Annotated in this window: 38 protein-coding genes and 1 tRNA gene; 6 read left to right on the top strand and 33 right to left on the bottom strand. The window is 71.3% G+C overall.

Annotation, left to right across the window (positions count from 1 at the left end):
* Positions 1–136: 136 nt before the first annotated feature.
* The 8 genes from HYV93_11780 to rhaD form a co-directional block, all read right to left on the bottom strand.
* Positions 137–1468: a hypothetical protein gene (locus HYV93_11780; GenBank protein MBI2526654.1), complete on the bottom strand. Its 1332-nt coding sequence runs from the start codon at positions 1466–1468 to the stop codon at positions 137–139.
* Complete coding sequence (locus tag HYV93_11775) at positions 1465–2097, bottom strand: hypothetical protein (protein ID MBI2526653.1); 633 nt, start codon at positions 2095–2097, stop codon at positions 1465–1467. Before HYV93_11775 ends, HYV93_11780 begins: the two co-directional genes overlap by 4 nt.
* Before the next feature lie 147 nt (positions 2098–2244).
* Positions 2245–2691 carry a hypothetical protein gene (locus HYV93_11770; GenBank protein MBI2526652.1) on the bottom strand — a complete coding sequence of 149 codons (447 nt, stop codon included), beginning with the start codon at positions 2689–2691 and terminating at the stop codon, positions 2245–2247.
* The gene (locus HYV93_11765; protein MBI2526651.1) at positions 2692–3717 is read right to left on the bottom strand and encodes a glycosyltransferase family 4 protein; all 1026 of its coding nucleotides are present in this window, start codon (positions 3715–3717) and stop codon (positions 2692–2694) included. It lies immediately after the preceding gene.
* The gene (locus HYV93_11760) at positions 3714–5366 is read right to left on the bottom strand and encodes an acetolactate synthase (GenBank protein ID MBI2526650.1); all 1653 of its coding nucleotides are present in this window, start codon (positions 5364–5366) and stop codon (positions 3714–3716) included. Before HYV93_11760 ends, HYV93_11765 begins: the two co-directional genes overlap by 4 nt.
* A 15-nt stretch (positions 5367–5381) precedes the next feature.
* On the bottom strand, positions 5382–6089 hold the full coding sequence (locus tag HYV93_11755; GenBank protein MBI2526649.1) for a hypothetical protein: 708 nt from the start codon (positions 6087–6089) through the stop codon (positions 5382–5384).
* A gap of 87 nt (positions 6090–6176) precedes the next feature.
* Positions 6177–7097, bottom strand: coding sequence for an LLM class flavin-dependent oxidoreductase (locus HYV93_11750; GenBank protein ID MBI2526648.1), 921 nt, complete (start codon positions 7095–7097; stop codon positions 6177–6179).
* A 3-nt stretch (positions 7098–7100) separates the two neighbouring features.
* Positions 7101–9164, bottom strand: coding sequence for a bifunctional rhamnulose-1-phosphate aldolase/short-chain dehydrogenase (rhaD, locus tag HYV93_11745; GenBank protein ID MBI2526647.1), 2064 nt, complete (start codon positions 9162–9164; stop codon positions 7101–7103).
* Between the two features lie 163 nt (positions 9165–9327).
* Between rhaD and HYV93_11740 the strand changes: the two genes are divergently transcribed.
* From HYV93_11740 to HYV93_11725, 4 genes are all read left to right on the top strand, one after another.
* Positions 9328–10947, top strand: a complete 1620-nt coding sequence (locus HYV93_11740) for a long-chain fatty acid--CoA ligase (GenBank protein ID MBI2526646.1) — start codon at positions 9328–9330, stop codon at positions 10945–10947.
* 154 nt (positions 10948–11101) lie between these two features.
* On the top strand, positions 11102–11350 hold the full coding sequence (locus tag HYV93_11735) for a GIY-YIG nuclease family protein (GenBank protein MBI2526645.1): 249 nt from the start codon (positions 11102–11104) through the stop codon (positions 11348–11350).
* Positions 11351–11502: 152 nt separating this feature from the next.
* Positions 11503–11937, top strand: a complete 435-nt coding sequence (locus HYV93_11730; GenBank protein MBI2526644.1) for a CBS domain-containing protein — start codon at positions 11503–11505, stop codon at positions 11935–11937.
* 10 nt (positions 11938–11947) lie between these two features.
* Positions 11948–13348: an FAD-dependent oxidoreductase gene (locus HYV93_11725; GenBank protein ID MBI2526643.1), complete on the top strand. Its 1401-nt coding sequence runs from the start codon at positions 11948–11950 to the stop codon at positions 13346–13348.
* Here the strand turns inward: HYV93_11725 and HYV93_11720 are convergent.
* From HYV93_11720 to accC, 8 genes are all read right to left on the bottom strand, one after another.
* Complete coding sequence (locus HYV93_11720; GenBank protein MBI2526642.1) at positions 13345–14460, bottom strand: M48 family metallopeptidase; 1116 nt, start codon at positions 14458–14460, stop codon at positions 13345–13347. The genes HYV93_11725 and HYV93_11720 overlap by 4 nt on opposite strands.
* On the bottom strand, positions 14447–15559 hold the full coding sequence (locus HYV93_11715; GenBank protein MBI2526641.1) for a DUF898 family protein: 1113 nt from the start codon (positions 15557–15559) through the stop codon (positions 14447–14449). The genes HYV93_11720 and HYV93_11715 overlap by 14 nt, the downstream gene beginning before the upstream one ends.
* Positions 15560–15628: 69 nt before the next feature.
* Positions 15629–16303 (bottom strand): amino acid ABC transporter permease, encoded by a 675-nt coding sequence (locus HYV93_11710; protein MBI2526640.1) that lies wholly within the window; start codon positions 16301–16303, stop codon positions 15629–15631.
* A 205-nt stretch (positions 16304–16508) separates the two neighbouring features.
* Positions 16509–17234 carry an amino acid ABC transporter permease gene (locus tag HYV93_11705; protein MBI2526639.1) on the bottom strand — a complete coding sequence of 242 codons (726 nt, stop codon included), beginning with the start codon at positions 17232–17234 and terminating at the stop codon, positions 16509–16511.
* Between the two features lie 122 nt (positions 17235–17356).
* A complete protein-coding gene (locus HYV93_11700; GenBank protein MBI2526638.1) occupies positions 17357–18214 on the bottom strand; it encodes a transporter substrate-binding domain-containing protein in 858 nt (285 codons plus the stop codon).
* A gap of 10 nt (positions 18215–18224) precedes the next feature.
* A complete protein-coding gene (locus HYV93_11695) occupies positions 18225–18950 on the bottom strand; it encodes an amino acid ABC transporter ATP-binding protein (GenBank protein MBI2526637.1) in 726 nt (241 codons plus the stop codon).
* A 16-nt stretch (positions 18951–18966) separates the two neighbouring features.
* Positions 18967–19464 carry a hypothetical protein gene (locus tag HYV93_11690; GenBank protein ID MBI2526636.1) on the bottom strand — a complete coding sequence of 166 codons (498 nt, stop codon included), beginning with the start codon at positions 19462–19464 and terminating at the stop codon, positions 18967–18969.
* Between the two features lie 16 nt (positions 19465–19480).
* Positions 19481–20986: an acetyl-CoA carboxylase biotin carboxylase subunit gene (gene accC, locus HYV93_11685; protein ID MBI2526635.1), complete on the bottom strand. Its 1506-nt coding sequence runs from the start codon at positions 20984–20986 to the stop codon at positions 19481–19483.
* Positions 20987–21120: 134 nt separating this feature from the next.
* On the opposite strand from accC, the gene HYV93_11680 reads away from it, so the two are divergent.
* Complete coding sequence (locus tag HYV93_11680) at positions 21121–21513, top strand: carboxymuconolactone decarboxylase family protein (GenBank protein ID MBI2526634.1); 393 nt, start codon at positions 21121–21123, stop codon at positions 21511–21513.
* Between the two features lie 79 nt (positions 21514–21592).
* Here HYV93_11680 and HYV93_11675 read toward each other — a convergent pair whose 3' ends face one another.
* The 15 genes from HYV93_11675 to HYV93_11605 all read right to left on the bottom strand — a co-directional run bounded on the left by HYV93_11675 (position 21593) and on the right by HYV93_11605 (position 39653).
* Positions 21593–21937, bottom strand: a complete 345-nt coding sequence (locus tag HYV93_11675; protein MBI2526633.1) for a DUF305 domain-containing protein — start codon at positions 21935–21937, stop codon at positions 21593–21595.
* Positions 21937–23301: a YncE family protein gene (locus HYV93_11670; protein ID MBI2526632.1), complete on the bottom strand. Its 1365-nt coding sequence runs from the start codon at positions 23299–23301 to the stop codon at positions 21937–21939. The genes HYV93_11675 and HYV93_11670 overlap by 1 nt, the downstream gene beginning before the upstream one ends.
* Positions 23302–23404: 103 nt before the next feature.
* Positions 23405–24796 (bottom strand): glutamate mutase L, encoded by a 1392-nt coding sequence (locus tag HYV93_11665; protein ID MBI2526631.1) that lies wholly within the window; start codon positions 24794–24796, stop codon positions 23405–23407.
* Between the two features lie 2 nt (positions 24797–24798).
* Positions 24799–25113, bottom strand: a complete 315-nt coding sequence (locus HYV93_11660; protein ID MBI2526630.1) for a DUF4387 domain-containing protein — start codon at positions 25111–25113, stop codon at positions 24799–24801.
* A gap of 7 nt (positions 25114–25120) precedes the next feature.
* Positions 25121–26620 (bottom strand): methylaspartate mutase subunit E, encoded by a 1500-nt coding sequence (locus HYV93_11655; GenBank protein ID MBI2526629.1) that lies wholly within the window; start codon positions 26618–26620, stop codon positions 25121–25123.
* 58 nt (positions 26621–26678) lie between these two features.
* Positions 26679–27137 (bottom strand): methylaspartate mutase subunit S, encoded by a 459-nt coding sequence (locus HYV93_11650; protein ID MBI2526628.1) that lies wholly within the window; start codon positions 27135–27137, stop codon positions 26679–26681.
* Between the two features lie 57 nt (positions 27138–27194).
* On the bottom strand, positions 27195–29066 hold the full coding sequence (locus HYV93_11645; GenBank protein MBI2526627.1) for a TRAP transporter fused permease subunit: 1872 nt from the start codon (positions 29064–29066) through the stop codon (positions 27195–27197).
* A gap of 13 nt (positions 29067–29079) precedes the next feature.
* Entirely contained in the window at positions 29080–30090 is a 1011-nt protein-coding gene (locus tag HYV93_11640; GenBank protein MBI2526626.1) for a TAXI family TRAP transporter solute-binding subunit, read from the bottom strand.
* Positions 30083–31561, bottom strand: coding sequence for an acyclic terpene utilization AtuA family protein (locus HYV93_11635; protein MBI2526625.1), 1479 nt, complete (start codon positions 31559–31561; stop codon positions 30083–30085). Before HYV93_11635 ends, HYV93_11640 begins: the two co-directional genes overlap by 8 nt.
* Positions 31558–33639, bottom strand: coding sequence for a hydantoinase/oxoprolinase family protein (locus tag HYV93_11630; GenBank protein ID MBI2526624.1), 2082 nt, complete (start codon positions 33637–33639; stop codon positions 31558–31560). Before HYV93_11630 ends, HYV93_11635 begins: the two co-directional genes overlap by 4 nt.
* The gene (locus tag HYV93_11625) at positions 33636–35294 is read right to left on the bottom strand and encodes a hydantoinase B/oxoprolinase family protein (protein MBI2526623.1); all 1659 of its coding nucleotides are present in this window, start codon (positions 35292–35294) and stop codon (positions 33636–33638) included. Before HYV93_11625 ends, HYV93_11630 begins: the two co-directional genes overlap by 4 nt.
* Positions 35291–36115: an ABC transporter ATP-binding protein gene (locus HYV93_11620; protein MBI2526622.1), complete on the bottom strand. Its 825-nt coding sequence runs from the start codon at positions 36113–36115 to the stop codon at positions 35291–35293. Before HYV93_11620 ends, HYV93_11625 begins: the two co-directional genes overlap by 4 nt.
* Positions 36112–36864 carry an ABC transporter permease gene (locus HYV93_11615; protein ID MBI2526621.1) on the bottom strand — a complete coding sequence of 251 codons (753 nt, stop codon included), beginning with the start codon at positions 36862–36864 and terminating at the stop codon, positions 36112–36114. Before HYV93_11615 ends, HYV93_11620 begins: the two co-directional genes overlap by 4 nt.
* Positions 36865–36935: 71 nt before the next feature.
* Positions 36936–37994, bottom strand: coding sequence for an ABC transporter substrate-binding protein (locus tag HYV93_11610; GenBank protein ID MBI2526620.1), 1059 nt, complete (start codon positions 37992–37994; stop codon positions 36936–36938).
* 30 nt (positions 37995–38024) lie between these two features.
* On the bottom strand, positions 38025–39653 hold the full coding sequence (locus tag HYV93_11605; GenBank protein MBI2526619.1) for a hypothetical protein: 1629 nt from the start codon (positions 39651–39653) through the stop codon (positions 38025–38027).
* 71 nt (positions 39654–39724) lie between these two features.
* Here HYV93_11605 and HYV93_11600 point away from each other — a divergent pair, with 71 nt between their 5' ends.
* On the top strand, positions 39725–40627 hold the full coding sequence (locus HYV93_11600) for a LysR family transcriptional regulator (protein MBI2526618.1): 903 nt from the start codon (positions 39725–39727) through the stop codon (positions 40625–40627).
* Positions 40628–40750: 123 nt separating this feature from the next.
* On the opposite strand, the gene HYV93_11595 is transcribed toward HYV93_11600, so the two are convergent.
* Both HYV93_11595 and HYV93_11590 read right to left on the bottom strand, forming a co-directional pair.
* A tRNA-Arg gene (locus HYV93_11595) sits at positions 40751–40827 on the bottom strand.
* A 150-nt stretch (positions 40828–40977) separates the two neighbouring features.
* Positions 40978–41118 (bottom strand): ABC transporter permease (locus HYV93_11590; GenBank protein ID MBI2526617.1); only part of this gene is annotated, 141 nt, incomplete at its 5' end.

Raw genomic sequence — 41118 nt, 5'->3', positions numbered from 1 at the left:
GCCCGAGCCAGCGCGGCGGCTGGCGGTGGGCTTTGACTTGCTCCCGACTCCGTAGTAACTACGCTCCTCGGGCGAGAATCGCGCGTGATTTCAGCCCGTTTCCCGAAGCGCCCACCAGCTCCGGGGTAAACTCACGCTAGTCGTAGATGCCGGCGAGGAACCAGGTGGAGCCGTCATGGCTGAGCCGGCAGAGCGTGCCGCCCTCGAGCTCCACGTCCCACTCGTCCTGGAAGAAGGGGCGCTCGCCCCACCACTCCCCCGAGGCGCGCCATGGCCCCGCGCTGGCGACGATGCTCCCCGTGAGGAGATCGGAGCGGAGATGCACGGGGCGGCCGGCGGTGAGCCTCACCGCGGCGGGGCGGGGCGGGCGGAGGCGGCAGAGTGCCAGCACGGCCCCTCGCGCCTCGCCGCCTTCTCCCTCCTCTCTCTCCCCCCTCGCGCCTCCTCCTCCCCTTCGTCCTCCCTCGGAAGCCTCGGCGAGGCGGAACGGCTCGAGCCGCATGGCGTCGGGACGGTGGCTGTCGAGGAGCACGGGGACGCCGATGCGCTCCGGCCCCATCAGCGCGGCGAGCCGGGCGAGGGTCTCGGCGAGGGCGCGGGGGCTCGACCGGGAGGAGCCAATCAGCGTCTCCTGGACCGAGGGGACGCGGACCGGCTGGGCCCGGAGCGTGATGCCGGTGACGGCCGCCCGGGGGGGGCGGGACTCGAGCGCCACGCGGAGCAGGTGAACAACGATACCGGGGTCCGCCGTGGGGACGGCGGCGACGAACCGCCCGTCGTGGGATGTCCCATCGTCGAGTCGGCAGGACCACTCGAAGGCATCGCCCGACAGCCCCTCGCGAGAGAGACGGGCGCATACCCGCCCGGCGAGATCGGCAAGATGGGCGACGATGGGCTCGAGCGTGTCCATCGCCCAGTCGCCCTCGACATTCTCTTCGAGCATGCGGGGAGGCGCCCAGGGGGAGAGCGGGCGCGGGTCCTCTCCGCGAGCGAGCGCCTGGAGCCGCGGGCCGTCGGCGCCGAGCCGCTCGAAGAGGGCCGGGGTCGGGAGCCGGCTGAGCTCGCCCAGCGTCCGGATCCCCCAGCGCTCCAGGAGCCGCGCCGTCTCCTTCGGAAGATCGAGGAGGGCAAGCGGGGCGGGGGCGAGATAGGCGGCCTCGTCGCCCGGGGGAATGACCGCGACGCCGTCTCCCCAGCGCGCCGCCAGGAGGGCGCCGGCCCGGCTCCCGGCAATGCCGACCCGCACCGAGAGCCCCAGCTCGGCCGCCACCTGACAGAGCCGCTCGCCGATCTCGGCCTCTTCACCGAAGAGCCCCCTGAGACCGGTGGCGTCAAGATAGGCGAGTCCCGGCCCCGCGCTTTCCACCCGGGGCGAGTGAGCCAGCGCCACCTCCAGCAGGGCGCGCTGTTCCGCCTCCCCGAGCGGGAGCGCCTCATCGCGGGCCAGGAGACAGCTGATCCGCCTCATAGCCGCCACGAGAAAGTCCACACTCCCTCTGCCGGGAGTGGAGAAGGCGCGTGTGAGCGGAGCACGCGGACCCGGGAGAGGAGGCCAGCAAGCCGCGTGGGGCGCGGCGATCCGACCCACTGCGCTCGCCCGCGCTCCACCTCCAGCACGAGGCCGGCGGCGGCGCCCGCGACATGGCGAGAGGCGCGGAGGACCAGCGCCGCCCCGCTTCCTTCCACCGCGCGCTGGAGCCGCCGCCACGCGGCGGGAGGAACGGGTTGCCGTCGGCTCAACAGCCTCTCGTCAAGGTCGAGAGCCACCACGGCGAATCCCGGGCAGCGCGCCAGGAGATCGGCCGCCCTCAGCGCCCGGAGAGTGTCTCCCCCGCAGCGCACCCAGAGGAACGAGGAGAGATCCGCCCCCGCCGCCGCGGCCGCCGCCGGGTCGAAGGCATCGGCCCCGTCCACGAGAGCCGCGAGCCGTCCTCTGGTCGTGGCGCGGGCGAGCAGGGCCAGGAGCAGGCTCTCGCCACCCGAGGACCAGGGGCCGACGATCTCGCTGAGCCGCCCTCGGGGGAAGGCGCCCAGCAGGAGGTCGACCTCCGTGGAACCCCGCCCTGGCGGAGGCAAGGTCTCGATCGGAATGGCCATGGGGCATCGCCCTGTACTACCGGGTTCCGATATTACACATCACGTGTTGAGTGTAATCAAGCTCGACATATGGGGGGTCATGTGGGCTGGAACCGCCAGATATGGAAGACCTGGCTCTGGCTCCCGGCCGGCCGGGTCAGGGCCGATCTATCCGCCGCCCTCGCCGGAGAACTCCTTCCTGGTCATGAGCAATGGAACCAGGGCGGCGGCAAACAGGATGGTGTTGAAGGCCGCGTTGAAGACGACCCCGAAATGGAGGGTGATCGAGGTGTCCACGACGAACCACACGAGCATCCCCGCGGCCAGGCAGTTCCACGCCCACCTCTGCTTCTGGCGAAACGGGTGCCACGCGACGAACGCCATCATCACCCCCCAGCCGGCGACCGTCGCTCCCACCACACCATAGATCCACCCCTGGAACAGCAGCGCCGCCGCGGCCGGCTCCCCGTCGCCCCAGAACACCGGGTCGACTCGCCTGTTGAACAGGACATCGAAGAGCGCTGTTCGACTCAGGAATGCCAGCAGGAGGCCGAACACCGACGTGAGCACGCTGAGGACGACCAGCCATCGCTGCCAGAACAGGAAGTGACTCATCTACAGGCCGCCAGTCAAGAGCGCCTCCATGCGGGCCGTGGCGCGCTCCCAGTCGAAGCGGCTGCGGATCCACGCCCGCCCTGCCCGCGCCAGCCGGTCGCGGAGGTCGGGCTCGTCCACCAGGCGCGCGAGCGCCCGGGCCAGCGCGTCCACGTCGCGCCGGCGAACCACCAGCGCGGTCTCGCCGTCCAGGGCGTAGTCGCGGCAGCCGCCATTATCGTAGGTGACCAGCGCCGCCCCGCAGGTCATGGCCTCCATGGGCGGCATCCCGAGCCCTTCGTCCCAGGACGGGCAGAGGTAGATGGGGCAGCGGCTGTAGAGCCAGGCCAGGCGCTCCTGGGGGAGGTTCTCGAGGAACTCGTCGTACGGCAGCGGCGTGCGCGGCGTCTTGACCCCGAACCCCACCAGCCTCAGCTCCGCGCGCCGCGCGCTCACCCGCGCGTAGGCGTCGAGCCCCTCGGGCACGCCCTTCCAGTCGTACTCGTGGTGGAGCATCAGCACGCGCAGGAGCCCATCCTCCCGCTCGGGCGGCACCGGGTGGAAGAGCGCCGGGTCCACCGGCGTCACCAGCACCGGGGCCTCCTGCCCGAAGCGCTCGCGCATGATGCCGGCCAGCCACGTGGAGATGACGATCTTCCGGAGCGGGAGGCGATAGGTCTCATCCACGCGGGCGGGCTCACCATGGTAGAGGCTCTCGTAGTGCTGCACGAGATAGAACTTCCTGCCGCAGCGCGCCGGCGCCGCAGCCACGGCGGGCGCCGATTGCCAGGCCGTCGCGACCAGCGCGTCGCCATCCGGCAGAAGCTCGGGCTCCCATGAGCCGACCCAGCGCACCCGGGCGCGGAGGCCCGGCATCCAGTCGGGGCCGCGACCCCCGCGGTTGCGCCACCAGGCCTTGACGTCGCTCCCGGCCGGCACGAGCACCGACACCTCGTGCCCGCGCCCGGCCAGACGGTCCGCGTAGGTCAGGATCGCCCGCACACCGCCGGCGATGCGGAGATGCGGCGTCAGGAAGGCGATCTTCAAATGGCCATGGAGACCTGGCCCGTCCGGCGATAGGCCCCCGGGTCCAGGACCACGTTGAGGCACCAGACCTCGTCCGACGCCAGCGCGCGCTCCAGGGCCGGACGCACCGCCTTCGGATCGGTGAGGTGCGCGCCCCGGCCTCCGAGGGCCTCCACCATCAGGTCGTAGCGCGTGAAGGGCAGCGAGGTGGCCACGGCCCGCTCCTCGCCGAAGAAGGAGAGCTGGGGGTTGCGGATCTGCCCCCAGCCGCCGTCGTTACCGACGATCACGGTGATGGGCAGGCCGAAGCGCACGGCCGTCTCCATCTCCATGCCGTTGAGCCCGAAGGCGCCGTCCCCCGCGATCAGGAGCACCCGCTGGTCGGGGCGCAAGAGCTTGGCGGCGATGGCGAAGGACGGCCCGACGCCGAGGCAGCCGAAGGGGCCCGGGTCGAGCCACTGGCCGGGGCGCCGGAGCGCCACGATCTTCGAGGCGCAGCCCACCACGTCCCCGCCGTCTCCCACCACGGTCGTGCCCGCGTCCACCACGGCGGCGATCTCGTGGGCCATCCGGTAGTGGCTGATGGGGACGCCGTCCGACTGCCGCTCCACGGCGAGCTTTGCCTGGCTGTCGGTCTCCTTCCGCCTCACGGCCTCGCGCCACCGCTCCACCCGGCCGGAGAGTCCGGCCGGCAGGGCGTCGGCCGCCTGGCGGAGAATGAGGCCGGTGTGGCCGCAGAGACCGAGGGCCAGGGGGCGGTTCCGGCCCAGCTCCACCGGGTCCGAGTCCACCATCACCACCCGCGCCGCCTCGGCGAAGCTCGGCGGCCGGCCGTAGCCCAGGCGGAAATCGAGCGGCGTCCCCAGGACGAGCACGAGGTCGGCCTGGCCGAGGGCGAACCCCCGCGCCTGGGAGAAGGCCTGCGGATGATCGCTCGGCAGGCAGCCGCGCCCCGCGCCGTTCATGAACACCGGCACGCCCGCGCGCTCGGCGAAGGCTGCGAGGTCCTTGGCCGCGCCATCCCAGTAGACGCCGCTGCCCGCGATCACCACGGGACGCTCGGCACGGGCCAGGAGATCCACCAAGCGCTGGATCGAGTCGGGATCGGCCGCCTGGCGCTCGCGGTGGACGTACGCCGTGGGGATCGGCGCCAGCCGATCCTCGATCATGGTCATGAGGAGATCCACCGGGATCTCGACGAAGACGGGCCCCGGCCGCCCGGTGAGCGCGCTGCGGATGGCCGTGGTGAGCACCTCCGGGATCTGCCGCGTCTCGGGCACGGTCCACGCGCCCTTCGTGATCGGCCGGAGCAGCGCCACCTGCTCGGTTTCCTGCAGCGCGCCGAGCCCGCGAAGCCCCAGCGGGGCGGCGCCGCCGATGAGTAGCAGCGGGCTCCGCGCCGAGTACGCATTGGCCACGCCCGTGACGGCGTCGGTGACGCCGGGCCCCGCCGTCACCACCGCCACGCCGATGTTCCGCGTGAGCCGCGCATAGGCATCCGCCGCATGCGCTGCCGCCTGCTCGTGGCGCATGTCCACGACCCGGAGCCCTTCCGTCACGCAGCCGTCGTAGATGGGCAGGATGTGGCCACCGCAGAGGGTGAAGATGTGCCCGACGCCCGCCTCCTTGAGCGTGCGCGCTACCAGATGTCCGCCGGTCAGGTCGGCCATGGGAGATCCTCCGCCCTACCAGAACCTCTCCCAGCGGATGCTCTTGCGGTCCATCCCCTTCCGCACCAGTGCCTCGCGCACCTGCTTGATGGTCGCCTCCCCGCCGCAGACGTAGACGAGCAAGCGGTCCACGCTGTGGACGAGCCGGTCCACCACCTCATGGGCCTCGCCCTTCTCGCCGCGCCAGCCCGGCGGCGCCTCGCGCACGGCGGGGAAGTGGGAGAAAGACGGGTACCGCCGGGCCAGTGAGCGGAACTCCGCGTCGTAGATCAGCCACGAGGGATCGCGCGCCCAGAAGATGAGGGCGCTGGGCCGCCCGTAGCCGGTTTCGTAGAGCTCGCTGAGGATGGAGCGGATGGGCACGATGCCGATCTCCTCCGCGACGAACAGCGCGCGCCGCGGGTCGGCGCGGGTGAACACGAAGCCGCCGGTGGGCCCCTTGAACTGGACGGGGTCGCCCGGCTTGAGCGAGCGCACCCACTCCGACCCCAGGCCGGCGGGCGCGACGTCCACCGAGAGGGTGATCACCCGCCGCCGTGTCGGCGACGAGGCCATACTGTAGGCTCGGACGGTCTTCGGACCGAAGGGGACGGAGACCCACTGGCCGGCCTGGAAGTCGAGCGCGTCGGGCTCGACCATGCGAAGGTCCACCTCGATCACGTCGCGAGTGAGCGAGCGAACCGCCAGCACCTCGGCCCGGCACTGTCGCGCCCTCTGTGCCACGGGCTACCCTCCCCCCGGGGTCAGGTCTTGAAATCCTGCACTTTGTGCAACTCTTCCCATACTGTCGGAATTCAAGACCTGACCCCATCAGGTGAAGCGGGGGACGATGTCGGCCGCCAGCGCCTCGACCATCTCGGCCTGCTCCTCCGGCCGGCAGATGGGGTTCAGCACGAAGTAGCGGCAGCCCGCCCGGATGAAGGCCTCGATCCGCTCGGCACAGCGGTCGGGGCTGCCGATGAAGCCGTACTTCTCGGCCAGCGGGCCGAAGTCCTGGGCGTAGCGCCGGCTGAGCCGCTCCACCCAGAGGGCACGCGCCGCCTCCTGGTCGCGCCCCAGCGTGATGAAGGTCAGGTGGGCCGGCGCAAAGCCGTCGAGCGGGCGCCCGGCCGCCTCGGCGGCGGCGCGGATCTTCCCGAGGCTCTCGGCGTAGCGCGGCGCCTGGATCACGTAGGAGATCCAGCCGTCGCCCTGGCGTCCGGCCCGGGCCAGCGCCGCGTCCGACCGCCCGCCGATCCAGACGGGCGGGCCCGGCTGCTGCACCGGCTTGGGATCGATGCTCACCGCATCGAACTGGGTGAAGCGCCCCTTGAAGGAGGCCGGGGTGTCGCGCCAGAGCGTCCGGATCACGTCGATCCCCTCGGTGACGCGCGCCCCGCGCTCGGTGTAGGGCACGCCGCAGGCCTCGAACTCCTTCGGGTTCTCCCCGCCCACCCCCACCCCGAAGATCAGGCGTCCGGCGGAGAGCACGTCCAGCGTGGAGGTGACCTTGGCCACCACCGTGGGGTGGCGCAGCGCCAGGAGGTAGACGGCGCTGCCGAGCCGGATCCGCGTCGTGAGGCCCGCGTAAGCCGCCAGCAGCGTGAGCGACTCGTAGAGCGGGCTGTGGAAGGAGATGTGGTCGCCGGTCCACAGGGAGTCGAACCCGAGGGCCTCGGCGCGCCGGGCGAGCGCGAACTGGCGCTCGGGCGGCTGCGGCGACAGCGAGACGCCGAACCGGATGGGGGGCACGCGCTACCTCGGAAAGGCGTCCTTGACGCCGCCATCCACCGTGAGCGTGCAGCCAGTGGTCTTCGCCGAGCGGTCGGAGGCGAGGAAGAGCACCGCCTCGGCCACGTCCTCGGGCAGGATGGGCCGGGCGAGGATGTTGCGCTTCCGGTAGAACTCCTCCAGCTCGTCCACGGCGATGCCCTGGGCGCGCGCCCGCTCGCGGCGGACCTCGGCGGACCAGAGCCTCGACTCCCGGAACACGGCGTCGGGGTTCACGATGTTCGAGCGGATGCCGTGCGGGCCACCCTCGAGGGCCAGCACCTTGGCGAGCTGGGCCTCCGCCGCCTTGGCCGCCGAGTAGGCGGCGAAGTCCTTGCCGGGCGACATCACGTTCTTCGTGGCGACGAAGACGAAGGTGCCCCCGAGCCCCTGCGCCTCGAGGAGCCGCATCCCCTCGCGCGCCACGAGGAAGTGGCCCGTGGCGTTCACCGCAAAGGAGCGCTCCCAGTCGCCGAGCTCCATGCGATCCACCGGCGCCGAGTGCGCGATGCCGGCGTTGGAGACGACGATGTCGAGCCCGCCATAGGCGCGCACCGTCTCCTCGAAGGCGGCGCGCACGGAGGCCTCGCTCGTCACGTCCAGGCCGAGGCCGAGGGCGCGTCCCGCCCCATGGGCGGTGCGGAGATCGTCGGCCGCCTTGCGCGCCCCGGCCTCGTCCACGTCGGCCAGCACGACGTGCGCCCCCTCGGCGGCCAGGCGCAGCGCCACCGCCCGCCCGATGGCGCCTGCGGCGCCCGTCACCAGCGCCACGCGACGCGACAGCTCACGCTCGGGGGGCGCCTGGGCGAGCTTGTAGAGCTCGAGCGGCCAGTACTCGACGTCGAAGGCATCCTGCGCCGAGAGCGAGACATAGGGCCCGAAGGACGAGGCCGCCCCCAGCACCGAGATCGTGTGGTGATAGATGTCGCTGACGATGCCCGCGGTGCGGCGGTCCTTGCCCGTGGTGAACATGCCGAGTCCCGCCACCACGACGACGCGCGGGTATGGATCCGCGAGCGCCGCCGCCCCCTCCCGGTCATGCGCCCGGATGTAGGCGGTGTAGTCGGCGACGAAGCGCTCCACGGAGGCGCCGAGGGCCGCCTTCACCGCCTCCGGGTCGGCGGGGCGGTCCACAGGGACGAAGCACGGCAGCCGCTTGGTGTAGATCGTGTGGTCCGGAGTGGCCGGGCCCACGTTGCAGAGCGCCTGGGCCTCGCGGGAGGCGGCGAACTCCAGGACGTCGGGCGCATCGTCGAAGAGCACGATGGCGCGGCGCTCCCGGCCCACGAGGCCTCGCAGATGCGGCGCCGCGGCGAGCGCCACGGCTCTCCGCTCCTCGGTGGCCGGCGCGGGGACGGCGACCCCCCCGAAGCGGACCCGCCCGCGGGCCTGCTGCGCGATGGCCTCCTCGGCCCGGCTGATCAGCTCCACCGTCGCCAGGTAGGCCGCCTTCGGCGTCGCGCCCCAGCAGATCGTCCCGTGCTTCTCGAGGAGGATGGCGCGGAGCCCCGGCCGCTGCTGCAGAAGCTCGGCCACCTCGCGCGAGATCCTGAAGCCCGGCCGGCGGTACGGCAGCGCCGCCACCTCGTCACCATAGATCGCGCGGAGGACGTCAGCGGCGCGGGTGTTGTTGGTGAGGGAGACGATCGCGTCGGCATGGGTGTGGATCACCGCCTCGGCCGGCAGGAAGCCGTGCAGCAAGGTCTCGATGGACGGGCGCGCGCCGTCAGGTTCCTGGAGGGCGAAGCGGAGATAGTCCACCATCTCCTGGTCGCCCATGTCCTCGCGCTCGAGGAGCGCCAGGATGTCGTCCAGGCGAACGCCGGGGAAATGCTCCCGCTGGATGCTCTTGAGGTCCGACCCGCTGCCCTTGACCCGCAGCACGCGCGCCGCACGCCCCCGGTGGTCGCGCTCGGCGCGCTTGATGGAGGTGTTGCCGCCGCCCCAGACCACCAGCGAGGTCTCGGCGCCGACGAGGCGGGAGGTGTAGACGAGGAGATCGAGATCGTCGAGGCCGCGGGCCGCCGCGTCGTCCCAGCGCGAGTTCATGCCGCCCTCACCATACCCGAATCACCCAGGCGGGTAAAGGCGACGGCCCCGCGTTGACAGTCCTGCGCGCCGCCCCTATCTTAGGGGCGCCCATGGGGCGGGGCGCCCGCGGCAGCGCGCGACCACCGAAGCCCGCGAGAAAGGACCGGCCATGAAGGGTCTCATGATGGACTACCCGCTCACCCTCACCCAGTTCTTCGAGCGGACCCGCCGGGTGTATCCGAAGAAGGTGCTCGGCACCCGCGTCCCGGGCGTGGGGCTCGAGAAGCTCAGCTACGCCGACTGGGCCGACCGCACGGCGCGCCTGGCCGGGGCCCTCGCGAAGCTCGGCGTGCGGAAGGGCGATCGGGTCGGGACGCTGGCGTGGAACTCCCACCGTCACCTGGAGGTCTACTTCGCGGCGCCCATGATGGGCGCCGTGCTCCACACCGTGAACCTGCGGCTGGCGCCCCAGGACATCACCTACATCGTCACGCATGCCGAGGACCAGGTGCTGATCGCCGATGCGAGCCTCTGGCCCGTCATCGAGCCAATCCGGAAGGACCTCCGGACCGTCCGCCACGTGATCCTGATGAAGGACACGCCCGGCGGGGAGCTCCCCCCCGGCACGCTGGACTACGAGACGCTCCTGCGCGAGGCGACGCCCGTCACCGACTGGCCCCGGCTCGACGAGAACGATGCGGCGGGCATGTGCTACACCTCGGGGACCACGGGCCACCCCAAGGGCGTCGTCTACTCGCACCGGGCCATCTACCTGCACTCCTTCGCCTCGTCCATGGCCGACGCCTTCGGCATCTCGGAGCGCGACGTCATCCTCCACATCGTCCCCATGTTCCACGCCAATGCCTGGTGCGTGCCCTTCGCGGGGGTGCTGAACGGCTCGACCCAGTTCTTCGGCGGCCCCAACCCCCAGCCCCGCGACATCATCGAGATGATCCACAACGAGCGCGTCACCTTCGTGGGCGCGGTGCCCACGGTGTGGATCGCGATCCACTCGATCCTGGAGAAGGAGCCCCAGTGGGACATCTCGTCCGTCCGCTGCATCCCCATCGGGGGGTCGGCGGCGCCGAGGAGCCTGCTGGAGACCTTCGACAAGAAGTACGGCGCCAACATGCTCCACGCCTGGGGCATGACGGAGATGACCCCGCTGGGGACCACGTGTCGGCTCAAGTCCTACATGGAGGCGCTCCCCGACGCCGAGCGCTACGCCATCAAGGCCAAGCAGGGCTACGCCGTGGCCGGCGTGGACCTCCGGATCGTGGACGAGGCCGGCCGCGAGCAGCCCTGGGACGCCAAGAGCGTGGGCGAGATCCAGGTGCGCGGGCCCTGGATCGTCAGCGCCTATCACAACCACCCCACCGGCGAGGCGCAGTTCACCGCCGACGGCTGGTTCCGCACCGGAGATGTGGCCACCATCGACGCCGAGGGGTATGTCCAGATCACCGACCGCACGAAGGACCTGATCAAGTCCGGCGGCGAGTGGATTTCCAGCGTGGACCTCGAGACGACCATCATGGGCCACCCGAAGGTCCTGGAGGCCGCCGTCATCGCGGTGCCCCACGAGCGCTGGCAGGAGCGCCCGCTGGCCTGCGTGGTGCCCAAGCCCGAGTACCGGGACTCCCTCACCGCCCGGGAGATCCTCGACTACCTCGCCCCGCGCGTGGCCAAGTGGTGGCTCCCCGACGAGGTGACCTTCATCGAGGCCGTCCCCAAGACCAGCGTGGGCAAGTTCGACAAGAAGGTCCTGCGCCAGCGCTTCAAGGACTGGCCGCCGAAGGCGTGAGCCTCCTCCAGGCGACCGTGGCCGACGTCGAGAGCCGGCTCTCCTCCCTGCCCGCGGAGTGCCGCGCGCTCTGGATGCGCATCCTCGAGCCCCCCGGCCCCGGCCCAGGCTGAGCAGGCCGGACCGGCGCGCGCCGCCGTCAACCGGGGCCAGCATGCCCTGCATCTACATCCTGCGCTGCCGGGACGGGTCCCTCTACACGGGCAGCGCCAAGGACCTCGCCCGGCGGCTCGCGCAGCATCGGAACGGGCGCGCCTCGCGCTACACCCGCTCGCGGCTACCCGTCGAGCTGGTCTGGGCGCGCCGGGTGCGCGCGTGGCGCCAGGCGCTGAGAGAAGAGCGCCGGATCAAGTCGCTCACTCGCCCGCAGAAGGAGGCGCTGCTGCGGGCAGAGACCCCATGACGCGGGGCCCCGGAACTCCCCCCTGAGCCGGTCGGCTCATGTTCGCGGGGCGGAAATTTGTTATCGTCACTCGTGTGTCGCACGCGCCCGGATCTGGGGGTCCAGGGCAATCGGACCGAAGGGGCCTGTCGGCTCCCGAAGGAGGGTCTCCCATGAACATCGCACACCTGCTCGCGAGGAAGGGGCGCGGGGTGGTCACGATCCGGCCGGAGGAGACCATCCGGCAGGCGCTCGGCCTCCTCGTCCAGCACAAGATCGGCGCCCTGGTCGTCGTGGACGGCCGCCAGCAGCCGGTTGGGATCCTCTCGGAGCGCGACATCGTGCGCGGGGCGGCGCGGGACGAGGGCGTGTTCGCCCTGGTGGTGAGCGGGCTGATGACGCGAGACGTGATCATCGGCGCCCCGCACGATGACGTGCAGACCGTCGCCCACACCATGACCGAGCGGCGGATCCGCCACGTCCCCGTGATGGACCAGGGGGCGCTGGTGGGGATCGTCTCCATCGGGGACCTGGTGAAGGCGCAGCGCGACCAGTACGAGGGAGAGCTGGAGACCTTGCAGACCCAGCTCCTGGCGAAACAGACCTGAGAGGCCTCCAATGATCCGACCTGGAACCGAGGCGCAGCCGCTGCGTGTCGCCATCGTCGGCGCCGGCCCCACGGGGTTCTACGCCGCCGACCAGCTGCTCAAGCAGGAGGGGCTCGTCGCCGGGATCGACGCGTTCGACCGCCTGCCGACCCCCTATGGGCTGGTGCGGGCCGGGGTGGCGCCGGATCACCAGAAGATCAAGTCCGTGACGGCCGCCTTCGAGAAGGTCGCCGGCCACCCGCGCTTCCGCTTCTTCGGCGGAGTCGAGCTGGGCAAGCACGTCAGCGTGGACGACCTCCGCCGGCACTACCACCAGCTCGTCTACTGCACGGGCGCCCAGACTGACCGGCGCATGGGGATCCCGGGCGAGGATCTTGCCGGGAGCCACCCGGCCACGGAGTTCGTGGCCTGGTACAACGGGCACCCCGACTACCGCGATCTGCACTTCGATCTCTCACAGGAGCGGGCGGCGGTGGTGGGGGTCGGCAACGTGGCCGTGGACGTGGCGCGGATCCTCTGCCGCACCCCGGGGGAGCTCGTGGCCACCGACATCGCGGACCACGCGCTGGAGGCGCTGCGCAAGAGCCGGATCAGGGAGGTCTATCTCCTTGGGCGCCGCGGCCCGGCCCAGGCGGCCTTCACCAACCCCGAGATCAAGGAGCTGGGCGAACTGGCCGACGCCGACATCGCGGTGCGCCCGGAGGAGGTGGCGCTGGACGACCTGAGCCGCGCCGCCCTGGAGCGCGACCCGGATCGGGCCACGCTCAAGAAGGTCGAGATCCTCCAGGGCTTCGCGCGCCGCCAGCCCGGCGGCAAGGCGCGCACGCTGACGCTACGCTTCCTGATCTCCCCGGTGGAGCTCATCGGCAACGCCGCGGGCGAGGTGGGGGCGATGCGGCTCGTCCGGAACGCGCTGCACGCCTCGGCCACCGGCACGCTCCAGCCGAAGCCGACCGGCGCGGTCGAGGAGCTCCCGGTGGGCCTGGTATTCCGCTCCGTGGGCTATCGGGGCGTCGCGCTGCCGGGGGTGCCGTTCAACGAATCCTGGAACGTCATCCTCAACGAGAAGGGGCGCGTCCTCGACCCCGGCACGAAGCAGCCCGTGGTGGGTGAGTACGCCGCGGGCTGGATCAAGCGGGGGCCGAGCGGCGTGATCGGCACCAACAAGCCCGACGCCGCCGAGACGGTAGCCTGCATGCTCGAGGATCTCGGGGCCGGGCTCACGCTGCAGCCCGCCGCGCCCACCGCGCAGGCCGCCGAGCGGCTCATCCGGGAGCGCCAGCCGAAGTGCTTCTCCTTCCAGGACTGGCTCAGGCTCAACGAGCTGGAGGTGAGCCGGGGCCAGGCCGCCGGCCGGCCGCGCGTCAAGTTCACGCGCGTGGAGGAGATGCTGGAGGCCCTCGGCCGCTAGCCGCAGATGCGGCGGATGTCGGCCCACTCGTAGCCTTCGAGGAGCCGTACCGGGGGCCTCTGGCCCCCGCCGCGGGCCAGCTGGCGGAGCCGGGCGAGGCGATCCCCGGTCGCGGGGTGCGTCGAGAGGTACTTGAGCACGGCGGGGGCCGCGGCGCGCTGGGACTCCATCCCCTCGAAGAACGCGATCATGCCCGCGGGGTCGACGCGCGCCGCCAGGAGCAGCTGGAGCCCCTCGGCATCGGCCTCCTCCTCCGCTGCGCGGCTGTAGCGCAAGGCCCCGAGCACGCGCGCGCTCTCGAGCCCGTAGGCCATGACGCCGCTCACGTCGCCGGTCACCGCGGTGAAGAGGAGCCCCGTGGAGACGTGCTGCACCAGCGCCTTCGTCGCGTGGCGCTGGAGCACGTGCTCGATCTCATGGGCCAGCACGCCAGCCAGCTCCTCGGGGGTGCGCGTGCGCTCGAGGAGACCCCGGAAGAGCACGATGAAGCCACCGGGGGCCGCGAGCGCGTTCACCGTCGCGTCGTTCACGACGGTGACACGGAACGTGTAGGGGAGGCGCGGCAGCGGCGCCGTGAGCGTTCTGACGAGGTCGTCGATCACGCGCTGGCGCGCCGGCTCCGCGCAGGCCTTTCCCGCCGGGACCAGCTGCTCGACGATCGACCGGCCGAGCCGCTCTTCCCACGAGACGGGCACGCGCGCGGCCACGACCCGCGCCGCGGCAGGGATCCCCCACAGGTAGAGGGCGGCCCCGATGCCGAGCACCGCCACCGCGGCGAGCGCCGTGAGCCGGACGCGCCGCGCGCGGCGGCCCGGGTGATGGAAGCGCGAGGCCGGCTCGGGCGCGATCGCGTGGAGGCTCGCCAGGAATCCGGGATCGGCCACCAGCAGGGCCTCGGTGAGGTCCCGGCCCCGCTCGAGGCGCACCTGCTCTCCCTCGTAGAAGCCCTGCGTCTGCCGGATCTCGCCGTACGGCCACCAGAAGGTCCCGCCGCTCGCCGTGGTCACCTCGAGGCCGCCTCGCATGAGCCGGATCTGGGCGGGCTGGCGGGCCGGCGTCCGCCCGTCGAGGTAGACGCCCTCCCAGTCGCTCCTGACGCTACCCGAGGTCAAAGCCGCCGCCCGCGTCCAGAAGGCCGGCGAGCCCCTCGCCGGTGGCCGAGGCGGCCCGGGCGTCCTGCTGGATGGCCGTGAGGTCCAGCGGCCCCTCGAGCGTCAGGTACCGGAAGGCGAACCGGATCGTGCGCACCTTGGCCCACGGCCAGCCGAGCCCCAGGGTCAGCACCAGGAGGAGGAGGTTGCCGGCCAGCAACCGGAAGAGCGGAGCCGCGGTGACCGCGCAGCGGAAGCGCGCCGCGCCGAACGTCGTGTGGTCCCAGAGGTACCGGCGCCGGCGCGCCAGGTACCAGAACCAGACGAGCCCCAGCGTGAACGGTGTCAGCAGCAGCGCCAGAAGGAAGGGCCCGAAGAGATCCCGGCCGGCGCCGGTGAACCCGAACTGCCGGGTCCCGAACCACGCCTGGCCGGCCATGAACGCGTAGCGCTGGACGTCGAAGAACGGGTAGTAGAGGCCGAAGGTCACCGAGCTCACGGCGGAGCCCACGACGAAGATCCGCACGAAGTCCCGCGCCCGGCCCCGGAACGAGAAGCGGATCCCCCGCCACGACGAGCGGCTGAGGCGATAGCGGCGGGCCCCCACGGTCGCCACCGGGATGAACACGACGACCAGGAGATAGACCAGCAGCCCGGCCAGCACCTTGAGCCCCACCCAGACGTCGAGAACGTCGCGCACGAAGCTGAGCACGACGATGGGAACCGCGAAGAACACGATGGCCTTGAGGAAACCGAGGAGGAGCTCCCGCCCCGTCCCGTGATAGGCGAAGCGGTCGCCCTCGATCTCCGACTGGCTCAGCACGTAGGTCCGCACCCGCACCTTCGCCCAGAAGTAGTAGAGGCCCAGCGTGACGAGCGTGAGCAGGGTGTTGACGATGAAGATCCCGAACAGCGAGCCGCCGCTGCCGTGGAAGAAGAGCCGGCGGCTCTCGCGGCGCGGGGCGACGATGCTGGGATCGGTGCGGTAGCTCCCCGAGGACGGGAGCGGGGGCAGCGGCGGTGGCGATGCGGTTCCCCCGGAAGCGGCGTCCCGAGGCGGAGGCGGCTTCCTCGCGAATGGCGACGGCCGCCCGGCGGCGGAGGAGTCAGGGTCTGCCATAGCGGGCACTATCCGGGGCGCTCCCGACCTTGTCAAGCCGGCGGGGCGCGCGGCGCGAGCCGGACGGCCTCAGGCTGGGCCGAGCCTGTGCTCCAGGGAGCGCGCGTAGCGCGACATGGAGTAGGTGCAGATCCAGTACACCACGGCAATGAAGAGGTACAGCTCGAAGGGGCGGATCTCGCGGTTGTTGACGACCTGGGCCGCCTTGGTGAGGTCCATGAAGCCGATGATGGAGGCCAGGGAGGTGTCCTTGAACAGGACGATGAACTGCGTCACCAGCGACGGGATCATGTTCTTGAGCGCCTGGGGGAGGACGACGTGCCGCATCGTCTGCGGCCCCGTGAGCCCCACCGCCGTCGCCGCCTCCACCTGCCCGCGCGGCACCGACTGGATGCCGGCCCGCACGATCTCCCCGAGATAGGCGGCCTCGAAGACCACGAAGGCCACCAGCGCCACCCCGAACTCCGGGATAGCCGTCTGGAGCACCATGGGCATGATGAACCACATCCAGAAGATGACCATCACCAGCGGCACACCCCGGAAGAACTCCACGTAGAGGGTGGCCGGCAGCCGGATCCACGCCTGGGGCGCGAGCCGGCCCAGGCCGATGAAGATGCCCAGCAGGAAGCCCAGCACGATGGCCGGGATGGCCAGCCGCAAGGTCCCCCCCACGAAAGTGCCGAAGCCCAGGAACCCCTGCACCAGCAGGAAGGGCAGGTTGCGCCAGATGACCCCGAGATCCAGCATTACCATGGCGCGGGCACCCGGGCTGTCGCCCGCCCGCGCCGGGCGCCGGGACCTGGGGCTGTCGCCCGCCCGCGCCGGGCGGACGGGCGCAGGGCTGTCGCTGGCCCGCGCCGGGCGCACGCGCCATCGAGTACGTGCCCGCCCTCGGGAACTGCCCGGGCTGTCGCCCGCCAGCGCCGGGCCCGCGACCGCCGCGCGAGACTCATCCGCGCTTCCCTCTGCCGCCCGTGATGAGGCCGGGGATGGCCGTCCGCCGCTCCACCCACCCCATCAGGGAGGCAACGGTCACGCAGAGCACGAGGTAGATGAGAGTCCCCGCCGTCAGCGCCTCGATGGCCTTGGCGGTGTAGGTCTCGATCTGCCGCGTCTGGAAGGTGAGCTCGGCCACGCTGATGGTGAGCGCCACCGAGGAGTTCTTGAGCAGGTTCAGCGACTCGCTGGTGGCCGGGGGGATGATGATGCGCAGCGCGATGGGCAGGAGCACGTAGCGGTAAGCCTGGGTCACGGTGAGCCCCGAGGCCACCGAGGCCTCGAGGAGCGTCCTCGGGATGGACTGGATGCCGGACCGGAGGACCTCGGAGAAGCGCGCCCCGCTGTAGACGCCCAGCGCGCAGACCGCCGCCCAGAGCTCGAGGCCGTGGGCGAAGACCCAGTCCTGCGCGCCGCGCGGCAGGAGCGGCGGCACGCCGAAGTACCAGAAGAACATCCAGACCAGCAGCGGCACGTTCCTGAAGAACTCGACGTAGAAGGTCGCCAGGGCGCGCAGGGGCTTCCAGGGCATCGTGCGGAGGGCGCCCGCCGCGATCCCGAGCGTCACCGCCAGCAGCCAGGCCGCGGCCGACAGCTCGAGGGTGAGGAGCAGGCCGCTGAGCAGCCACTGCCCCGACTGCCCGCTCCACAGCACCGACCAGTTGAACTGGTAGCTCACGGGAAGATGCCCGATGAACTGCCGCCGTGAGGGCAGCGCCGGGGGGCCGGGGCGCCCCCCTCACCCACGGAACGTCACTGGGTTCGGAGCGCCTCCCGGCCCCGCCGCTCGGGCGTTGGCGCTTACTTCGGGATGGCCTGGTAGAGCATGAAGGCGCGGACCGCCGCGGTCATCGGGTACGGCAGCTCGCCCCTGGGGCCGAACCACTTGTCGTAGATCTCGAAGAACTTCCGCGACTCGATCCCGTCCATCAGGCCGTTGTTCACGGCCGCCCGGAAGTCGGAGTCGCCCTTCCGCATCGCCATGCCGTAGGGCTCGTAGGAGTAGAAGTCGCCGACGATCTCCCAGTCCGCCGGGTTCTGCGCCTTGACCTTGAGCCCGGCGAGCTGGATGCCGTCGTTGGTGTAGGCGTCGACCTGGCCCTGCAGTAGCGCCTGGAAGGCCGCGGGCTGGTCGGGGAACTCGCGGAGCTGACCGCTCGGCACCCGCTCGCGGATGATCCGGGCGTTGGTGGAGCCCTGCTGGGCGGCGATCCGCTTGCCGGCGATGTCGCCGATGCCCTTGATGGGGCTGCCCTTCTTGACGAGGAACTGGGCGCCAGTCACGAAGAAGGTGAGGGAGAAGTCCACGCTGTCCCGCCGCGTCCGCGTGTCCGTCATGGTGCCCGCGATGAGGTCCACGGCGTTGGAGGAGAGCAGCGGGATGCGGGTCGGCGGAGTGGATTCCTTCTTCACGAGCTTGACCGGCTTGCCGATCTTCTTCGAGACGGCCGGCACGATGAGCTGCTCCACGAGGTCGATGGAGAAGCCGACCCACTCGTTCTTGGGGTTCACGTAGGCGAAGGGCGGCGACCCCGTGCGGGTGCCGATGGTGAGCTCCCCGGTGCGGCTGATCTTCTCGAGCGTCGTCTCGGCCGGGGCCGGGGTCGTGGCCGCGGCCACGAGTCCTGCGACCAGGAACAGGAAGAGCACTTTCTTCATGACTGCCTCCTTAGTGGGAGAGGATCTTGGACAGGAAGTCCTTGGCGCGATCGGACCTGGGCGCGGCGAAGAACGCCTCGGGCGGCTGCACCTCCACCAGCCGCCCACCGTCCATGAAGACCACCCGATGCGCGACGCGGCGGGCAAAGCCCATCTCGTGCGTCACCACCATCATGGTCATGCCCTCCCGCGCCAGGTCGGTCATGACCTCCAGCACCTCGTTGATCATCTCGGGGTCGAGCGCGGAGGTGGGCTCGTCGAAGAGCATGATGCGCGGCTGCATGGCCAGCGCCCGCGCGATGGCCACCCGCTGCTGCTGGCCGCCGGAGAGGTTGGCCGGGTAGTGATCGGCCTTGTCCGGGATGCGCACGCGCTCCAGCAGGTCGCGCGCGATCTTCCGCGCCTCGGCCCCCGGCAACCCCTTCACCTTCACCGGCGCCAGCATGACGTTCTCGATGGCGGTCATGTGAGGAAACAGGTTGAAGGACTGGAAGACCATCCCCACCCCTGCCCGCAGCCGGGACAGGTTGACCCCGGGGCCGGTGATGGACTGCCCGTGGACGACGACCTCGCCCTGCTGGATCGGCTCGAGCCGGTTCACGCACCGGATGAGCGTGCTCTTTCCCGAGCCCGACGGCCCGCAGACGACCACGACCTCCCCCGCCTCGACCGTCAGGTCGATGTCGTCGAGAACATGCAAGGGGCCGAACCACTTGCCGACACCCCTGAACTCGATGGCGGCCGCCACGGCGTTACTCGACGATCACCAGGATGTCGCCCTGGTTCACGGCCTGCCCCACCTGCACGCGGATCTCGCGGACCGTGCCCCGCACCGTCGCGTCGAACTCGTTCTCCATCTTCATGGCTTCGAGGATGATCAAGCTGTCGCCGGGCTCGACCGCCCGTCCCACTTCCACCTCGATGTGGGTGACCCGACCCGGCATCGGGGCCTTGAGAGTCTGGCCGCCCTGAGGGGCGGCGGCGCCACGGGTGCGGATGATGTAGCGGGTCTCCTCCTCCACCCGGATCCGGTACGTCTCGCCGTCCACCTGGACCACGAAGACGCCGTCCTCCTCGCTCACGTCCGCCACCACCGACTCGCCACCGATCAGGAGCGACCAGATGCCCTCGGCGGCGGGGCGCGCGTCCACCTCCAGCACCCGGCCCTCCACGGCGACCTGGAACAGGCCGTCCTGCCCCGTCACCTCCACGGGCACGGTCGCCCCGTCGAGCTGCGCCTCGAACTTCATGGCCGCGGGGCGGAGATCACAGGGCTCTCCGGGATGGACGGCCGGCCTGCGTCCACGGGCTCGGGCCCGCCGCGGGAGGCAGGGGTGCGCGCTTCCCCGCCTGCTCGTAGGCGGTGAGGGCCGCAGCGATGAGCGCGGCGGTGCGTCGCCGGCCGCCCGCCTCCGCGCGCTCCGCGGCCATGAGCCGCTCCATGAAGGACGTCGACAGGCGCCCCGCCACGAAGTCCGGGTGGCGCATGATGTGCTGCAGGACGGGGATGGTCGTGCGGACCCCGGCCACGTGGTACTCCGCCAGCGCCCGCGTCATCCGGGCGATGGCAGCCTCTCGATCCGCCCCCCAGACGACGAGCTTGGCCAGGAGCGTGTCGTAGAAGCGGGAGACGGTGCAGCCGGCATAGACGCCCGAGTCGTCGCGCACCCACGGGCCGCCCGGGGTGCGGAGGCTCGTGATGCGGCCCGGCGCCGGGATGAAGTTCGCGTACGGGTCCTCGGCGTTGATGCGGCACTCGATGGCCCAGCCGCTCGAGGTCACGTCGTCCTGGGCGAAGCCGAGCTTCTCCCCCGCGGCGATCCGGAGCTGCTCCTTCACGAGGTCGCGCCCCGTGACGAGCTCGGTGACGGGGTGCTCGACCTGCAGCCGCGTGTTCATCTCGAGGAAGTAGAAGTGCCGGTCGCGGTCCACGAGGAACTCCACCGTCCCCGCGTTCACGTAGCTGACGGCCGCCGCCAGGCGGCAGGCGGCCTCGCCCATCCGGCGGCGCATCTCCGGCGTGACGAGGGGCGACGGGCTCTCCTCGACGAGCTTCTGGTGCCGGCGCTGGATGGAGCACTCGCGCTCGCCCAGGTGGACCACATTGCCGTGGCTGTCGGCCAGGACCTGGATCTCGATGTGGCGCGGCTCCTCGACGAAGCGCTCGATGTAGACGGAGGCGTCCCCGAAGGCCGCGCCTGCCTCGGAGCGCGCCGCCCGCAGCGCCGCCGCCAGCTCGGCCGGGCTCCGCACGAGCCGCATCCCCTTGCCGCCCCCGCCCAGGGCGGCCTTGATCATCACGGGGTAGCCCACGTCGGCGGCCACGCGCGTCGCCTCGCCGTCGTCGGCCACGGGATCCTCGGTGCCGGGCACGACCGGGACCTTCATCGCGATGGCGGTGCGGCGCGCCGCCATCTTGTCCCCCATGGCGCGCATGGCCGCGGCCGGCGGCCCGACGAAAGCGAGTCCCGCCCCGGCGCAGGCCTCGGCGAAGGCCGCGTTCTCGGCCAGGAAGCCATAGCCGGGATGGACGGCCTCGGCGCCCGTGGCGCGGGCCGCCGCGAGGATCTTGTCGATGGCGAGGTAGCTCTCGGCCGGCGCGGGCGGGCCCAGATACACCGACTCGTCGGCCATCATGACGTGGAGCGACTCGCGGTCGGCCGCCGAGTGGACGGCCACCGTCGCCATCCCCATCTCGCGGCAGGCCCGGATGACGCGGACCGCGATCTCACCCCGGTTGGCGACGAGGACCTTCCTGAAGGGGGGGCTCACGCGCAGGAATGTTAGCAGGAGTGCCGAATGCGGGCAACGCGGAACGGCCCCGCGGGGACGGTCACGCCCCCACCTCGTGCTAAGCTCGGCCCACTCACTATCCCACACACGCGGGGGACCCCGAGGAGGCAGGCATGGCTCAGAGCGAGATGTACCGGAAGGGCAGCGAGGTACGGCGGCAGCTGCTGGGTGACGCCTATGTCGAGCGGGCGAACCGCACCACCTACAGCGACCCCGTGATGCGGAAGTTCATCGACGTGGCCACCGAGACGCTGTTCGGCGCGCTCTGGACGCGCCCCGGGCTGGACCTCAAGACGCGCACCCTCGTCTGCGTGGTGTCCGATGCGGCGACGGGCCGCGACGCGGAGCTGGCCATCCACCTGCGCATGGCCCTCCGCCAGGGATGGACCGCGGAGGAGCTGACGGAGGCGCTCCTGCACATGTCCGGCTACGTGGGGGTGCCGCTGATCCGCGAGGCGCTCCTCACGGCCAGCCGGGTCTTCGCCGAGCCCGGGGCCGAGGCCTAGGGGGCCAGCCGGCGGGGCGCTCCGGAGGATACCGCCTCCATGGCGCCCACGCGCCCCCGGTTCCCCGGCCCGCCGAGCCTCAAGGTCCCGTCCGATCCACCGGGCCTCGAGTTCCGCCGATCGCCGGGAACCCGCCCGGGTCGAGATCGCGACCGCGGCGGAGCACCGCGAGGCGGCCGTTCATCGCGCTGATCTCCGCCTGCTGGTTCGCGATGATCTCCTCGGCGAGCTGCCGAACCAGGGGATCGCGACCGTGTACGAGCACGACCCGCGCCATCTCGACCGCCCCCGCGTGGTGCGGGATCATCATTGCCAGGAAGTCCCGGTCCGGATCGCCGCTCAGGGCCGCGCCATGCATGGCGGCCATCATGCCCTGCATCGCCGCGTGCATGGCCCCAGAGAATTCCCGCGCCCGGTCCGCCATCAGGCGCTCTGGCTCCGGCTGCCGGGCCGCACGTAGACCAGATTGATGCTCTTCTTGTTCCGGAGCTGGCCGGAGGGAAGACTCAGTGATCCCAGAGGGATCTGCGCCAGGAAGACGGGCGCGAGCGGATTCGAGACGTCAAAAGCGCTCGCCACCGTCTGCCCGGCGGCGGGCGTCCCCGGCAACTCGTCCTGCTCGTGGGCGACGTAGAGCAGGGTGTGAGACGGGTTGGTCCAGAGACCGTGGGCCTCGCGGCCCCGTGTGAAGAACGTCCCCGCCACCTGCCGCCGCCCCGCCGGGGCAGCGCGATCGATGATGGCGATCTGGCTCGAAGCGACCCCGCCGGGTCCTCCGTCGTCGATGCGCGCCAGGCTCACGTAGACGACTCGACCGCGGGCATTCTCGACGAACTCCACGTGGTTGGGCCGGGCCTGTGGTCCGAGGGACACCACATCGACTGACCGGCCGGGGTCGCGCGTGCCGAGGGCGGAGACGCGGTCCGCCAGCTTGTGGGACAGCCACATCTCTGTGCCGTCGGGGGACAGCTTGAGGAAGGGCGTGAACCCGACCGGATCCTGGGCGCGGATGTCCACCACCACCTTGCTCGTCGGCCGCGAGCGCCCCTCGGCGTCATAGTCCACGCTGATGATCTCCACCTGCGACATCTTCTGGCTCGCCACGAAGGCGAGACGGCCGTCCGCGGAGAACCAGACCTGGGCAGGCCCGTTGAGGGTCGAGACATAGCTCCGCAGCGCCGTGGACTCGCCACCCCCGCTCGCCCTGAACGCCGTCTCCGCATCGATGACTGCGATCCGATCCTCGCCTCTGACCGTGACCCAGATCTCCTTGCCGTTGCGCGTGAAGGTCGGCTCGTGGGGCTCGCGCCCCACGAGGATACCCGTGGTGAGTCGCTCGGCGTTCGTGGTGGGCCCGGCCTGGGGGTTGGGTGTGCTGCCGATCACGCGCTTGGCCGTCGTGTCCGTGATGTACACGTTGCTGCTTCCCCGCCCGGTCGAGACGACGTAGCGCCCGTCCGGCGACGGAACCGCCCCGTGAATGAGGATGGCTCCGTGATAGAGCGGCTTGGCGATCATGGCGGCATGGGTCGGCATGACCCCGCCCGTCACGAACCGAAATGGCGGACGCGGGTCCTCGTCGAAGCTCGTGAGGTTGACGGTGGTCTCCACTCGGTTGGACCGCGGATCGATGACTGCCAGAGTGTTCGAGTCTTCATTGCAGATGAACACGCGATCATTGGGCTCGATGGCGGCCCCGGTGGCCGGCTGGGCAACGGCCTGCCCCACCACGGCCACCACAGCTCCGGCCGCCGCGCCCTTGAGGACGTCCCTTCGAGGGATCTCCATGGTCGCCTCCTCGTGTCGAGTCGACATTCCGCTTCCTCCCCGAGATCCGGGCCCGCTGAGACCGATACTACACCTCAGGGGAAGCGCTCCTCGAGGCCCGAGATCAGGCGTCGACGAGATGTCGCTTCATGAGACGAAGTGCCGCCCGCGGGTCGTCGCCGGCCAGCAGTCCCATCGCGTAGAGCAGGTACGAGCGATCGACCAGCAGCCGCGCATCGCGCGGGCGCAGCGAGAACGGGCTCGTCGCGTCGACCAGCGCGCCCTCGAGGACGCGGCGCGGCGCCGCGCCGTGGGCGAAGATGCCGCCGGTCCCGACGACCACGCCCACACGAGTGAGGTCCTTGCCCCGCACGACCTGGACCGGCGTCGCCGCGATGCCGTACACGGTCTCGACGGTCCCCGCGTGGCGTCCCACCGCGATCGAGACCGCGGTGCGGGCGAGCGCCTCGTCGAGCGCGTGCTCGTCGCGCGTCGTCGGGACGCGCTCGGTCTCGCGCGCGAGCTGCGCCACCATCGTCGTCACGCGCGCCGCCGGAAGGCTCGCGAGCGACGCGAGCCGCTCCCCTCCCGCCGCCTCGAGCACGGAGCCCGCGTTCACGCGAAGTCCCAGGTCCCCCTCGACCGTGCGCTTCGCGAACGGCTCCGGCAGCCCGCGCACCACCCACGTCGGATCGCTCGGCGTCCCCGACGCCGCGGAGTGCACGTCGGTGGTCGCGCCGCCCACGTCGACGACCACGACGTCGCCGACGCCGGCCTCGCCAGGAACGCCGTGCGCGAGCAGCACCGCCGCCAGGAGCACGGCCATGGGCGTCGGCATGAGCACGTCGCCGACCATCGGGCGCACGCGATGCATGCCCTTCGCCTCCACGATCCGGCGCATGAACAGCTCACGCACCGCGTCGCGCACGGGCTCGACGTTCAGCCGGCCGATCTCGGGCAGCACGTTCTCGGTGACGACGACGTCCTTGCCGCCGGCGCGCAGGAGCGCCTCCACCTCGTCGGTCGCGTCCTTGTTGCCGGCGTAGACGATCGGGCACGTCAGCGAGGTCCGGGCGAGCGCGGCCGCGTTGTGACGCACGACCTCGCTGTTGCCCCCGTCGGTGCCGCCGGCCAGCAGCACGATCTCGGGTGCGAGCGCCTCGAGCGCCGCCGCCTCGCGGGAGTTGAGGCGATGCGCGAAGACGCGCAGCACCCGCGCCCCGGCGCCGAGCGCCGCGCGCCGAGCCGCCTCCGCGGTGAGCTCGGGCACGAGCCCGAGGGCGGCGAGCCGAAGGCCGCCGGCCGCGCTGCTCGACGCCATGAATCGTCCGGCCGCCACGGCCGGCGTGCCGAGCGCGGTACGCAGCTCACCGAGCGCTGCGTCGAGCCCGACCCGCACGTCGGTGTCGACGGTGGACGGCGCCTGGACGCGCGCGAGCACGCGCGGTGCTGCGGGATCCACCGCGACGATCTTCGTGAACGTGCTGCCGAAGTCGATCAGGAAGACCGCGGGCACGGTCACACGTCCGGGATGTGCAGGTTCAGCAGCGGCAGGTGCTGCTGTGCTCCGTAGATGTCGGTGTCGTCCGGGTCGCCCGCCGGAACCCGCCGCACGAGCGTGATCTTGATCGAGCGCGACGCGTCGTGCGCGATGACCGTCACGTCGTCGGGCGGTCTCCGGTAGAGCGCGGCCATCGCCGCGCGATCGAACACGTTCGACGCCAGCACCCGCCGGTAGAGCGCCTCGTCGTCGAACATCACGTCGGCGGTCAGGTAGAAGGGCCCGGCGTTCTTGGTGCGGATGACCTTCGCGATCTCCCTGAGCGTCGCCATCCCGGCCCTACGTCCTGGCCGCCCGCGCCGCGCTGCCCGCGAGCACGCCGGTGCTGAGGAAGAGCACGTCCTCCACGACCTCCTGGTACCCGACGGGACGCCCGAGCACGGCCTCGCGCTCGGCGATCTTCTCGCGGTGGTACGCGAGCACGTCCTTCGGGATCGGCAGGTCGCCGGGGTCGAGGAAGCGAACGGCGCCGTCGGCATCGCGGACGACCAGCACCTTGCCCGCACAGTGACGGCTGGCCGCGAACGGCACGTCGAGGTACCCGGCCTTGACCGCGCGGACGATGCCGACGGCCGGGTCGCCGCCGCCGACCTCGAGCACCCGGTCGACCACGGCGCGCGTCTCGGCCTCGACCATCTCCGCCTCGCGCGCGAGCGCCCGCTCGTCGAGCGGCACGCGCTGCGCCTTCACCATGTCGACCGTGTGGCGCACGGAGCGAATCGACGCCGCGTTCTTCTCCTTCGCCGGCACCCCGACCGCCTCCTCGACGGACTTGATGATCAGCTCGTCGGCGCCGGCGAGCGCGCCGATCGTCGAGTTGAACGCGAGCAGCGCGTAGGCCTTCGGCTCGTCCTGCGGAAACGCACCGGACCACGTCTTGTTGACGGTGTACACGCTCACGTCGGGATAGCCCGACCGGCGGCAGTAGTCCGTCACCACGCCGGCCGCGATCCGCGCCGCCGCGACGTCCTGCACCAGGTTCCCCATGCAGCGCGTGTCGATGTGGACGTTGCGCACGCCTTGCTCGGCGGCGAGCAGCGTCTCGAGCACGACCGCCGCGTTCAGCAGGCTGTGCGGGAAGTGCGCCGAGTTGTGGGCGCCGTGCACGTTGAGCGAGATCGGCACGCCGCGCTCCTGGTAGATGCCGGCGAGCCGGAAGAGGTACTGCCAGTAGCGGATCGAGTCGGCGAGCTCGACACCGCTCGAGTAGTGGAAGGTGTAGTAGATGGGGCCGACCGTGAAGCCGGAGTGGCCGGAGGCGAAGGCCATCTCGGCCACGAGGCGCAGGTCGGGCGCCCCGGCCCTGAGCTCGACCGGCACGCGGAGCTGCTCCACCACGCGCCGCGCCTTCGCGACCCCGTGGTTGACGATCGGGAATCCGTTCAAGAGCGACCGGCCCGCGTGCTCGCTCTCCGTGATCTTCGTCTCCGCCTCGGCGAACCGCAGCGTCCGCGTGAGGCTGTCGACCTGCGTCGGCACGACGTCGGCGCCACCCTCGTCCTGAAGGCACCGCGTGAGCGCGATCTGGCCGCCGACCGTGGCGACGCCGGCGAGCGGCTGGATCAGCGTCCGGCCCGTGCGCCGCGCCTCGGCCAGCCGTCGGGCGTGGTTCTGGCCGGGTTTGAGCGAGCGATGAAAGCCCACGGCCTCGTCGAGATCGACCTCGCGGCCCGTGGGCCACATCGCCAGCACCTGGGCGCGCACGGCCTGGAACTCCTCGTCGGTCCACCGGGCGTTCCGCACGTTGCTCGGCGGCCCCCCGACCGCACGCGGGCTCACTGGAGTCTCCTCCAGGCCGAGGGCCTCGCGCGGCGTCGGCCCGCTTCGCCCTGCGAGCTCACCGGGGGCCCCCCGGGCCCGCGACCGCCGGCGCGCCGGGCTCCGCCCGGAGATCCGCAATCGCCCGCTCGGGCGGCGTCCCCGGCGCGTACACACGGTCGAAGCCGAAGCCGCGGTACTTCGCCTCGACCTCGTCCCACTTCTGTCGCCCGACGCCGAGGAAACCGCCGACGTAGAGCTTGATCCCGTCGAGGCCGGCCTCGTCGCACTTCGCGCGGAAGTCGCGGAGGAACAGCTCGGCGTGACCCGAGAGCGACGACACCAGGATCGCGCCTGCCGCCGTCTCGACCGCCGCCTGGATGAACTCCTCGGGCGCGACCTGCGCGCCAAGCGAGACGACCGTGAAGCCGGCGTTGCGGAGCGCGTGCTCGAGGACGCGGATGCCGATGACGTGGATGTCGTCGCCCACCACGCCCGTGATCACCGTCGGAACACCCCGTCGCAGCTCATCACCCATGATTCCCTCGCTGACCGTCTCGATCACCGTGGGCCCGTTCGACCGTGCCCCCAGGGCTCACCCCGTGACCCGGGCAGACACGGGCTCCGACCGCATCGCGTGCAGCGCCGTCGCCAGGCCGATCACGCCGAGGCCCGCCATGTCGACGAGCACCGCCGGCGAGATCAGCAAGACGCAGCCGACGCCGAACAGCACGCGCTCGAGCCACGTCGCCGCCCGGAGCCCCCAGCCCTGCACCGCGACCACGGAGGCGACGACGACGATGGCGGCCCGGAACGTGGCCCAGACGATGTCGCGCAGATCGCCGTCGAGCAGCAAGGCCGGATTGAACACGAACATGAACGGCAAGATGAATTTCGACACGGCGAGTCGCATCGCTTCCCACGAGGTCTTGAGGTAGTTCGCCTCCGCGATGCCGGCGGTCAGCATCGCGGCGGGCGCGACCGGCGGCGTGATCACCGCCGTCATCGCGCCGTAGAGGATGAACATGTGCGCGGCGAGCGGGTTGGCGCCCGCTTTCACCATCGCGGGCGCGACCATCGCAGCCAGGATGATGTAGGTCGTCACCGCGGGCAGCGGCAGCCCGAGGATCTGGGTCGCCAGGAAGCACAGGATCACCAGTGGCACGAGCTCCTCGCCGGCGAGGCCGATGAGGCGCTCGGAGAACGTGAGGCCCAGTCCCGTGAAGTTGATCAGTGATGCGATCATCTGGGCGGCGATGATCAGCACGCCGATCGAGGCGCCGAGCATGGCGCCGCCGCGCAGCGCCGCGATCATCCGCCGGAACGTCATGCGGTGCCTCGTCGGGAGGAGCACCACGGGGATCGACAGCACGCCGAGCAGTCCGGCGCGCTCCGCCGGATAGTCCCATCCGATGAGGAGCCCGAGCACGAGCACGAGGGGCAGGAAGTAGTACCACCCTTCCTTGAGCGTCGGCCAGAGCGGGGGCACCTCCTCGCGCGGCATGCCGCGGAGCCCCTGCTTGCACGCCTCCGCGTGAACGGAGAGGAACACGCTGACGTAGAACAGCACCGAGATCAGCGCCGCCGCCCTCGCCACCGTGCCGTACGTGATGCCGAGGAGCGCGATCATCACGAACACGGAGCCGGCCATCACGGGCGGGGTGACCTCGCCGCCGATGCTGGCCACTGCCTCGACCGCGCCCGCGAACTCCCGCCGGTACCCGGCGCGCCGCATCATCGGAATCGTGATCTGGCCGGTGGAGGCGGCATTCGCGAGCGCGCTGCCGGAGAGCATCGCGAAGCACGCGCTGGCGGCGACCGCGACCTTGGCCGCCCCGCCGCGTGCGGTGCCGAAGATCGCCTGCGCCACGCGAGAGTAGTACTCGCCGCCGCCGGACTGCTCGAGGAACGCACCGAAGAGGATGAAGATGAACACGAACGTGGCGGAGACCGCCGTGATGGAACCGTAGATGCCTTCCTGGGTCAGGTAGAGCCGGCTCGCGAGCCGTTGCCACGGCAGCGCGCGCTGGCCGAACGGGCCCGGCACGTAGTCGGAGAACAGCGCGTAGAGGAAGAACGTCGCGATCACGATCACGAGCGCCCACCCGTCGAGGCGCTGGCAAAGCGCCAGGAGCAGCAGGATGAGGAGGACGCTGAGCAGCAGCTCGTGCGGGGGGCGCCTCACCGGGTTCTCTGCCGCCTCGTAGAAGAAGCGCAGCGCGTAGGCGGTGGCGACGAGCACGACCACGCCGGCGAGCAGCGCGTCGATCCGGACGCGGTCCGGGCCCGGCCTGAGAACGAAGCCCCGGCTCCAGCCGATCAGCACGATCGCGAAGGCGACGTGCAGGATGTACTTGGTCTCGAAGCCCACGAACCGGTAGTCGACCGTGGCGAGGTGGAAGAGCGACATGGCCACCGCGACCACGGAGAGGAGCCGGCCACCGCCTCGCTCGAGGGCGTCGATCATGCAGTCCGGGCTCCTACTTGAGGAGTCCGACCTCCTTGAAGTATCGGGCCGCGCCCGGGTGGAAGGCGATCCCCGCCTGGACGTACGGCTCCGAGAAGCGGATCACGTTCTCGGCCGAGAACTCCTTCGCCGCGGGGTGCGCCTGCTTGAGCTCGGCCAGGTTCTCGAACACGGTCCGCGTCAGCCAGTAGATCGCGTCGGCGTCGACCTGATCGTGCGTCAGCATGAAGGAGACGGTCCCGATGGTGTGGACGTCCGCATCCTGCCCAGGATACGCGCCCTTCGGGATCGTGAGGCTGTTGTACTCGGGGTATTTCTGCCGGATCCGCCGGATGTCGTCCGGCGTCAACGACAGGAACCGGAGCGGCGTCGTGCGGGCGAGCTCGAGGATGCTCGCGACCGGGACGCCGGTCGGGATGTTGACGGCATCGAGCTGACCGTCCTTGATGCCCTGGAGGCCGGGGGCGACGTGGATCTGCCGCGTCGCCATGTCCTTGAACGCGATGCCCCAGCCCGCCTCCAGGATCTTCTCGTTGGTGTTGTTCATGCCGGAGTTCGGGTTACCGACCGCGACCCGCTTGCCGCGATAGTCGGCCGGCGACGTGATCGCTGACTCCTTGCGCACCACGAAGTGGACCGTGTTCGCGTGCTGGCTGAACGCCAGTCGCACGTTCTTCCACGGTTTGCCCGTCTTCGTCATCGCGAGGAAGTTGTCCGACATTCCGAGCTCGATCTGCCGCGCCATCAGGAGCTCGAAGTTCTCCGCGCTCGACCCGGGGCTCACCTGCGCCACGATCTGCAGACCGGACACCTTCGCGTTGGCGAGCTTCGAGATCGCCGCGCCGAGCGTGTAGAACGTGCCGCCCACCGGCGCCGTCCCCATCTGCCAGCGCTGGGCCTTCACCTTCGGCTCGCCGGGCGGCGGCGTGCGCCGCTCCTGCGCCACGAGCGGCGTCACCACGGCCAGCACGACGAGCAGGGCAACCAGGATGCCGCCGGCACCGCGCACCACACGCTTACGCATGCGACCGTCTCCTCTCGGGTCCCCGAGGGGCGCCGCGGGTTCCCCGGGGCGCCGCCGAGCGTTGGGGGGGATGGGGGGCCATTTCGGGGCCCCCGGTGACGTCGACCAGTTCCATCGGGAAGAGCTCGCACGGGTCGTCCACGGTGACGAGGTGATAGACGTTGAACCGGTACACGGCGCCGCCCGGGATCACGTCCGGCCCGAACGGGATCGCGATGTTGCCCGCGGTGGCGACGATGCCGTCGTAGAAGTAGTGCAGGAAGTACTGCTTCGCGACGCCGCAGACCGAGTGCGCGAGGTCCGCCGACTCGGCCACCACGTCCATGATCACGAACGCCTCGTGCGGGCGCCCGGCGGGCTCGGGGTCGATCTCCCCCATCACGCCGTTCCGGCCGTAGGTCCGGAACCGCAGCCGGTACTCGCGCCCCTCCGCGAGCTTCGGGAACACGCCGGCGACGATCCCCCGCACCGCGGCTGCGGTCTCGTCCAGGTGCTCGATGAAGATCGGATCGCACGTGCCTCCCATCGCGAACGCCCGGTACCCGACGTGTGCCACGCCTTCGAGCTTGATCGTGTACTCCGGCGCGGGCACCCAGCGGCTGCCGCTGACCCGGGTGATCCGCTCGTCGACGGTTTCATACCGGCACTCGCGGAGGTCCAGCATGCCGCCCGGCTCGTACACGCGGTAGGGGTCCGGCTGCTCGTAGAGGCTGTGCGCGGCCACCGACACCGGCGTGCAGCGGCGCGCCGGGTTCTGCGACTCGATCAGGAAGTGGTCGTCGCGCAGATACGCGATCGCGGCGTCGCGACCGCCGGGGTCGGCGCAGGCCGACGCGCACTCGATCAGCTTCGCCTGGTGCATGGCGAGACCCGGATCGAATCCGCTTCGGATCGGCATCGCCGCGAAGATGCTCGTGTCGCACGACCGGCCGGCGACGATGACGTCCGCGCCCGCGTCGAGGGCCTTGATGAACGGCTCGACGCCCATCTGCCCGACGATGCGAACGCTCTGCTCGACGTCCTGCTCCGTGAGCGCGGGCACGCGGCCGCACGGTCCGATGCGTCCCTTGCGCAGCCGGTCGAGGACGAAGTCGCGGTCGATCTCCGAGTGGATCACCGCCATGCGGAACCGGAGACCATGCTCGGCGGCAATCGTCCGCACGATGTCGACCGTGTCCGCAAGATGCGGCTCGCCGCCGGCCGTCCCCGCGGAGCCGATCAGGAGGGGGAGCCGACGCTCGCGCGCCGTCGTCAGCACGAGCTCGAGATCGGCGCGGCGCGACGCGTACCCGGTGGCCGGCTCGCCCGCGCCTAGGAAGTAGGGCCCGGGATCCGTCGAGCCCATGTCGCAGCCGACGTACGCCGGGCCCTGCTCGAGCCCGCGCAGATACGCGGCGCGGGGGATGCCGTACCCGAGCTGGCCCGACGCGCCGAAGCAGCGCATCTCCCTCGCGGCCGGCTCGACGCTCATGGCAGCTCCACCACCAGGTTGCAGTACGGATCGATGCGGCCGACGGCGCCGGGCCCGATGACGACCGTCGACTCACGCTCCTCGAGCGCGGCGGGACCATGGACCGCGGCGCCGGGCGCGAGCGCGTAGCGGTCGTAGACCGTCGCGTCGAGGAAGCCGCGCTGATCGGCGAAGTACATGGGGCGCCGTCCCTTGACGGGACTCCGGTCGGCGCCGGCCGTGTCGGCGAACTCCGGCCTCAGCGACGGGCGCGGGCCGCTGATGGTCGCGCGCCACGTGATCGCCTCCACCGGGTTCTCCTCGAGCGCGCGGCCGAAGAACCGCCGGTAGGCGTCGAGGAACGCCGAGCGGATCTCCGCGAGGCGCTCGGGCCCGAGCGGCCCTCCCGGCAGCGGCATCGGGATCTCGAAGCCCTGGCCGACGTATCGCATCTCGGCGCTGCGATCGATCGTGACGTGCTCGGCCGCGACGCCGAGCTCGTGGAGGGCCTCTCGCCCGCGCGCTTCCATCTCGTCGTAGAGCGCGGCGACGTGCGCCCAGTCGAGCGCGTCGAGCCGGCCGACGTAGCTCCGCACCTGATCGACGGCCATCGGCGCGACGAGGAACCCGAGCGCCGACGTGGTACCGGCGCCGAGCGGGAAGATCACGCGGCGCAGGCGCAGCAGCTGCGCGAGCCGGTAGGCGTGCACGGGACCGGCGCCGCCGAACGCGATGAGCTCGTACTTCCGCAAGTCGCGCCCGCGTTCGGCGACGTGCAGACGCGTGGCGGTCGCCATGTTCGCGTTCACGACCTCCTGGATGCCCGCAGCGGCCTGGGCGACGTCGCCGCCGAGCGCGGCCGCGACGCCTTTCTCCACGGCGGCCGCGCCGCGGTCGCGGTCGAGCTTCATGCGGCCGCCGAGGAAGAAGCCCGCGTTCAGGTGGCCGAGCACGAGATCCGCGTCGGTCACGGTGGGATCGGTGCCCCCGCGCCCGTAGCACGCCGGTCCCGGATCGGCGCCGGCGCTCTCGGGCCCGACCTTGAGCAGCCCCATGCGGTCGACACGCGCGATCGAGCCGCCGCCGGCGCCGATCTCGATCATCTCGATGACCGGCGCCTTCACGGTGAAGCCCGAGCCCTTCTTGAACCGGTGCACGCGAGCCGCCTCGAACTCGTGGACGACGGCCACCTCGCCGTCGTCGATCAGGCACATCTTGGCCGTCGTGCCGCCCATGTCGAACGCGATGAGGTTCGGGTGGCCCGAGAGCTGACCGTAGAACCGCGCCGCCATCGCGCCGCCCGCCGGTCCGGACTCGAGGAGCCGGATCGGCATCGCGGCGGCGGCGGGGGCGCTGACGAGCGAGCCGTTCGACTGCATCAGGTGGAACGGTCCGGCCAGCCCGCGCTGGCGGAGCGATGCCTCGAGCCGCCCGAGGTAGCGCGCGACGATCGGCAGCACGTACGCGTTCGCGACCGCCGTCGACGTGCGCTCGTACTCGCGGATCTCCGGCACGAGATCCACCGAGAGCGTCACGGCCGCCTCGGGGAACAGCCGGCCCAGCGCCTCGGCGACGGCGCGCTCGTGGACCGGGTTCGCGTAGGAGTGGATCAGCGACACCGCGACCGACGTGACGCCCTCGGCGCGGAAGAGATCGACGATGGCCGGCAGCCCGTCGAGCGCGAGCGGCCGGAGCTCCTCGCCGGTGGCCGAGATGCGGCCGGGCAGCCCTCGGCGGAGAAAGCGCGGGACGAGCGGCTCGGGACGCTCGATCGTGAGGTCGTAGATGTCATAGCGGAACTCACGGCCGATCTCGAGGCTGTCGCGGAACCCCTCGGTCGTGACGAGTCCGACGTTCACCCCCTTCCGCTCGATGATCGTGTTCGTCACCAGCGTCGTCCCGTGGATCACCGCGGCGACGGCGTCCAGCGGGCGTCCCGACGAGTCGAGCAACTCCGCGAGACCCGCCAGCACGCCCTCGCTGGGATCCGCGGGCGTCGTGAGGCACTTCCCGAGATGGACGGTGCCGCGCGCCTCGTCGAGCAGGACGAAGTCGGTGAACGTGCCGCCGACGTCGATGCCGATGCGCGGCGCCGTCATCGCGGGCCTCCGTCGTATCCGTAGATCGCTCGCGCTGCCTCGGCGGAGATCAGCTCGTCGCGCAGATCCCGCGCCACCAGCGCCCGCGCGCGCTCGGTTGGCGGACCGTATCCTCCGCCGCCAGCGTAGTGAATCGTCAGGCGGTCGCCCGGACGCGCGATCACGCGTCCCTTCGCCGGCACCCGCTCTGAGCCGTTCATCACGAGCCGCGCCGCTCCTCCTGGCAGTCCGCCGAACAGTCCCCATGCCGGGTGATCGATGCGGTCGAACTGCGTCGACAGCGCGACGGGCTCCCTCGACACGACCTCGACCACGACGCGCTGGCCGAGGCCGCCGCGCTGGCGGCCGGGCCCGCCGCTGTCCGGCAGTAGCTCGCGCTCCCAGAACACGAGCGGGGCCACGCCCTCCATGACCTCGACGGCCGCGCAGCCCGCGTTGGTCGGGAACCCGGTGCAGGACAGTCCGTCGACGTGCGGGCGCGCGCCCATGCCGCCGTTCGGGAACAGGATCTGCGCGAACCGGCTGCCGTGGCGATCGACGCCGTAGCACGCGACGCGGAGCCCGGGGCACGAGCCGGAGTCGGCGATGACGCGGTCGGGCAGCGCCTGGCTCAGCGCGCCGAGCAGCGCGGACGACACGCAGTGCCCGGTCATCGAACGCGCGTTCACCGCGGCGGGTCGCCGCGCGTTCAGGATCGAGCCCTCGGGCGCGATGATCCGCATCGGCCGATACGATCCGCCCGTCTTGCGCGTGAACGGGTCGAGCACGCACTTCACCGTGTAGCAGCTGAAGGCGTACGTGTAGTTGAAGACGGCGTTGATGCCGCGGCGCGACTGTGCCGATGTCCCGGTGAAGTCGGCCTCGAGCTCGTCGCCGCGCACGCGCACGGTGACGACGATGCGCGTCGGCCGCTCGAAACCGTCGATCTCCATCTCGAAGCGGTACTCGCCGTCGGGCACCTCGGCGATCGCCTGGCGCATCGCGCTCTCGGCGCGCCCCTGGATCGCATCGCCGAGCGCCGCGAGGTCGGGCACGTCCTGCTCCTCGAGGAACTCGACGACCCGCTCGCCGCACACGTGCCCGGCCGCGATCTGCGCATGGAGATCGCCGAGGACCGAGTCCGGGACACGCACGTTCGCGCGGATGAACTCCATGACGTCCTCGTTCAGCTCGCCCCCGCGCTGCACCTTGCAGATCGGGATCCGCAGGCCTTCCTCGAACACCTCCGCGGCGTCGGCCGCGTAGCCGACCCCGCCGATGTCGGCCTTGTGGGACGTGTTGCCGGTGAACGCGACAAGCCGGCCACGATGGAAGATCGGCGTGATCGTCGTCGTGTCGGGCAGGTGGCCCGTGCTGAACCACGGATCGTTCGTGAGCGCGACGTCGCCCGGGCGCCAGGTCTCCGCGGGGTAGCGATCGAGGAAGTGGCGCATCACCAGCGTCATCACGCCGGCGAAGGAGGGCGCGCCGAGCGAGTTCTCGGCGAGCGTCGTGCCATCCGGAGCCAGCAGCACCGCGGCGAAGTCGTTCGACTCGCGCACCGTGGTCGAGAAGGAGGTGCGCTGGAGCGCCAGCGCCGACTCGTCGACGATGGCGAGGAGCCGGCTCCACAGGATCTCGAGCGTGACGGGATCGAAGGCGTCCTTGTGTTTCACGTTGCGAGCCTCGTCTCCTCCTCGAACGCAGCCAGCGCGTCGTCGCGGAGCTGTTCCCAGATCCCCCGGCACAGCTCGGCGAACGAGGCGGTGCGGCGGACCTCGGGATCGCGCGGACGCGGCACGTCGACGCGGAACTGGGCGCGGATGCGGCCGGGCCGCCCCGTCATCAGGAGCACGCGATCCGACAGCAGGACCGCCTCTTCGATGGAATGTGTGACGAAGAGCACCGTCTTCTTCCGGGCCTCCCAGATCCTCAAGAGCTCGGTCTGCATGAGCTCGCGGGTCTGCGCGTCCAGCGCGCCGAACGGCTCGTCCATGAGCAGCACCGGAGGATCGACGGCCAGCGCTCTCACCAGGTTCGCCCGCTGGCGCATGCCGCCGGACAGCTGGTGCGGATAGCGGTGCCGGAAGCGCGTGAGCCCGACGACGGCGAGGAGGCGCTCGACTTCCGCCCGCACCTCGGCGCGGGGCGCACGCCGCACCTCGAGCCCGATCCGGACATTGGCCCCCACCGTCCGCCACGGCAGCAGTGAATCGCCCTGGAACACGAAGCCGCGATCCTGCGCAGGCCTCGGAGAGTCCGCGCCGTTCACCGTCACCCGGCCGGACGTGGCCCGCGTCAACCCGTGGATGATGCGAAGCAACGTCGACTTGCCGCATCCGCTCGGACCGACGAGCGACACGAATTCGCCCGGTTCGATCGCGAACGAGACGCCGTCCAGGACGACGAGCGGCTCGGACAGGTGCTCGTAGACCTTCGTCACGCCCTCGCAGGCGATCCGGCCGGCCTCGCCGCTCACTCGCTGCCCTGGGCTCATCGCGACTCCCGCTCCTCCGTGACGCGCCACGGCGCCGCCCGGTCACCGAGAACGCCGATGAGCCAGGACATGACGACGCCGAACCCCGCGAGGATGACGATGCCCGAGAGCAGCCGCGCCGTGTTGAACGACGCCGCGGCGTTGATGATCGAGTAGCCGATTCCGGCGCGGGCGCCGAAGAGCTCGGCGACGAAGATCCCGGTCGTCGCGCGGGCGACGGAGATCCGCATCCCGGCGAAGAGGAACGGGAGCGCCGCCGGGACACGCACCTTCGCGACGAGCTGGAGCGGCGACGCGCCGAACGCACGCACCGCATCCAGGTATGCCGGGTCGACCTGCCGGATCCCCGTCTCCGTGTTGATGATGATCGGGAACAGCGACACGAGCATGACGAGCGCGACCTTTGCGGACAGCCCGAACCCCAGCCAGATCACGAACAGCGGGGTCAGGGCGATCAGCGGTGTCGAGTAGAGACCGGATACCAGCGGGCCAAGTATCCGCTGCGCGGTCCGGCTGAGACCCATGGCCCCGCCGACGAGGAGACCGAGCACGATCGACAGGCCGAACCCGAGCACGAACTCCGTGCCACTGGCCACGAGATGCTCGGTCATGTCGCCCGACGTGAGCCAGGCCGCCAGATCGGCCAGCACGCGAGAGAACGAGACGAGGAAGATCTCCTTGTCGATCGCTCGCGCGGTGATCTCCCACGCGATGGCGAGTCCCACCAGGCCGCCGAGGCCGAACGGCACGGGCCGAGGGCGGCGCCGTCCGACGCCGCGTGAACGGGTCCGATCCCGCTCGGCCACGGACACGGCGGGCGTCACGGCTGCCCGGCGTCCCTGAGGAACGACGTGTCGATGAACGTGTCCGTCTTGAGACCGCTGATCTTGTCGGTACGCTCGACGACCCTCAGCATCCCCTCGAGGTCCTTCGCGGTCGGCGTCGCGTCCTTGACGAAGCCCTTCAGCTTGCCGATCACGGTGTCGTACGTGGCGTCGGCGTTCTCCGGCGAGGCCTTCGTGTACTTCCTCAGCGCGGCGACGGACGCGGCCTTGTTGGCGGGATCCAGCAGGAAGCGGTTCGCATCGCGAATCGCCCTCGCGTAGGCGACGGCGGCCGGGCGGTTCTTCGCCGCGAAGGGCTTGCTCACCATGTGGCTGATGAACACGAAGCGGGCCGCCTCGTTGACGTAACCGAGGATCCTGAAGCCCGCCTTCTGGGCGGTGAGGTCTTCCGGCGGCGAGAGCACGGTGCCTTGCACGGCGCCGGAGGTGACGGCGGCCAGCCGCTGCGGCGTGGCGCCGGACAGGACGAACTCGACGTCCTTCTCGCCGAGACCATGGGCGCGGAGCAACTCGACGAGGAGGAGTGTCGAGCCCGCCGTGACGCTGGTCACGGCGATCCGCTTTCCGCGCAGCTTCTCGTACGTGTCGATCGCCGGCGCCGTGACCAGGGCGAGCGCGGGATAGGCGCCCCCGGCGATCATCGCGATCGGCGCACCCTTGTTGATGCCCCGGACGATGGAATCGGTCGCCGCGCCACCGAAGTCCGCCGAGCCCGCGACGACGGCCTGGACGGTGTCCGGGCCGCCCGCCACTTCGATGAACTCGGGCTGCAGCCTGTTCTGCACGAGGAAGCCCTGCGCCTCCGCCACCATCACGTCCCAGTACGCCGCGGACTTGAGCCCGCCGCCGATCGCGATCTTGACCGGCGTCATCGCCGCCGGCTTGATGCCTCGGACGCCGGGCGCAGCACCCGGAGCCCCGGCGGGCTGCGCCGATGCGGGACGAGACGCGGCGCCGGCGAGGACGCCGACGCCCATCGCGACGAGGAGCGCCGTGGACACGATCCGTAGCCGGGTCAGCGACTGCACTCTCATCGGACGGTCTCCCATGGTCGGTCGGTGTGGTTACGTGTCGCCGCGCCATCGATCGGCGACGGCTGCGCGGTGGACGGGCTGCCAGACGGCCTGCGCGTAGCCCCATGGTTTCGCCACCATCGAATGCGGCCCGGGCGCTCCGGCCACGACGACCCAGATGCGGTCCGGGCTGGGCGCGACGGGCACACGATCGAGCGCGCTCCACTCCGCGGGCCACTCGGGCTTGGCTCCTCGTCCGTGCAGCCGGCTGCGCTCGTTGCGGGCCTCCTGCCAGAGGAACTGCTGCACATCACGCCGCCGCCACCCTGCCCGCGCGACGATCTCGGCGTGCTCCGGATTCAGGATGACGATGAGGTCGCTGGGCACGTAGGCGTTGTTGCCGCCAACCGTCGCGGCCACGGCGGCCACCGTCGCCAAGAGCTGCTCGGGCGTGGAGGACAGATGGTCGAGCACGTTGTGCGGCGACTCGCACTTCTGCACGAGCACGATGGAATCCCCGGGCGAGACCAGCTCGGTGTGGAGCGGCGGCAGCGGACCGTGAGGGTCGTCGGCGAAGCAGCAGGCGATCTGCCCGGGAGAGCCGAGCTGGCAGAGCGTCGACAGCCCGGGAATCGCGCGGCCGACCGTGATCAGCGTGAGCGCGACGGCCCGCCCGATCGCGAGGTTCGCGCGATGAGCGGGCCCGAGGCAGCCGCGTCCGTGAGCGACGCCGGCCGCCTGGGCCGCGGGACCGCTGAACACGAGCAGGTTGGCGCCCGGGTACGTAGTGATCGAGGCGAGCGATAGCCGATACTCGGGCGCCGCCATCGCTCGGAGCGCCGCGACGACGAGCAGAAAGCACTCGGGACCGCAGCCCGCCATCGCGGCGCAGATCGCGGCCTGACGAACGGTGAGCGGCGAACCGCTCGGCGCCATCGACATCACCAGGCGGTCTTCCGGGTCGCGGTCGCCGGTGGCGAGCAGCGCGTCCACCCGGTCCCGGGTCGGTTCGGTGACTGGAAGCCCGTCGGTGAGGAACTCGCGCGCGGCCACCGCCGCGAACGGCTCCGCAGCCGTCGACGCCGGTCGCCGCGCCAGCGCGGCGACGAATGGAAAGCTCCGGCGAAAGCGGGCCTGGAGCTCGGCCGCTGGTTGGCTGATCGCGTCGCGCAGCGCCGAGCCGAGCTCCGCGACGGCGGCGACGAGCTGATCGGGACCATCGAGGCGACCCCCTGTGATGACCAGCAACGGCAGGCCCGGTGCGAGGAACCCGGCCGAGACCGCGGCGACCTCGATGACCTGTTCGGTGCAGACGATCGCGGTGGGGATGCCACCAGCCTCGGCCGCCGCCGCCAGCTGCACCGTCGGCAATGTCACGCCGGCGTCGCAGAGGGCGAAGACGACGCCGTCGATCCCGCTTCGCTGCCATCGAGCGACGTGCGCGGCGTGATCCGCGACGGGTTCGCTCAAGAGGTCGCTGCACTCGACGGTCACGTGGCCGAGGCGCTCGAGCTGCGCGACCAGCTCCGGCAGGATCGGCATCCAGCGGTGATACGGCGGGCTCAGCTTGCCGTTGTCGAAGCACACCAGGCGACGAGGACTGCCGGACGGCCGGGACGCCAGCGCCACGCCTCGTGGCTGCGGCCGCGGGTCCAGCCAGTTCTGCGCCGTGGGCAGCATGGGCCACTGTGCACGCGCGGCACCCTATCTTTCAAATTAATCGAATGCATGATAGACAATGCACAAGTCGCATGACCCTCGATGAGATCGAAGCCTTCGTCGCCGTCGCCGAGAGCGGCTCCGTGAACCGGGCCGCCCGGCACCTGCGGTTGAGCCAGCCCGCCGTCACGCGCCGGCTCCAGCGGTTCGAGGAGGCGCTCGGCCGATCGCTCTTCGACCGCCGGACCAAGCCGCTGGGGCTGACCCACGCCGGGCGCGACGCGCTCGACCACTGCCGGCAGGTCCTCAAGGCCGCCGCACGACTGCAGCCGGGGCCGACCGCGAGCGACACGGTGATGGGCGAGTGCCGTGTCGGGATCTCACAGGGCTTGCTCGACGTGGGGATCGCCGAACCGCTCGATCGCGTTCGCGCCGCATTCCCACGGCTGAAGGTCCGCATCAGCTCGGGTTCCAGCCCGGCCCTCGTCCAGGAAGCGCGTGAGGGCGGGCTCGAGCTGGCGGTGGTGCATCGCGGCATCGAGGAGGGATTGCCTCGCGGCGTTTCCGGCCGACTCATCGCCCGGGAGCGGCTCGTCGTGATCGCTTCACGCCGGAGCCCGCTGCCGTCAGTGGTGACACCGGCCGACCTCGGAGGCGCGACGTGGGTGCTGAGCTCCGAGGGCCAGGCATCGCGCGGCTCGCTGCGCCAGCTGCTCGCCGGTGTCGAGGCGCCGCTGAAGGTCGCGATCGAGGCGGTCGGCTCCGAGCTCCGACTCTCGCTCGTCGCGCTTGGCGCGGGACTCGGACTCGTCCCCGAGCGCTGGGTCCTCCGTAGCCCGGTGCGCCAGCAGCTGCGCGTGCTGCGTGTTCGCGGACACGACTTGCGGCTGGGGGTGTGGACGGTCCGCGGTCAGGACGCCGGCGCGCTGGCGCCGGCCGTCGACGCGCTCGAGGAAGAGCTGACGCGCGCCTTACGTCCGAAGCGCTCGCCGTGAACGGAGTCCTTCGACAGCTCAACTCATGTCGGCGAGGAAACGCAGGGGCGCCGACTGTGGCACCGTGATTGGCACCGGCGGTCACGGGCGAGAACGGCACTGCGCTGCAACGTGTGGGAGATTTGGCGCGCCCGGAGGGAATCGAACCCCCGACCTTCAGATTCGAAGTCTGACGCTCTATCCGACTGAGCTACGGGCGCGTGACCAGCTGCTTGCGAGCCTCCACGCGTCCGACTCTACCCCAAGCGCCGCGAGTGCGCGGGAGAAGTTCTGGCGGGGCCTGACATCGAGGACCCCGACACCTGTCAAGACCCCACCTCGGGCGCGCCGCCGAGAGGATCAGCGCGCCGCTACACGCGGTCCCGCAGCCTCGGGTCGAGGGCGTCGCGCATGTAGTCGCCCAGCGCGTTGACCGCCAGCACGGTGGCGAATATCGCGAGGCCCGGAAACGCCGTGAGCCACCACGCCGACTGGAGGTAAGTCCGGCCGCT

This window comes from Candidatus Rokuibacteriota bacterium (assembly GCA_016188005.1).
In the GTDB taxonomy this organism is placed as follows: Bacteria; Methylomirabilota; Methylomirabilia; order Rokubacteriales; family CSP1-6; genus UBA12499.
This window is presented reverse-complemented; position numbering and strand designations above follow the sequence as displayed.

Excerpts from the sequence above, each read along its gene's own strand:
- HYV93_11780 (MBI2526654.1), bottom strand. The coding sequence starts at position 1,468 with ATGAGGCGGATCAGCTGTCTCCTGGCCCGCGATGAGGCGCTCCCGCTC.
- HYV93_11775 (MBI2526653.1), bottom strand. The coding sequence starts at position 2,097 with ATGGCCATTCCGATCGAGACCTTGCCTCCGCCAGGGCGGGGTTCCACG.
- HYV93_11770 (MBI2526652.1), bottom strand. The coding sequence starts at position 2,691 with ATGAGTCACTTCCTGTTCTGGCAGCGATGGCTGGTCGTCCTCAGCGTG.
- HYV93_11760 (MBI2526650.1), bottom strand. The coding sequence starts at position 5,366 with ATGGCCGACCTGACCGGCGGACATCTGGTAGCGCGCACGCTCAAGGAG.
- rhaD (MBI2526647.1), bottom strand. The coding sequence starts at position 9,164 with ATGAACTCGCGCTGGGACGACGCGGCGGCCCGCGGCCTCGACGATCTC.
- HYV93_11740 (MBI2526646.1), top strand. The coding sequence starts at position 9,328 with ATGATGGACTACCCGCTCACCCTCACCCAGTTCTTCGAGCGGACCCGC.
- HYV93_11735 (MBI2526645.1), top strand. The coding sequence starts at position 11,102 with ATGCCCTGCATCTACATCCTGCGCTGCCGGGACGGGTCCCTCTACACG.
- HYV93_11730 (MBI2526644.1), top strand. The coding sequence starts at position 11,503 with ATGAACATCGCACACCTGCTCGCGAGGAAGGGGCGCGGGGTGGTCACG.
- HYV93_11725 (MBI2526643.1), top strand. The coding sequence starts at position 11,948 with ATGATCCGACCTGGAACCGAGGCGCAGCCGCTGCGTGTCGCCATCGTC.
- HYV93_11715 (MBI2526641.1), bottom strand. The coding sequence starts at position 15,559 with ATGGCAGACCCTGACTCCTCCGCCGCCGGGCGGCCGTCGCCATTCGCG.
- HYV93_11700 (MBI2526638.1), bottom strand. The coding sequence starts at position 18,214 with ATGAAGAAAGTGCTCTTCCTGTTCCTGGTCGCAGGACTCGTGGCCGCG.
- HYV93_11690 (MBI2526636.1), bottom strand. The coding sequence starts at position 19,464 with ATGAAGTTCGAGGCGCAGCTCGACGGGGCGACCGTGCCCGTGGAGGTG.
- HYV93_11680 (MBI2526634.1), top strand. The coding sequence starts at position 21,121 with ATGGCTCAGAGCGAGATGTACCGGAAGGGCAGCGAGGTACGGCGGCAG.
- HYV93_11675 (MBI2526633.1), bottom strand. The coding sequence starts at position 21,937 with ATGGCGGACCGGGCGCGGGAATTCTCTGGGGCCATGCACGCGGCGATG.
- HYV93_11670 (MBI2526632.1), bottom strand. The coding sequence starts at position 23,301 with ATGGAGATCCCTCGAAGGGACGTCCTCAAGGGCGCGGCGGCCGGAGCT.
- HYV93_11660 (MBI2526630.1), bottom strand. The coding sequence starts at position 25,113 with ATGGCGACGCTCAGGGAGATCGCGAAGGTCATCCGCACCAAGAACGCC.
- HYV93_11650 (MBI2526628.1), bottom strand. The coding sequence starts at position 27,137 with ATGGGTGATGAGCTGCGACGGGGTGTTCCGACGGTGATCACGGGCGTG.
- HYV93_11645 (MBI2526627.1), bottom strand. The coding sequence starts at position 29,066 with ATGATCGACGCCCTCGAGCGAGGCGGTGGCCGGCTCCTCTCCGTGGTC.
- HYV93_11640 (MBI2526626.1), bottom strand. The coding sequence starts at position 30,090 with ATGCGTAAGCGTGTGGTGCGCGGTGCCGGCGGCATCCTGGTTGCCCTG.
- HYV93_11635 (MBI2526625.1), bottom strand. The coding sequence starts at position 31,561 with ATGAGCGTCGAGCCGGCCGCGAGGGAGATGCGCTGCTTCGGCGCGTCG.
- HYV93_11630 (MBI2526624.1), bottom strand. The coding sequence starts at position 33,639 with ATGACGGCGCCGCGCATCGGCATCGACGTCGGCGGCACGTTCACCGAC.
- HYV93_11620 (MBI2526622.1), bottom strand. The coding sequence starts at position 36,115 with ATGAGCCCAGGGCAGCGAGTGAGCGGCGAGGCCGGCCGGATCGCCTGC.
- HYV93_11610 (MBI2526620.1), bottom strand. The coding sequence starts at position 37,994 with ATGAGAGTGCAGTCGCTGACCCGGCTACGGATCGTGTCCACGGCGCTC.
- HYV93_11605 (MBI2526619.1), bottom strand. The coding sequence starts at position 39,653 with ATGCTGCCCACGGCGCAGAACTGGCTGGACCCGCGGCCGCAGCCACGA.
- HYV93_11600 (MBI2526618.1), top strand. The coding sequence starts at position 39,725 with ATGACCCTCGATGAGATCGAAGCCTTCGTCGCCGTCGCCGAGAGCGGC.